Annotated in this window: 51 protein-coding genes (1 of these 51 cut by a window edge); 38 read left to right on the top strand and 13 right to left on the bottom strand. The window is 65.9% G+C overall.

What is annotated here, in order from left to right; genetic code table 11:
- Positions 1-337 precede the first annotated feature (337 nt).
- A complete protein-coding gene (locus KW832_RS22960) occupies positions 338-1,462 on the bottom strand; it encodes an MBL fold metallo-hydrolase (protein ID WP_370628778.1) in 1,125 nt (374 codons plus the stop codon).
- An 80-nt stretch (positions 1,463-1,542) separates the two neighbouring features.
- Here KW832_RS22960 and KW832_RS22965 point away from each other — a divergent pair, with 80 nt between their 5' ends.
- The 12 genes from KW832_RS22965 to KW832_RS23020 all read left to right on the top strand — a co-directional run bounded on the left by KW832_RS22965 (position 1,543) and on the right by KW832_RS23020 (position 14,159).
- A complete protein-coding gene (locus tag KW832_RS22965) occupies positions 1,543-1,938 on the top strand; it encodes a MerR family DNA-binding transcriptional regulator (RefSeq protein ID WP_121421270.1) in 396 nt (131 codons plus the stop codon).
- Positions 1,939-1,980: 42 nt separating this feature from the next.
- Positions 1,981-2,442, top strand: coding sequence for a PaaI family thioesterase (locus KW832_RS22970; protein WP_218301602.1), 462 nt, complete (start codon positions 1,981-1,983; stop codon positions 2,440-2,442).
- Between the two features lie 41 nt (positions 2,443-2,483).
- A complete protein-coding gene (locus KW832_RS22975) occupies positions 2,484-3,674 on the top strand; it encodes an isovaleryl-CoA dehydrogenase (protein ID WP_121421268.1) in 1,191 nt (396 codons plus the stop codon).
- A gap of 33 nt (positions 3,675-3,707) precedes the next feature.
- Positions 3,708-4,367: a carbonate dehydratase gene (can, locus tag KW832_RS22980; protein WP_121421267.1), complete on the top strand. Its 660-nt coding sequence runs from the start codon at positions 3,708-3,710 to the stop codon at positions 4,365-4,367.
- A gap of 37 nt (positions 4,368-4,404) precedes the next feature.
- Entirely contained in the window at positions 4,405-6,210 is a 1,806-nt protein-coding gene (aceK, locus tag KW832_RS22985) for a bifunctional isocitrate dehydrogenase kinase/phosphatase (RefSeq protein WP_218301603.1), read from the top strand.
- Between the two features lie 61 nt (positions 6,211-6,271).
- Positions 6,272-7,465 carry an acetyl-CoA C-acyltransferase gene (locus KW832_RS22990; protein ID WP_218301604.1) on the top strand — a complete coding sequence of 398 codons (1,194 nt, stop codon included), beginning with the start codon at positions 6,272-6,274 and terminating at the stop codon, positions 7,463-7,465.
- Between the two features lie 46 nt (positions 7,466-7,511).
- On the top strand, positions 7,512-8,564 hold the full coding sequence (locus tag KW832_RS22995; protein WP_218301605.1) for a DUF695 domain-containing protein: 1,053 nt from the start codon (positions 7,512-7,514) through the stop codon (positions 8,562-8,564).
- Between the two features lie 28 nt (positions 8,565-8,592).
- A complete protein-coding gene (locus KW832_RS23000; protein WP_176887129.1) occupies positions 8,593-9,225 on the top strand; it encodes a pyridoxamine 5'-phosphate oxidase family protein in 633 nt (210 codons plus the stop codon).
- A gap of 87 nt (positions 9,226-9,312) precedes the next feature.
- Positions 9,313-9,981, top strand: coding sequence for an SDR family oxidoreductase (locus KW832_RS23005; RefSeq protein ID WP_218301606.1), 669 nt, complete (start codon positions 9,313-9,315; stop codon positions 9,979-9,981).
- 161 nt (positions 9,982-10,142) lie between these two features.
- On the top strand, positions 10,143-10,862 hold the full coding sequence (locus KW832_RS23010; protein WP_218301607.1) for a carbonic anhydrase: 720 nt from the start codon (positions 10,143-10,145) through the stop codon (positions 10,860-10,862).
- A 176-nt stretch (positions 10,863-11,038) separates the two neighbouring features.
- Positions 11,039-12,169 (top strand): acyl-CoA dehydrogenase family protein, encoded by a 1,131-nt coding sequence (locus KW832_RS23015; protein WP_218301608.1) that lies wholly within the window; start codon positions 11,039-11,041, stop codon positions 12,167-12,169.
- 208 nt (positions 12,170-12,377) lie between these two features.
- Positions 12,378-14,159, top strand: a complete 1,782-nt coding sequence (locus tag KW832_RS23020) for a hybrid sensor histidine kinase/response regulator (RefSeq protein ID WP_255577922.1) — start codon at positions 12,378-12,380, stop codon at positions 14,157-14,159.
- Positions 14,160-14,162: 3 nt separating this feature from the next.
- Here KW832_RS23020 and KW832_RS23025 read toward each other — a convergent pair whose 3' ends face one another.
- Together KW832_RS23025 and KW832_RS23030 are read right to left on the bottom strand one after the other, a co-directional pair.
- A complete protein-coding gene (locus KW832_RS23025; RefSeq protein ID WP_218301610.1) occupies positions 14,163-16,724 on the bottom strand; it encodes an ATP-binding protein in 2,562 nt (853 codons plus the stop codon).
- On the bottom strand, positions 16,724-17,374 hold the full coding sequence (locus tag KW832_RS23030; RefSeq protein ID WP_218301611.1) for a response regulator transcription factor: 651 nt from the start codon (positions 17,372-17,374) through the stop codon (positions 16,724-16,726). Before KW832_RS23030 ends, KW832_RS23025 begins: the two co-directional genes overlap by 1 nt.
- Positions 17,375-17,555: 181 nt before the next feature.
- On the opposite strand from KW832_RS23030, the gene KW832_RS23035 reads away from it, so the two are divergent.
- The gene (locus KW832_RS23035) at positions 17,556-18,632 is read left to right on the top strand and encodes a hypothetical protein (protein WP_218301612.1); all 1,077 of its coding nucleotides are present in this window, start codon (positions 17,556-17,558) and stop codon (positions 18,630-18,632) included.
- Between the two features lie 2 nt (positions 18,633-18,634).
- Here KW832_RS23035 and KW832_RS23040 read toward each other — a convergent pair whose 3' ends face one another.
- Complete coding sequence (locus KW832_RS23040) at positions 18,635-18,997, bottom strand: DUF2237 family protein (protein ID WP_055393012.1); 363 nt, start codon at positions 18,995-18,997, stop codon at positions 18,635-18,637.
- 73 nt (positions 18,998-19,070) lie between these two features.
- On the bottom strand, positions 19,071-19,550 hold the full coding sequence (locus tag KW832_RS23045) for a DUF421 domain-containing protein (RefSeq protein WP_218301613.1): 480 nt from the start codon (positions 19,548-19,550) through the stop codon (positions 19,071-19,073).
- A 175-nt stretch (positions 19,551-19,725) separates the two neighbouring features.
- Between KW832_RS23045 and KW832_RS23050 the strand changes: the two genes are divergently transcribed.
- From KW832_RS23050 to KW832_RS23065, 4 genes are all read left to right on the top strand, one after another.
- Positions 19,726-20,424: a DUF4197 domain-containing protein gene (locus KW832_RS23050; protein ID WP_055393096.1), complete on the top strand. Its 699-nt coding sequence runs from the start codon at positions 19,726-19,728 to the stop codon at positions 20,422-20,424.
- 163 nt (positions 20,425-20,587) lie between these two features.
- Positions 20,588-21,013: a YchJ family protein gene (locus KW832_RS23055; protein ID WP_218301614.1), complete on the top strand. Its 426-nt coding sequence runs from the start codon at positions 20,588-20,590 to the stop codon at positions 21,011-21,013.
- A 50-nt stretch (positions 21,014-21,063) separates the two neighbouring features.
- The gene (locus KW832_RS23060) at positions 21,064-21,717 is read left to right on the top strand and encodes an HAD family phosphatase (RefSeq protein WP_218301615.1); all 654 of its coding nucleotides are present in this window, start codon (positions 21,064-21,066) and stop codon (positions 21,715-21,717) included.
- Positions 21,718-21,765: 48 nt separating this feature from the next.
- Complete coding sequence (locus KW832_RS23065; RefSeq protein ID WP_255577923.1) at positions 21,766-23,205, top strand: patatin-like phospholipase family protein; 1,440 nt, start codon at positions 21,766-21,768, stop codon at positions 23,203-23,205.
- A gap of 32 nt (positions 23,206-23,237) precedes the next feature.
- Here KW832_RS23065 and KW832_RS23070 read toward each other — a convergent pair whose 3' ends face one another.
- Positions 23,238-23,912: a glutathione S-transferase family protein gene (locus KW832_RS23070; RefSeq protein WP_055393020.1), complete on the bottom strand. Its 675-nt coding sequence runs from the start codon at positions 23,910-23,912 to the stop codon at positions 23,238-23,240.
- 117 nt (positions 23,913-24,029) lie between these two features.
- Positions 24,030-25,142, bottom strand: coding sequence for an AraC family transcriptional regulator (locus tag KW832_RS23075; RefSeq protein ID WP_255577924.1), 1,113 nt, complete (start codon positions 25,140-25,142; stop codon positions 24,030-24,032).
- Positions 25,143-25,242: 100 nt separating this feature from the next.
- Here KW832_RS23075 and KW832_RS23080 point away from each other — a divergent pair, with 100 nt between their 5' ends.
- The 8 genes from KW832_RS23080 to KW832_RS23115 all read left to right on the top strand — a co-directional run bounded on the left by KW832_RS23080 (position 25,243) and on the right by KW832_RS23115 (position 34,160).
- Positions 25,243-26,973, top strand: a complete 1,731-nt coding sequence (locus tag KW832_RS23080) for an AMP-binding protein (protein WP_218301617.1) — start codon at positions 25,243-25,245, stop codon at positions 26,971-26,973.
- A 13-nt stretch (positions 26,974-26,986) separates the two neighbouring features.
- Positions 26,987-28,594, top strand: a complete 1,608-nt coding sequence (locus tag KW832_RS23085; protein ID WP_218301618.1) for a carboxyl transferase domain-containing protein — start codon at positions 26,987-26,989, stop codon at positions 28,592-28,594.
- A 17-nt stretch (positions 28,595-28,611) separates the two neighbouring features.
- Complete coding sequence (locus KW832_RS23090; RefSeq protein ID WP_218301619.1) at positions 28,612-29,121, top strand: DinB family protein; 510 nt, start codon at positions 28,612-28,614, stop codon at positions 29,119-29,121.
- Positions 29,118-29,900 carry an enoyl-CoA hydratase/isomerase family protein gene (locus KW832_RS23095; RefSeq protein ID WP_218301620.1) on the top strand — a complete coding sequence of 261 codons (783 nt, stop codon included), beginning with the start codon at positions 29,118-29,120 and terminating at the stop codon, positions 29,898-29,900. Before KW832_RS23090 ends, KW832_RS23095 begins: the two co-directional genes overlap by 4 nt.
- 16 nt (positions 29,901-29,916) lie before the next feature.
- Positions 29,917-30,636, top strand: coding sequence for a DUF4126 domain-containing protein (locus KW832_RS23100; RefSeq protein ID WP_218301621.1), 720 nt, complete (start codon positions 29,917-29,919; stop codon positions 30,634-30,636).
- Positions 30,637-30,638: 2 nt separating this feature from the next.
- Positions 30,639-32,669, top strand: coding sequence for an acetyl/propionyl/methylcrotonyl-CoA carboxylase subunit alpha (locus KW832_RS23105; RefSeq protein WP_146869719.1), 2,031 nt, complete (start codon positions 30,639-30,641; stop codon positions 32,667-32,669).
- A gap of 69 nt (positions 32,670-32,738) precedes the next feature.
- A complete protein-coding gene (locus tag KW832_RS23110) occupies positions 32,739-33,659 on the top strand; it encodes a glyoxylate/hydroxypyruvate reductase A (RefSeq protein WP_218301622.1) in 921 nt (306 codons plus the stop codon).
- A gap of 42 nt (positions 33,660-33,701) precedes the next feature.
- The gene (locus tag KW832_RS23115) at positions 33,702-34,160 is read left to right on the top strand and encodes a DUF3592 domain-containing protein (protein ID WP_218301623.1); all 459 of its coding nucleotides are present in this window, start codon (positions 33,702-33,704) and stop codon (positions 34,158-34,160) included.
- 33 nt (positions 34,161-34,193) lie between these two features.
- On the opposite strand, the gene KW832_RS23120 is transcribed toward KW832_RS23115, so the two are convergent.
- The 3 genes from KW832_RS23120 to KW832_RS23130 form a co-directional block, all read right to left on the bottom strand.
- Positions 34,194-35,222 carry a tripartite tricarboxylate transporter substrate binding protein gene (locus tag KW832_RS23120; protein ID WP_218301624.1) on the bottom strand — a complete coding sequence of 343 codons (1,029 nt, stop codon included), beginning with the start codon at positions 35,220-35,222 and terminating at the stop codon, positions 34,194-34,196.
- Positions 35,223-35,304: 82 nt separating this feature from the next.
- Entirely contained in the window at positions 35,305-36,162 is an 858-nt protein-coding gene (locus KW832_RS23125; protein WP_218301625.1) for a 3-keto-5-aminohexanoate cleavage protein, read from the bottom strand.
- Positions 36,159-37,157 carry a 3-hydroxyacyl-CoA dehydrogenase family protein gene (locus KW832_RS23130; RefSeq protein ID WP_218301626.1) on the bottom strand — a complete coding sequence of 333 codons (999 nt, stop codon included), beginning with the start codon at positions 37,155-37,157 and terminating at the stop codon, positions 36,159-36,161. Before KW832_RS23130 ends, KW832_RS23125 begins: the two co-directional genes overlap by 4 nt.
- A gap of 110 nt (positions 37,158-37,267) precedes the next feature.
- Between KW832_RS23130 and KW832_RS23135 the strand changes: the two genes are divergently transcribed.
- From KW832_RS23135 to KW832_RS23165, 7 genes are all read left to right on the top strand, one after another.
- Complete coding sequence (locus KW832_RS23135) at positions 37,268-38,185, top strand: LysR family transcriptional regulator (RefSeq protein ID WP_218301627.1); 918 nt, start codon at positions 37,268-37,270, stop codon at positions 38,183-38,185.
- 97 nt (positions 38,186-38,282) lie between these two features.
- Positions 38,283-39,191 carry a hydroxymethylglutaryl-CoA lyase gene (locus KW832_RS23140; RefSeq protein WP_218301628.1) on the top strand — a complete coding sequence of 303 codons (909 nt, stop codon included), beginning with the start codon at positions 38,283-38,285 and terminating at the stop codon, positions 39,189-39,191.
- A gap of 165 nt (positions 39,192-39,356) precedes the next feature.
- Positions 39,357-39,875, top strand: coding sequence for a YbaK/EbsC family protein (locus KW832_RS23145; RefSeq protein ID WP_055393041.1), 519 nt, complete (start codon positions 39,357-39,359; stop codon positions 39,873-39,875).
- On the top strand, positions 39,872-40,144 hold the full coding sequence (locus KW832_RS23150) for a DUF1289 domain-containing protein (RefSeq protein WP_218301629.1): 273 nt from the start codon (positions 39,872-39,874) through the stop codon (positions 40,142-40,144). The genes KW832_RS23145 and KW832_RS23150 overlap by 4 nt, the downstream gene beginning before the upstream one ends.
- Positions 40,145-40,147: 3 nt before the next feature.
- Positions 40,148-40,801: a 2-hydroxychromene-2-carboxylate isomerase gene (locus KW832_RS23155; RefSeq protein WP_218301630.1), complete on the top strand. Its 654-nt coding sequence runs from the start codon at positions 40,148-40,150 to the stop codon at positions 40,799-40,801.
- A 174-nt stretch (positions 40,802-40,975) separates the two neighbouring features.
- On the top strand, positions 40,976-42,637 hold the full coding sequence (locus KW832_RS23160) for an MFS transporter (RefSeq protein WP_218301631.1): 1,662 nt from the start codon (positions 40,976-40,978) through the stop codon (positions 42,635-42,637).
- A gap of 305 nt (positions 42,638-42,942) precedes the next feature.
- Positions 42,943-43,134, top strand: coding sequence for a hypothetical protein (locus KW832_RS23165; RefSeq protein ID WP_055393051.1), 192 nt, complete (start codon positions 42,943-42,945; stop codon positions 43,132-43,134).
- Between the two features lie 164 nt (positions 43,135-43,298).
- Here the strand turns inward: KW832_RS23165 and KW832_RS23170 are convergent, their stop codons facing one another.
- Together KW832_RS23170 and KW832_RS23175 are read right to left on the bottom strand one after the other, a co-directional pair.
- Positions 43,299-44,420, bottom strand: a complete 1,122-nt coding sequence (locus KW832_RS23170; protein ID WP_218301632.1) for an ABC transporter substrate-binding protein — start codon at positions 44,418-44,420, stop codon at positions 43,299-43,301.
- A 337-nt stretch (positions 44,421-44,757) separates the two neighbouring features.
- Entirely contained in the window at positions 44,758-45,873 is a 1,116-nt protein-coding gene (locus KW832_RS23175) for an ABC transporter substrate-binding protein (RefSeq protein ID WP_218301633.1), read from the bottom strand.
- A gap of 183 nt (positions 45,874-46,056) precedes the next feature.
- On the opposite strand from KW832_RS23175, the gene uvrA reads away from it, so the two are divergent.
- The 6 genes from uvrA (at position 46,057) to KW832_RS23205 (ending at position 56,523) form a co-directional block, all read left to right on the top strand.
- Complete coding sequence (uvrA, locus tag KW832_RS23180; RefSeq protein WP_218301634.1) at positions 46,057-51,930, top strand: excinuclease ABC subunit UvrA; 5,874 nt, start codon at positions 46,057-46,059, stop codon at positions 51,928-51,930.
- A gap of 194 nt (positions 51,931-52,124) precedes the next feature.
- Positions 52,125-52,631 (top strand): hypothetical protein, encoded by a 507-nt coding sequence (locus tag KW832_RS23185; protein WP_055393055.1) that lies wholly within the window; start codon positions 52,125-52,127, stop codon positions 52,629-52,631.
- Positions 52,632-52,833: 202 nt separating this feature from the next.
- A complete protein-coding gene (locus KW832_RS23190; protein WP_218301635.1) occupies positions 52,834-53,190 on the top strand; it encodes a hypothetical protein in 357 nt (118 codons plus the stop codon).
- 178 nt (positions 53,191-53,368) lie between these two features.
- Positions 53,369-53,800 carry an Lrp/AsnC family transcriptional regulator gene (locus KW832_RS23195; protein ID WP_055393104.1) on the top strand — a complete coding sequence of 144 codons (432 nt, stop codon included), beginning with the start codon at positions 53,369-53,371 and terminating at the stop codon, positions 53,798-53,800.
- A 165-nt stretch (positions 53,801-53,965) separates the two neighbouring features.
- Positions 53,966-54,928, top strand: a complete 963-nt coding sequence (locus KW832_RS23200) for a tripartite tricarboxylate transporter substrate binding protein (RefSeq protein ID WP_055393058.1) — start codon at positions 53,966-53,968, stop codon at positions 54,926-54,928.
- Between the two features lie 77 nt (positions 54,929-55,005).
- Positions 55,006-56,523, top strand: coding sequence for an NYN domain-containing protein (locus KW832_RS23205; protein ID WP_218301636.1), 1,518 nt, complete (start codon positions 55,006-55,008; stop codon positions 56,521-56,523).
- A 3-nt stretch (positions 56,524-56,526) separates the two neighbouring features.
- On the opposite strand, the gene KW832_RS23210 is transcribed toward KW832_RS23205, so the two are convergent.
- Positions 56,527-57,184 carry the 3' portion of a PfkB family carbohydrate kinase gene (locus KW832_RS23210; RefSeq protein ID WP_218301637.1) on the bottom strand. The gene runs 401 nt beyond the window's last position, so 658 of the gene's 1,059 nt are visible here — the last part of the coding sequence; the start codon falls outside the window, past its right edge — the gene reads right to left on this strand; it ends in the stop codon at positions 56,527-56,529.

A 57,184-nucleotide genomic window follows, 5' to 3' on the forward strand; every position in this document is an offset into this window, starting at 1 on the left:
CGAACAGGACAGTGAAACGACTTTGCGCCGATGATAGTGCGGGTTCCCGTGTGAAAGTAGGTCATCGTCAGGCTCTTACAGCCCAGAAAACCCCAGTCTCATAAAGACTGGGGTTTTTTGCTTTGGGGGATCCCAAAATGCATCAAGTAAAGCGGACTGCTCAATGCGTTCCGGTTCAACAGCCCACCTAGCCCATCTCAGATTACTTGCGCCGACCAGGCCTGCGCAGCATCTCACAAGCCTTGCAGGCCTTGATCAGCATTGATACACGTGCGGGGTTGGGCTTGGCATTCGTTGGCCACTCAAGGAGCGCATGCCGTTGAGGTATTGGATACGTCTATCCACCGTTCGGTGCGCGAAATCTCTGCACCCCGGCTTGGTCGAGAAAGCGCTCCAACTTCCCATCCATCCACAGATGGTGCAGATGCGCTAGTGCCTCACCCATAGCAAAAGTCATCTGATGGGTGTCCAGCTTGCGTTGAAAGAGAATCGGCAAGGTATCTGCGGCGCTCAGGGCATGGTCATGGGCTGCCAGCGATATCTCCGCCAGTCGCTCGCGGTGGTGGTTTTGCAGCTGCGCAATGCGCGTGGCCAAGCCTATAAAAGGCTTGCCATGCGAAGGGAGCACCAATGTGCTTTCCGGCAGGTCCAGATATCGCAACAGCGAAGTCAAGAACAACTGCAGTGGATTGGCTTCGGGCTCGCTGGCATGGACGCTGACATTGGTCGAGATGCGCGGTAGCACCATGTCCCCGCTGATCAAGGCGGTCAACTCAGCACAGAACAGCGCCATGTGTTCTGGCGCATGTCCATAGCCGCTGATGCAACGCCAGGCTCGGCCCCCGATGTCCAGCGTGTCTCCATCCATGATTCGGCGAAAGCGGGGTGGCAGTGCGGGCACGAGGGTCGGGAAATACGATGCGCGCCCACGTACATGGGCTAAAAAGGACGGGTCTTGCGCACCGTGCAGCGCGTAAAAGTCCGCCCCCGCTTCTCCGCCAAACCCTTGCGGGTCATAGACAGCGACCCGAGCCACGTTGTAGTCGGTAGCACTGATCCACAAGCGTACATCCCATCGCTCGCACAGCCAATGGGCCAAGCCGATATGGTCTGGATGCATGTGGGTCACGATGACGCGCAAGATAGGCAAGCCACCCAGGCAGTGCACAAAAATCTGCTCCCACTGCGCACGGGTCGCAGCACTGTCGATGCAGCAGTCCAGCACGGTCCACCCGTCCAGCATGACACCGCCAGCGCCCAGTTGTCGGTCGCGCAGCAGCCACAGATTGATGTGATCCAGTGCGAAGGGAAGACCCATGCGAATCCAGTGGACTCCCGGCGCGATCTCGATGGAGCCGCCCTCGGAAGGGAGCGCGTCACCCAGCGGGTAGTGGATCTGGTGTTCGAGTGGGTTCATGGCGAAGGTGTGATGGGTTAGCATTGACGTTAACGTAAACGTCATGCATTCGATGCATTGTAGGGAGCTGCCGCCACCGGGCTGTCTCCTGTGCGAAACCGATACTGCTGTGTGCAGCACCCACCATGGCCAATACTTACACCATCAGCGACCTTGCCAAAGAGTTCGATCTCACCACCCGGGCGATCCGTTTTTATGAAGACATGGGCTTGCTGCAGCCTGAGCGCACTGGATCTGCCGGGCGCAACCGCGTGTACAGCGCACGCGACCGCACCCGGCTCCGCCTGACGCTGCGGGCCAAGCGCCTGGGCCTGTCACTGACGGAAGCCAAGGAGATCATTGACCTTTATGACAGCCCCCGTGATACGGGCGTTCAGCTGCGCAAATTTCTCGACGTGTTGGTGGTCCATCGCAAGCAGCTCGAAGAGCAGATGGCCGATTTGCAGGCCAACCTGGAAGAGGTGCGCGAGCACGAAGAAGAGGCGCGCTCGCTGCTGGCCAAGGTAGAAAAGCAAAATTGATTCATAATTGACGTTTACGTAAACGTAAATCAGGAGACTGTTGTGAGCACGCCCCCCTTTGAGCCGCGTTGCGCTGACTTTGCCGACCGCGTGCGCGACAGTTTTGCGCGCCAGGGAGCCATGCAGACCCTTGGCGCCTCGCTGGGCCTTGTGGCGCCAGGTGCCGTGGACATCGAACTCCCTTGGGCGGTCGGGCTGACCCAGCAGCACGGATTTCTCCATGCGGGCATGGTGGCCACAGCGCTGGATTCGGCGTGTGGATATGCCGGTTTCACCCTGATGGCGGCTGACGCTGCCGTGCTCACCATCGAGTTCAAGATCAATTTGCTGGCCCCCGCCAAGGGCGAGCGATTTCGCATGGAAGGGCGGGTGCTGAAGCCCGGCCGCACCATCACCGTGTGCGAAGGCCGCGCTTTCGCCATCGACGGCAGCCAAGAAAAACTGATCGCCACCATGGGTTGCACCCTCATGGCGGTTACAGGACGCGACAACATCCAGGGCTGAATCCGGCCCATTTCCCTACCTTTTACGAGGAGACATCCCCCATGAGCATTCCCGCCAACCTTCCCGGCCTGAACTTCCAACTGGGCGAGGACATCGACGCCCTGCGCGACGCCGTGCGCGACTTCGCACAGGCTGAGATCGCCCCCCGCGCGGCGGAGATTGACCGCAATGACCAGTTCCCCATGGACCTGTGGCGCAAGATGGGCGACTTGGGCGTACTCGGCATCACGGTGCCCGAGCAATACGGCGGCGCAGCCATGGGCTACCTGGCTCACATGGTGGCCATGGAAGAAATCTCGCGCGCTAGCGCCTCGGTGGGTTTGTCTTATGGCGCCCACAGCAACCTGTGCGTGAACCAGATCAACCGCAACGGCAGCGAGGCACAAAAGGCCAAGTACCTGCCCAAGCTCATCAGCGGCGAACACGTGGGCGCGCTGGCCATGAGCGAACCCGGCGCGGGTTCGGACGTGATCAGCATGAAGCTCAAGGCCGAGGACAAGGGCGGCTACTACGTGCTCAATGGCAGCAAGATGTGGATCACCAACGGCCCTGATGCAGACACCCTGGTGGTGTATGCCAAGACCGAGCCTGAACTAGGCGCGCGCGGCGTGACCGCCTTCCTGATCGAGAAGGGCATGAAGGGCTTTTCGATCGCGCAGAAGCTCGACAAGCTGGGCATGCGCGGCAGCCATACGGGCGAGCTGGTGTTCCAGGACGTCGAGGTGCCCGCAGAGAACGTGCTCGGTGGCCTGAACCAGGGCGCGAAGGTGCTCATGAGTGGCCTGGACTACGAACGTGCGGTGCTGACCGGCGGCCCGCTGGGCATCATGCAGTCCGTGATGGACAACGTGATCCCTTACATTCACGACCGCAAGCAGTTCGGCCAGAGCATTGGCGAGTTCCAGCTCATCCAGGGCAAGGTGGCCGACATGTACACCGTGCTGCAGGCGGGGCGATCGTTTGCCTACACGGTGGCCAAGAACCTCGATATGCTCGGCACCGACCATGTGCGCCAAGTGCGCAAGGATTGCGCCAGCGTGATCCTCTGGTGTGCCGAGAAAGCCACCTGGATGGCGGGCGAAGGCGTGCAGATTTATGGTGGCAACGGCTACATCAACGAATACCCGCTGGGCCGCCTGTGGCGCGATGCCAAGCTGTATGAGATTGGTGCGGGCACGAGCGAAATTCGTCGCATGCTGATCGGCCGTGAGCTGTTTGCTGAAACCTGCTGAGCTTCTATCTAATCATTGAGACCCAAGGACAACATGCCCTCCTCCATCGAAGACCTGTTTGTTCACAACCGCGCCTGGGCGGCCCAGATGGAGCGCGAGCGGCCCGGCTTTTTCACCAGCCTGCTGGCGCAGCAAAAGCCCAAGTACATGTGGATCGGTTGCTCCGACAGCCGGGTGCCTGCCAACCAGATCACCGGCCTGGAGCCCGGTGAAGTGTTTGTGCACCGCAATGTGGCCAACGTTGTTGTGCCTACCGACCTGAACTGCCTGTCGACTATCCAGTACGCGGTGGATCAGTTGCACATCGAGCACCTGATGGTGGTGGGGCACTACGGCTGTGGTGGCGTGCTGGCGGCGTTGGAGGGTACGCGCGTCGGCTTGGCCGACAACTGGATCCGGCATGTGCAGGATGTGCGCGACCGCCACCGTGACCTGATTGCCGCCACCGCCCCAGAGTGGCGCCATGACGTGTTGTGCGAACTCAATGCCATCGAGCAGGTCGTCAACATTGCCCAGACCACGGTGATGCTCGACGCCTGGGGCCGGGGCCAGAAGGTTACGCTGCACGGCTGGTGTTATGGGCTCAAGGATGGTCTCATCAACAACCTGCACATGTCCGTGGGTAGTACGGAAGGCCTGGACTCGCTGTACAAGGCCGCGATCGCTGGTGTGGCTGCCGTCAAAAGGCAATAGCCAACCACCGCATCCCCTCAACGGCTGAGCACCCGCCATGTTCCCACAACGGCTTGACGCTCCCCAGGCCTACGGCATTGCCAAGGCCATGATGGATGGCTTCAACCGGCACTACCGGTTGTTCCGCACCGAGTCCGCGCGGGCCAAGCACCGCTTTGAAACCGGCGACTGGCACGGCCAGCAGCGGGCGCAGCGCGAGCGCATCGAGTTCTACGACCTGCGCGTGAAAGAGTGTGTGCGCAGGTTAGAGAAAGAGTTCGAGGCGGGTGCACAGCCCATGGACGTGTGGCACCAGGTCAAGCTGCACTACATCGGCCTCTTGGTCAACCACCACCAGCCCGAACTGGCCGAGACCTTCTTCAACTCGGTCACCACCAAGATCCTGCACCGCACGCATTTCCACAACGACTTCATCTTTGTGCGGCCTGCGGTCAGTACCGAATACATCGAAAACGAAGAGCCCGCAGCGCGCCCCACCTACCGCGCCTATTACCCGTCGCGGGACACGCTGGGCGAGACCTTCCAGGTCATCATCGAGAACTTCCAGCTGCAGCGCGAGTTTGCGGACTTGGGCCGAGACACCGCCTGCGTGGTGGGCGCCATGCGCGGCCGGCTCGACAAAGTGAGGCTGCGCGCCAACTTCCAGATCCAGGTGCTCACCAGCCTGTTCTTTCGCAACAAAGGCGCCTATGTCGTGGGCAAGATCATCAACGGCTTCAACGAAGTGCCGTTTGCGCTGCCCATCCTGCACGACGACAACGGCAGGCTGTTTATCGACGCGGCCCTGTTTGGCGAAGACGACATGCAGATGCTGTTCAGCTTCGCACGCGCCTACTTTATGGTGGACATGGAGGTGCCGAGCGCCTACGTGCAGTTCCTGCGCAGCCTCATGCCGCGCAAGCCCCGCGCCGAGATCTACAATGCCCTGGGCCTGGCCAAGCAGGGCAAGACGCTGTTCTACCGCGACTTTCTGTACCACCTGAAGCACTCCAGCGACCAGTTCCGCATCGCGCCCGGCATCAAGGGCATGGTGATGCTGGTGTTCGACCTGCCGAGCTTTCCCTTCGTGTTCAAGCTCATCAAGGACTACTTCCCGCACCAGAAGGAAACCACGCGCGAGCAGGTCAAGGCCAAGTACCTGCTGGTCAAGCAGCACGACCGCGTGGGCCGCATGGCCGACACGCTCGAATACAGCGAGGTGGCCTTTCCGCGCAGCCGGTTCGACGATGCCCTCATTGCCGAGATCGAGAAGTTCGCCCCCAGCCAGCTCGAAATCAGCGACCGCGACGGCGACGGCCAGACGGAGGTGATCATCAAGCACCTGTATATCGAGCGGCGCATGATCCCGCTCAACATCTACCTGCAGGAAGCCTTCGACACTGGCCTGTCAGACCCGCGCGCGCGCCAGCAGATGGAGCACAGCGTCATCGAATACGGCAACGCCATCAAGGACCTCGTGGCCGCCAACATCTTCCCGGGCGACATGCTCTGGAAGAACTTTGGCGTCACGCGCAACGGCAAGGTCGTGTTCTACGACTACGACGAAATCGAATACCTCACCGACTGCAACTTCCGCCGCGTGCCCACGCCGCGCAATGAAGAAGAGGAAATGAGCGGTGAGGTCTGGTACAGCGTCGGCCCGCGCGATGTGTTCCCTGAAACCTTCGGCCCCTTCCTGCTCGGCAACGATGCCGTGCGCGAGGTGTTCATGCAGCACCACGCCGATCTGCTCGACGCTGCCTTCTGGCAGTCGCACCAGGAACGCATCCGGGCGGGCCACATGTTTGACGTCTTTCCCTACGACACAGACCGGCGCTTTGCCCATGGCGCAGCAGGCCGGTAGCCCCCTTCATTCACCCCCTCCCAAGCTTTTCATCCGAACCATTTCACAGGAGACCATCACCATGTCTGCATCCACTCAAGACCCCATCGTCATCGTCGGCGCCGCACGCACCCCCATGGGCTCGCTGCAGGGCGACTTTTCCAGCCTGGCCGCGCACGACCTGGGCGGCGCCGCCATCAAGGCCGCCATCGAGCGTGCCGGTGTGTCGCCTGACGCCGTGGGCGAAGTGCTGTTCGGCAACTGCCTGATGGCTGGGCAGGGCCAGGCACCCGCGCGCCAGGCGGCGTTCAAGGGCGGCCTGCCCAAGGGCGCTGGCGCCGTCACGCTCAGCAAGATGTGCGGATCGGGCATGAAGGCCGCGATGATGGCGCATGACATGCTGCTGGCCGGCACGCACGACGTCATGGTGGCAGGCGGCATGGAGAGCATGACCAACGCTCCCTACCTGCTGCAAAAGGGCCGGGGCGGCTACCGACTGGGCCATGACCGCATCTTTGATCACATGATGCTCGACGGCCTGGAAGACGCTTACGAAGCGGGCCGCAGCATGGGCACCTTTGGCGAAGACTGCGCCGCCAAGTACCAGTTCACCCGCGAGCAGCAGGACGCGTTTGCCACCGCCAGCGTGCAGCGCGCCAAGGCGGCCACCGAGTCCGGCGCGTTTGCGGCCGAGATCGTGCCCGTCACCGTCAAGACCCGCGCGGGCGAGACCGTGGTGTCGGTGGACGAAGGCCCCGGCAAGGTCAAGCTCGAAAAAATCGCCACACTCAAGCCCGCCTTCAAGAAGGACGGCACCATCACCGCCGCGTCCAGCTCCAGCATCAACGATGGCGCCGCCGCGCTGGTGATGATGCGCGAATCCACCGCGAAGAAGCTGGGTTGCAAGCCCCTGGCCCGCATCGTGAGCCACGCCACGCATGCGCAAGAGCCCGAGTGGTTCGCCACTGCCCCGTTGGGTGCCACGCAGAAGGCGCTGGCCAAGGCCGGCTGGCAGGTTGGCGATGTGCAGCTGTGGGAGATCAACGAAGCCTTTGCCGTGGTGCCCATGGCGCTGATGAAGGAACTCGACCTGCCCCACGACAAGGTCAACGTGAACGGCGGCGCCTGCGCTCTGGGCCACCCCATCGGCGCCAGCGGTGCACGCATCATGGTGACGCTGATGTACGCGCTCAAGGCCCGCGGCCTCACCAAAGGCCTGGCCACGCTGTGCATCGGCGGCGGAGAGGCCACGGCCGTGGCGCTCGAACTGGTCTGACGATGGAGAGGGATGGGATGATTCCCATCTCTTCACAAGGACCGCGATGACCGCACCATCTCCCGAGATCACCACCTTCTGGCGTGAATTTGTCGATGCCCAGGCATCGCTCCAGGCCCAGCCTCTGCGCGAGCGGGTCGAGTCGGCCAACGTGCTCATCGAGCGTCACCTGAGCGGCCTGGCGCTGGAGATGTCTGGCGGCGACAGCGATGCGGTGGTGGATCTCATCGTCACCGCCCACGGCAGCATCGACAACTTTCCGTTGCTGATGGAGGTGGTGGCTGCCGCCCCCACGCTGCAGAACTACCGGTTGCGCGCGTTCCGGGAGCGCACCTCGCAGCCCGACTTTCCCATCGGCATGGAGGGCTTTGAGCTGTCCACATCGGAGGTGCTGGTCGCCTGTGGACAGGACGATGGCCAGGCCGCGCTGGAGATCCGCTTTGGCCGCGAGATCCCCAGCGACTATCAGGACCACGCGCGCAACATGGCGTTCATCATGCTCGACCATGTTCTGGGCGAATACGACTTCGCCGTCAAGGTGGGCGCGGTGGATTTTGTGGAGGAAGCCTCCGACCCGCTGGCACCCTGGGTGCCCCTGAGCCAGTTTGTGCCGGTGTTCGACCGCTATTGGGTGGACACCCTGGGCCGCACCAGCGACTTCCCTGCGGGCGAGCACGACTGGTCGGGCATGACCTTGTCGTTTGGCGGGCAGGACGATGAGGATGGCAGCGGTGACGAGGCTGAAGACAAGGCCATTGTTATGGTCAACCGCAGTGCCAACCCCGTGGCCATGCGCGCCGATCTGGCCTACGCGCTGACCCTGGACCTGGCCGTGGGCAACCGCGATCAGCTGGCCGCCGTGCAAGACCTGCAGGACCAGGCAGCCACGCTGCTCGCGCTGCCGCAGCTGGGCATCATGGCCTACACACTGACCCGCGCGGGGCGCCGCAAGGCCGTGTATTACGTGGGCGACAAGCAGCTGGCCATGCAGACGCTCGCACCTTTGCTGCTGCGCGATGAGGCCGAATCACTGGAGCTGACCTTCGCGTTTGATCCCGCATGGTCAGGCTATTTCGAGTTTGCCGTGCATTGCCCGTGAACTCTTTCAACCCCTTGCAGGCCACACCATGATCGAAACGCTCGAACAATTGCGCACCCTGTACGCAGCCCCCGGCGAGCGGGCCCTGCGCAAGCAACAACCGCAGCTGGATGGGCACTGCCAGCGCTTCATTGCCCTGTCGCCGTTCTGCGTGGTGGCCAGTGGTGGCGCCCATGGTGCGCTGCTCGATGCCTCGCCGCGCGGCGGTGCGCCGGGCTTTGTGAAGTCACCCGATCCCCACACCCTGCTGCTGCCCGATGCGGGCGGCAACAACCGGCTCGACACCCTGACCAACCTGCTGAGTGACCCGCGCATCGGCCTGCTGTTCATGATCCCGGGTGTGGATGAAACCCTGCGGGTGAATGGCACCGCACGCCTGCGCGACGAAGCGTTGTACACCGACTTCTTCACGGCCGAGCGCCAGCGCCCCAAGATCGTGATCGAAGTGCGTGTGGCCGAGGCGTACCTGCACTGCTCCAAGGCCTTCATGCGCTCGCGGCTGTGGTCCGCCGATGCGCAGGTGGACCGCGCGCAACTGCCCACCATGGGCCAGATGATTCACGACCAGATGGGCCTTGCGACCGAGCCCGAGTCGCAAGTGGCGATGCTGCAGCGCTACCGCGCCCAACTGGCGCAAGAGCAGCAACTCGGCGACGCTTGAGGGGATTGATGTTGAATACTTCTGTTTTGATAGCTTTCAGCGCTTGATGGATAAGCGCTAGAGCCCAATTTCATTCAAATTCCCTCTATGAAATCCATATTGGTCATCGGCGCATCGCGTGGCATTGGGCTGGAGCTCGTGCGCCAATACACCGAGGCGGGCCGCCGCGTCATCGCTACCGTGCGCGACGATGCGGGCCGCGAGCGGGTACAGGCCCTGGGCGCCCAGGTGTTGACCGTGGACGTGGCCAACCCTGCCAGCGTCAGCGGGCTGGCCTGGCAACTGGACGGCGAAAAGATCGAGACCGCCTGGTATGTGGCCGGTGTCATCCGCCGCCCCAATGCGCTTACGCCGCCCACCCAGCAGGACTTCGATGCCGTGATGCACACCAACGTGCTGGGCGCCATGCAGACACTGCCGCAGGTTGCGCCCCTGGTGGCCGACGCGCAGGGTGTGTTCGCATTTCTGTCCTCGTCCATGTCGCAGATTGGCAGCGTTCCCAACGGCGGCTCCTGGCTGTACCGCACCAGCAAGGCGGCGCTGAACATGGCCATCGCATCCGCCCAACACGACTACCCGAACGCCACCCTCATCACCATCGACCCCGGCTGGGTGCAGACCGACATGGGCGGCGAAGGCGCTGCGCTGACCGTGCAGGACAGCGTGCGCGGCCTGCGCGCCACCGTGGCGGGCGTCACGGCCGCCGACAAAGGCCGCCTGCTGCACCACGACGGGCGCCGCGCCACGCACTGGTAGCCTGGCGGCTATCAGGCTGCCGGATCGATGCAAGATTTGGACTGGCGCCCGGTGGAGTGGATCCGCAAAATTGCGTGGCGCTGGCTACCTGAAAACGGCTTCCTGCGCGGGCTGGCTAAAGAGAGGGCCAGCTCCATGCAACCCAACCGGGAGTCCAAAAAATGTGTGATTGTCTTGCTACCCCGGCGGCGCTTGCGCCGTCCCGCCGCCGCCTTCTGGGCGGTGCCGCAGCCTTGGCTGCCCTGGCCTCCAGCGCTCGCGTGCTGGCTGCAGACACCCCTTTGCCCGACAACCGCATCGGCCCCGACGCAGCGCTTGCGCGGCTGGTGCAGGGCAATGCCCGCTACGTGGCGGGCCGTTCCACGCAGCGCGACTTTTCGGTGGGCCGGGTGGCGCGCACCACCGGGCAGCGGCCCTTTGCGGCCATCCTGAGCTGCGCGGATTCGCGCATTGCGCCCGAGCTGGCGTTTGACCAAGGGCCCGGCGATCTGTTCGTGGTGCGGCTGGCGGGCAACTTCCTGAACGACGATGCGCTGGCCAGCATGGAATACGCGATCGAGGTTCTGCAGGTGCCGCTCATTCTCGTGCTCGGGCACAGCAACTGCGGCGCTGTTTCCGCCGCCATCAAGGTGGTGCAGGAGGGCACCCAGCTGCCCGGCCATCTGCCGGGGCTGGTCAACGCCATCCGCCCGGCCGTCGAGGCGGCGCAGCGCCGCCAGCCCGCCAACTTGCTGGTGGCCGCCACCGAGCAGAACGTGCGGCTCAATGTGGCCCGGTTGACCACCTCCGAACCCCTCCTGGCCGGGCGCATGGCCAGCGGCGCCATCCGCGCCGTGGGGGGCGTGTACGAGCTGTCCAGCGGCAAGGTCTCGCTGGTCTAGGAGCCTATGGACAAGGGCGTGGCGGACGGTTGCTGCGGCCGGGGTACGCAGGAGCACGTAGTCCGCCCGCCCTTAGCGGGCGCGCCCGCAGACGCGGGCAAAATTGCATGTTGACTCGCCGGTAGGTGCCTGGGCATCCAGAGCCTGCCGGCGCCGAACGATCCCAAGGAGACAACATGCTGCTGACCCAAGACCAGGAAATGATCCGCGACGCGGTGCGCGACTTTGCGCAAGAACAGTTGTGGCCCCACGCCGCGCGCTGGGACAAGGAACACCACTTCCCCAAAGAGGCGCACCAGGGCCTGGCTGCACTGGGTGCCTACGGCATCTGCGTGCCCGAAGAGTTCGGCGGTGCCAACCTGGACTACGTGACGCTGGCGCTGGTGCTGGAAGAAATCGCCGCCGGTGATGGTGGCACCAGCACGGCCATCAGCGTGACCAACTGCCCCGTCAACGCCATCCTCATGCGTTATGGCAATGCACAGCAAAAGCGCGACTGGCTCACGCCGCTGGCGCGCGGCGAAATGCTGGGCGCCTTCTGCCTGACTGAGCCGCATGTGGGTTCCGACGCCTCCGCACTGCGCACCACCGCCGTCAAGCAGGGCGACGAATATGTGATCAACGGCGTCAAGCAGTTCATCACCAGCGGCAAGAACGGCCATGTGGCCATCGTCATCGCCGTGACCGACAAGGGCGCGGGCAAGAAGGGCATGAGCGCCTTCCTCGTGCCCACCAGCAACCCCGGCTATGTGGTGGCGCGGCTGGAAGACAAGCTGGGCCAGCACAGCAGCGACACGGCGCAGATCAACTTCGACAACTGCCGCATCCCGGCCGAGAACCTCATCGGCACCGAGGGCGAGGGCTACAAGATCGCCCTGGGCGCGCTCGAAGGCGGGCGCATCGGCATTGCCGCGCAGAGCGTGGGCATGGCGCGCAGCGCGTTTGATGCGGCGCTGGCGTATTCGAAGGAGCGCGAGAGTTTTGGCACGGCCATCTTCAACCACCAGGCCGTTGGCTTTCGCCTGGCCGACTGCGCCACGCAGATCGAAGCCGCGCGCCAGCTCATCTGGCACGCCGCCGCGCTGCGCGACGCGGGCCGCCCGTGCCTGAAGGAAGCCGCCATGGCCAAGCTGTTTGCCAGCGAAATGGCCGAGCGCGTGTGCAGCGCCGCCATCCAGACGCTGGGCGGCTACGGCGTGGTGAACGACTTCCCGGTGGAGCGCATCTACCGCGACGTGCGTGTGTGCCAGATCTACGAAGGCACGAGCGACGTGCAGAAGATCATCATCCAGCGCGCGCTGGCCTGAGCCTGCTGGGCGCCATCGTCGGCGCCGCGACCGCTGCCTCCGTGCCGTGGTGACGGTTGCGCTGTGAGTGGGGCCGCAGCAGATGCGCTCTCAGCCATGCCTTGGTCGCTGCCCGACGTACTCCCAAGCGCTGCCACGCGCCGGCGTCAACACGCAACCCTCCCAAAGTAGGGGGTGTTTGGTACGGGAAGATGCCAACATCGGCCCGATGAACTCCGAACGCGTGCTCTCCTGGGACACCCTGGCACCCGCCGCCCAGCTGCAGTTGTTGGGCAACAGCTTCATGCGGGTGCGCGACGGCTGCACTGTCATGCCGCTGCTGGGGCTGCCGGGCTTGGCCTGGCTGTATTCGCTGGGCTTGTGGCCCCCTGGCATCACGCTGTGGTGGGGGGCGTCGTTGTTGCTGGTGGGGGCTGTGTGGGGCGTCTGGGGCCTGTGGCAGCGGGCCCTGAAGCAGCGCGACAGCCACGGTGCGGCAACGCTGCTGGCCGTTTGGTTGCCTCGTGTGCAAGCGCTGGCGGCGTTGTACGGCGCGTTGGTGATGAGTTCTGCGGCCTCCGCTGGGCCCGACACGCCCTTTGAACTGCGCGTGGTGTTCATCTGTGGCTCCACGCTGGTGGTGTCGGCGCATGCCGCGCACCAGTCGGCGGCGCTGGTGGTTTTCAAGCGGTTCTTTTTCACCAGCTACGCGGTCAGCCTGTTGTCGGTGCCCTATGTGTTTCCCGATCACTGGCCGTACCTGTTGCCCATGCATCTGGCGTTTGGCGTGTTCTTTCGCAATGCGAGCATCAGCCATCAGTTCTTTCTGAGCAATGTGGACCTGACGGAGCGGTTCCGTGCCGCCAAGGGCGAGGCCGAGCAGGCGCTGGCTGTGAAGAACCAGTTCCTCGCCACCGCCAGCCACGACCTGCGCCAGCCCGTGCATGCCGTGGGGCTGCTGGCCGAATCCATCGCGCTGCGCAACCGGGACCCGGCGCTGGATGCCACGCTGCAGAACCTGCGCCAGGGCGTGCAGTCGCTGCAATGGATGTGCAATGCGCTGCTGGACCTGTCGCGCATCGAAGCGGGGGCCGTGCAGGCAAGGCCCCAGGCGGTGGCCCTGGCGCCGCTGCTGCGCGAAGTCGCCACGCTGCTGGGGGAGTCTGCGCGCACCCGGGGCCTGGTGCTGCGCCTGCGCCCGCCACCGGCCAGCGCCCGGGTGCAGGCCGACCCGATGCTGCTGCGCCAGTGCGTGGTGAACCTGGTGCACAACGCGCTGCGGTACACGCAGCGTGGCGGCGTGCTGCTGGCTGTGCGCCGCCGCGCCGGGCACTGGCAGGTGGAGGTGTGGGACACCGGCCCCGGCGTTGCAGCCGAGGAGCGCGAGCGGATCTTCTCGCCCTTCACCCGCAGTGCCTCGACGCGCGTGGCAGACGATGCAGGCTACGGCCTGGGCCTGGCTGTGGTGGCGCGCTGCGCCGAGCTGATGGATGCGCCCCTGGGCCTGGTGTCGCGCCTGGGGCGCGGCTCGCGGTTCTGGCTGCGGCTGCCGCCTGCCACGTCCAGCGCAGTGGTCGTTGCGCCAACGCCCGCCACCGTGGCGCGCCAGGGCGGCCTGCAGGGCCGCTGCCTGGTGGTGGAGGACGACCCGCAGGTGGCCGCAGGCTGGCAGCAACTGCTGCAGGACTGGGGCGTGCAGGTGCGCTGCGCGGCCGATGGTGCCGAGGCACTGGGTTGGCTGGAACAGGGCTTCACGCCGCAGGCCATCTTCTGCGACCAGCGTTTGCGCTCCGGCGAGAGTGGGGTCGCCTTGCTCCAGCGCCTGCAGGCACTGTGCCCTGACGCCGCGCTGGCCATGGTCAGCGGTGAATGGGATTCGCCCGCGCTGCGCCAGGCGGAAGAAGAGGGCTACCTGGTGCTGCGCAAGCCGGTGGCGCCGGAACAGCTGCACGCCTTGTTGCGGCAATGGCTACCTGATTCGTCTGAAGACTATAAAAAAAATAGCTGCTAGCGCTTATTGGTAAAGCGCTGAAGGTTGTTTTGATTGATTTTTCTGCGGGCCCAGCCACTGGGCCAGCACCGCGTGCAACTCCACGGGGCTCACCGGCTTGCGCAGTACCAGGTAGCCCTCGTCCTCGGCATCCTGCAAGGCGGGCGCGTTGTGCTCGCCGCTGACCATGGCGCCGCGTGCAGCGGGGCAGCGGGCCAGCAGGGCGCGCAGCACGTCAAAGCCGCTCTCGCCCGTGTGCAGCCGCTGGTCGCAGAAGATGGCATCCGGCTCGAACCCTTCGTCGAGCTGGGCATGTGCCTCGGCCGTGGTGGTGGCGTATGCCGCCGTCACGCCCCAGGCCTCCAGCATGGCGCGCCAGGCCTTGATCACCTGGCGGTCGTCGTCCAGTACTAGGCAGCGGCCTTGCAGCGGGCGCATTGCCGTCTCGTCGCGGTGCAAGGCCACCGGGTCGGGTGGCACGGCCGTCGTAGTAGCCGCAGCGGTGTGGGCCGGCAGCCGCAGCCAGAAGCATGAGCCCCGCCCCGCCTGCGACACCAGGCCGTGGGTGGCGCCCATCTGTTCGGCGCAGCGCGCCACCACGGCCAGCCCCAGGCCGTGTCCGGCGTCGTTCATCTGGTCCGCCCGCTCCCCTCGGTAGTAGGGGCTGAACACCCGGTACTGGTCCGCCACGGTGATGCCGACGCCGGTGTCCCGCACTTCCACCAGCCAGTCGCTGCCGCGCGCCCGCACGCTCACCAGCACCTTGCCTTGGGGCGTGTAGCGGATCGCGTTCTGCACCAGGTTGGCCAGCGCCTGGCGCAGCAGCACCGGTTCTGCCCACACGGTAGCTCCGCCACGCGGCACCCATAGCCGCAGGGCCAGCCCGCCGAGGCTGGCCTGCTCACGGAACAGGCGCACCACGTCCGCGAGCAGTGCGTTCAGGTCCACCACGCCCTTGGCGCCCAGCGGCTGGCCGGATTCCAGGCGGGCCAGGTCCAGCAGTGCGTTGAACAGCTGGTTCATGGCCTGCATGCTGTTGCGCAGGTCGGCAACCATGGGGCGAAGAACCGGGTCGCTGTTGCGCAGGCTGATCGCCTCGACCATCAGCGACATGGCATGCACGGGCTGGCGCAGGTCGTGGCTGGCGGTGGCGAGGAACAGGTTTTTCTCGGTCAGCGCGCTTTCGGCCTGCCGCCGGGCTGCCGCCAGGGCCGCGTTGGCCGTGCGGGTGCGGCGGTACTGCCAGTAGCTGGCGCCCGCCGCCAGCAGGGCCAGCGCCACCGTGGCGGCCAGGCCGATCTGTTGCATGCGCCGCACACGCAGCTCGGCATCCTGCACCCGATTGGCCTGCGCCAGCTGCTCGATCTGGCGCTGCCGTTCAGCGCTGTCAAAGCGCTCCTGCAGCGCGGCCACGGCCTGGTCGCGCTCGGTGTGGAACAGCTCCTTGGCCAGCGCCTGCTGCTTGCGCGTGGTGGCCATGGCTTCGCGGTACAGGCCGACTTGCTCGTACATGCGCGAGAGCTCGCCCAGCAGCTGCTCTTCCATGGGCAGGGAGCCTGCTTCATGCACAAACCGAATGCCCGCCTCCACCTCGTGCACGCCAGCCGCAATGCGGCCCTGGCCCATCAGCGCAAAGCCCAGGTTGGCCTGCGCCATTGCGGCCCCGTTCAGCTCGTGCGCGTCGCGGTACGCTGCCAGTGCCTCGCGCATCACGGGCTCGGCCGCGGCATAGGCCTTGCGCTGCAGCAGGACGTCGCCCAGATTGTTCAGCGCCGTGGCCTGGAGCCCGGTGAGCCCGCCGGCGCGGGCGATCTGCAGGGACTGCCGGTAGGCGGCCACGGCGGTGTCGAGGTTGCCCTGCACGTTTTCCACATTGCCACGGTGCAGGTGCAGCCAGCCCAGCGCCTGCTGGGCGTCCAGCTTTTCGGCCAGCGGCAGCGTCTCGCGAATGGTCTGCAGCGCGCGGTCGGGGTTCTTCATGTCGAAGTGCAGCAGCTCCAGATGGGTGCGCGACCGCAGCTCGGATGTGGCTGCCTGGCGCGGCAGCGTGCGCGAGAGTTCCAGGCTGCGCAGCAGGTGGGTCATCGCCGCTTCGAACTGGCCGTTGCCGCTGTGCAGGGCACCCAGCGTCAGGTGGTAGAGCCAGCGCACCCAAGGGTCGGGCACCTGCTCCGCCGCGCCCGCTTCGCGCGCCAGGGCGTCCAGCCCGGCGCGTGTCTTGCCCGCCACGGCCCATTGCCGGGCCTCGAAGCAGGTGGCCAGCACCTGCGTCGAGGCATCGCTGTGTGCAGCCGCAAGCGCTTTCAGTTGCGCTATGCCCTCGGTTACCACCGCAGCCTGCCCGGTCTCGAAGGCTGCGTCCGTCAGCGCCGCCAGGTAGGTGCGCCGGGTCGCGACATCGGCCGCGTTGGCAAAGCGGGTGGCGGCGGCCTGCAGCGCCTGCACGGCTTCGGCGCTGTTGCGTTGCGACAGGGTCTGCAGCCGGTCCAGCTCTGCCAGGTCCGGGTTCGGTACCTGTGCCCCTGCGGGCAGTGCCGTCTGCAGGCACAAGGCCGCGACCAGCACCACGGCCCGGACAAGGCGCATCAGGACAGCTCCAGCCGCCGGCCGCGCAACAGCGTGATGGCCTCGACCCGCGTGCGCACCCGTAGCCGCTCCAGGATGCCCGTCACGTGCTCCTTCACGGTGCTCTCGGCAATGTCCAGCTGCAAGGCGATGCGCTTGTTGGGCAGCCCCTGCAGCACCAGCGCGAGGATCTGGCCCTGGCGGGTGGACAGCCCCAGCTCGGCCGGAGTCACCGGCAGATCGCGGCTGCGCGGCGGCTGGCTGCCCAGCAGGCCCGGCTCAAACCAGACCAGCCCGCTCAGCAAGGCTTCCACCGCCAGACCAAAGGTCTCAGGCGCTGCTTGTTTGTGGATGAAGCCCTGTGCGCCTGCCTGCCGGGCCTGCTCCATCACGGCGGGGTCATCGTCGCCGCTGATCACGGCGATGGGCATCCCGGGGCAGTGGCTGCGCACCTGGGCGATCAGGCCCACCGCAGCGCCTTCCGCCAGCCAGAAGTCGATGAGCGCGATGGCCGGTGTGCCCCGCATTTCCACCCAGCGCAGAAGATCGTCCGCCCCTGCGGCCTCAACCACCTCCATCTGCGGCAGGCGTGCGCGCAGGAACTCGGCCATGCCGTGCGCCACGAGCGGATGGTCGTCCAGGATGAGCGCGTAAGGGGAAGTGGGGGCCATGTAGTGGGAGAGGGTGGCTGCGCCTTGCGGCGCAGGCGCGCTGACAGCGCGGAGGTAGGGCAAATTCTGCCAAGTGTTGAGCAGGATGGACGGCGCGCAAACCCTACCAGGGTAGGGTTCCGTACCGCAGTAGGTGCTGCACAGAATCCGCCCTTCATTCACGATCAAGAGGTTTCTGTTCATGACACGACAAGCAAGCGCAACGGGTGCTGGGCGCACTGGGCACTCCGTACGGCCCCTCTTCCGCTGGGCGCCCCTGGGCTTGGCGGCAGCCTTGCTGGTGGGTTGTGGCGGTAGTGACGATGACAACAATGGCACGCCGCCGCCTACCGCAGGCGCGTTCAGCATTGGCGGTGCGGTCACGGGCCTGGGCGCTGGCAAGACGGTGACGCTGCAAAACACCGGCAAGGACGACCTGACGATCAATGCCAACGGCAACTTCGTCTTCGTGACGCGCCTGGACAGTGGCATTGCCTATGCCGTCACCGTCAAGACCCAGCCCAGCGGCCAGCGTTGCACGGTGACCCAGGGCACGGGCACCGCCACCGCCAACGTCAGCAACGTGCAGGTGCGCTGCGAAAACCTGGCGGCCGCCACCTATACGGTTGGCGGCTCAGTGACTGGTCTGGCGGGTGGCACGTTGGTGCTGCAGAACAACGGAGGCGATGACCTCTCGGTCTCCAGCAACGGCGGCTTCACGTTCGGCACTGCGCTGGCCGGCGGCACGCGCTATGCGGTCACCGTGCGCACGCAGCCTTCCGGCCAGAGCTGCACGGTGCGCAATGGCTCCGGCAGCGTGGTCTCTGCCAACGTGGGCTCGGTGGAGGTGAGCTGCGGCACGGTGGTGGCCTTGCCCGAAGGCGACTGGAAGCAGGAGCTGTGCGTAGTGGTGCGGCCCGGCACCTGGGGCCGCTCGCTGTGGCGCATCACCCGCCAGGGGGACAATCGCGTGACGGGACAGATCGGTGTGACCACCTATGCTGACGCCAACTGCACGGGCGCTGGCACGGTGGCAGGCCCTCTGACCGGTGTGGGCAATGTGGCGTTCGACCGTAACGGCAGCACGGCTACGCTGACCGCGTTCTGGGGCTTGTGGACCCAGCCGTCAGGCCTGACATCGCGTGCCGTCTGGGCCCGCAAGGGGAGCCGCCTGTGCATCTTTGGCGACCAGATACCCACGGCTTTCCCAACGGCGGTCAGTGTGGAGAGCTACGTGGACACCGTTCTGCCCAACAAGACCTGCTACACGCAAAACTGAGCCTAGGACAACGCCGTGCTTTGCAATTGCGCCAGCGTCACGAACTCCAGCGCGCGCGCATGTGTGCATTCCAGGATCACGGGAGGCGCCACACCCGCCTCGTAGGCCTCCTTCCAGCGCAAGACGCACAGGCACCAGCGGTTGTTGGGCTGCAGCCCTGCAAAGCGGGACTCGGGCCGGGGGGTGATGAGGTCGTTGCCCCGCGACAGCGAAAAGTCCAGAAACGCCTGTGTCATGCGTGCGCAGATCACGTGGGTGCCGTGGTCTTGCTCGTCGGTGTTGCAGCATCCGTCGCGGTAGTAGCCGGTCAGTGGGTCGTAGGAGCAGGGCATCAGCAAGGTGCCCAGAACGTTCAGTGCAGTCATATCGGGTCGCGTAAGTCGCGTGGGTTGTGAGGGGCGGTGAGGGTGCAGACCGTTGGGGTGGGCGCGGGGCGGGTCAGCCAACCTCGCCACGACGGCGCAGCACTACGGTGATCTGCCCGTTGGTCTCGATGGTGGCGCGTTCCACTTCGTGCGCGTGCAGGCAGCCGCCTGCGCGCAGTGCGGCCTCCACGTCGTAGCGGGTCAGCAGCTCCTTGCGCATCAGCGCCTGGTTCAGTTCGCCCTGGTGGATCAGCACCTGGGCCTTGCCGTCCACCCAGCGCCCGATGCGCGGGAAGTGGAACGCCAACCGCGCCAGCGCCACATGCAGCAGCATGAGCGTGCTGGCCGAGATCAGCCCGCCCACCAGCGAGTTGTCGCCCGCGTTCATCGAGTTCTGCACCGCGTTCGACAGGATCAGCAACAGGATCAGGTCAAACGGCTCGTACTGCCCCGTCTGCCGCTTGCCCGACAGGCGCATGAACACCAGCAAGAACAGGTACACCACCACGCCGCGCAGCACAAACTCCCACCACGGCACGCTCATTTGCCACATTGCAAGGTTCCTTGTTGGATGCTTGGGTGGGGGCAGTCTACGGCCTGCGGCTTGCCCCTCATTCGCTGAGCGAAAATCCCGGCAATTCCCCGCACGGCTCCGGCACAGTGCGCCACTCACTGCAGTGGTGGCCGAGTGGGCATCATCTGCCGTCCCCCACCGAAAGTACCGCACCATGCAACGCCGCCAATTTCACCAAACCAGCCTCGTGGCTGCCCTGCTGTGCGCCACCGGCCAGCGGGCCTGGGCCCTATCGCTGGGTGACCTTACCAATGCCGATGCCGCCAGCGGCCTCAAAGCCGCGCTGGGCCAGGGCGCCCAGGCGGCGGTCGCCCTGCTGGGGCGGCCTGACGGGTTTCTGGGCAACCCCCAGGTGCGCATCGGCCTGCCGGGCTCCCTGGACGACGCCGCCAAGGTCATGAAGTCGCTGGGCCAGGGGCGGCGCATCGACGAGCTGGTCACCTCCATCAACCGCGCCGCCGAAGCCGCCGTGCCCATGGGCAAAGACCTGCTGGTGGGCGCCGTGCAGAAGATGACGGTGACCGATGCCAAGAACATCCTGACCGGCGGCAGCACCTCGGTCACAGCCTTTTTTGCCGACAAGACGCGCACGCCGCTCTCCGAACGCTTCCTGCCCGTGGTGAACCAGGCCACCGAAAAAGTCGGCCTGACCCAGAAGTACAACGCCTTTGCGGGTAAGGCAGCGAGCTTTGGCCTGCTCAAACCCGAGGAGGCCAACCTTGCGCAGTACGTCACCGGCAAGACGCTCGACGGCCTGTACTTCATGATCGGCGAGGAAGAGCGCCGCATCCGTCAGAATCCGGCCGGTGCAGGCAGCGCCATCGCCCGCAAGGTCTTTGGTGCGCTGAGATGAAGCTCCCCCTGAGTCGCTTCGCGCCATCCCCCTCTCTCGCTGCGCGGGAGGGGGACGCACCCAGTGGCCTGGCAAAGCCAGTTCCACGGGTGCACTCGCCTCGCGCAGCGCCCGTTTCCATCGGTGGGGCGGGCATCGCCTGCGTGCCTTCCTGCATCCGTCCATGAACCATAACGACCCCTGCCCCTGCGGCCGTACCCAAGCCGCACCCGGCAAAAGCGCCAAGGCTGCGGCCTTGTCCTATGAGGAATGCTGCGGCAGCTACCTCGACCACTGGGACGACGCTGCCGCGCCCGACGCCGAGAGCCTCATGCGGTCACGCTACACCGCCTTTGTCCTCGAACGTGGCGACTACCTGCAGGCCACCTGGCACCCCAGCACCCGGCCAGCGGACCTCGATTTCGACCCTGGCACGAAGTGGCTGGGGCTGGAAGTGCGCAGCCACCGCAGCACAGGCGAAGACCGCGCCGAGGTGGAATTTGTCGCGCGCTACCGCGTGGGCGGCCGCGCCGTGCGCCTTCACGAGACCAGCCGCTTCGTGCGCGAAGACCGGCGCTGGTTCTATGTGGATGGCGATATCCACTCCTGAAAATTTAATAAAAATGACCTCCAGCGCTTTACCGATAAGCGCGAGCAGCTATGAAATTTGAAGCAATCTTGTTTGACTGCGATGGTGTGCTGGTCGACAGCGAACCCATCACCAACGGCGTGCTGCGCGACATGCTCAACGAGGCGGGCTGGGCCCTGAGTGCCGACGAATGCATGCGCATCTTTATCGGCAAAACGGTGCGCAGCGAGGCCGCCCGCATCGAGGCCCACACCGGCCGCCCGCTGACCGATGCGTGGATGGCCGACTTCTATGCGCGGCGCAATGCCGAGCTGGACCAGCGCCTCACGGCCATCGAACACATCCACAGCACCATCGAAAGGGTGCACGCGCACCATGGCGGGCGCATTGCCTGCGCCTCGGGTGCCGACCGGCACAAGGTCGAGATGCAGCTGGCCAAGGTGGGGCTCACGCCGTACTTTGCCGGGCGGGTGTTCAGCGGCCACGAGATGCCCGCCACCAAGCCCGCGCCCGACGTCTATCTGGCGGCGGCTGCGGCCCTGCAGGTGGCGCCCGGGCGCTGTGCCGTGGTGGAAGACACCGTTACGGGCGTGACCGCGGGCGTGGCCGCAGGCGCCACGGTGTTTGCCTATGCGCCGCTGGACGATGGCGAGCCCCTGCGTGCCGCAGGCGCAGCGCAGGTGTTTCGCAGCATGGCCGAGTTGCCTGCGCTGCTGGGCTGCTGACACAGGCAAGAAGATTCCCAACAGCCCTGTAACCATGGGAGAAGCGCAATGCCGGTACAACGCATGAAGCCGTGGATGCGGCGATGCGCCGTGGTGGCGGCCCTGGCCCTGCTGGCGGGCTGCTCGTCGGTGCGGCCCTGGATCAACGAACCCCTGAAGCCCGAAGACCAGTCCATCCCCGAGCGCAAGTCCGAGCGCGACCCTACCATCCTGGTGGCCGTCACGCTCTCGGGCGGCGGTGCGCGGGCGGCCGCCTTCGGCTTTGGCGTGCTGACCGAAATGCAGGCCACGCGCTTTGACTGGAACGGGCGCCCCACCACGCTGCTCGACGCCACCGATGTGATCAGCGGCGTCTCGGGCGGCAGCATCGTGGCCGCTTACCTGGCAGCACACGGCATCGAGGGGCTACCCCGCTTCGAGCAGGACTTTCTGCGCCAGAACTTCCAGAACAGCCTCATCACCCAAGCCCTGCGCCCCGGCAACCTGGTGGACCTGACCTCGCCCTGGTTCGGCCGCACGCACCTGCTCGCGCGGCGGCTGGATGAGCTGTATGGCGGGCGCACCTTTGGCGATGTGGCGCGGCGCCCGCGCCACCCGCAGCTGTTCATCACCGCCACCGACATGTCGTTGGGCACTGGCTTTGAATTCACGTGGGACCAGTTCGCGCTGATCTGCTCCGACCTGCGCAAGGTGCCGCTGTCGTTCGCGGTGGCGGCATCGTCCGCCGTACCGCTGCTGCTGAGCCCCGTCACCCTCAAGAACTACGCCGACCAGTGCCCTCAGTACCAGACCGTGTCCCGCGCTGCCACCCTGGCTGCGGGCGGCGACTACCGCGCGCGCCTGTACCGCGCGCATGAGTTGAGCTATCTGGACGCGCAGCGCCGCCCCTACATCCACTTGGTGGATGGCGGCCTGGCCGACAACCTGGGCGTGCAGCGCCTGCTCGACCGGGCCCTGGCCGGTGGCGGACTGCGCGAAACCTTCAGCGAAGTGGGCATCCCCCCCGGCACCATCCGCAAGCTGGTACTCGTCACCGTCAACGCCGAGCGCGACCCATCCGAGAACATCGACATGAGCGACAAGGTGCCCAACATGGCCCAGGTGGTGGACTCGCTGCTGTTTGGCACCGGCGCCCGCGCCACGCGCGAGACGCAGGAGTTCTTGCGCGACATCACCCAGCAGTGGCGCCAGTCGCTGGCGGCGGGCCCCACCGGCAGCAGCGATGCCTTTGCGCCCGGTGCCGAGGTCCACGTCATTTCCGTCAACCTGCGCGATGCCCACGACGACGTGGCGCGCCGCCGCCTGCTGCAGGTGCCCACGGCGTTCTCCATCACGTCGGAAGAAGTCACAGACCTCATCGAGGCGGGTGGCAGCGTGCTGCGCCACTCGCCGGAGTTCCGCGCACTGGTGCAGTCGCTGGCGCGGCAGGCTCCGACGACACCTTCACCCCCGCCCGGACCTGCATCTACACCAGCGAAGTCCGAGTAGCCGCGTGAGCCCGGCTAGCCCCCACCTCCGCATCACGGCTTGGTGTCGGGGGCCGGGGTGGTGGGCACGTCCTGGTCTTGGGCCGCCTCCGTCTGTGCGGCCATCGCCCGCTGGTAGCCGGGTCGCTGTTGCAACCGCTGCCAGTAGGCCTGCGTGGCCGGGCCAAATTGTTCGTTCAGCCCCAGGTGCTGCGCCAGCAGCAGCGCATACCCCACCGCCACATCCGCCGCCGTAAAGCGGCCCGCGCACAGATAGTCGCTGCGGCCGTGGGTCATCGCGGTTTCTACCGCGCGCAGCCGGGCCAGGAACCAGCGGCTGTAGTCCTCCACCACCTGCGGCAGCTTGCGCTCTGCGGTCTCAAACCGGCCATAGCGCAGCACCAGCGTCTGCGGAAAAGTCAGCGTCGCATCGCTCATGTGCAGCCAGTTCAGGTACGCGCCATACGCGGGGTGTGTGGGCGCCACATCCAGCCCCGCGTCGGGGTGCGTGGCGGCCAGGTACTGGCACATGGCCGCCGATTCGGTCATGCGCACATCGCCCTGCACCAGCAGCGGCACCGTGCCCAGCGGGTTCTCGTCCAGAAACCACCGGGCCTTGGCGCGCGGTGGGAAGGGCAGCATGTGGAGCTGGTAGGGCAGTTGCAGCTCTTCGAGCATCCACAGGGGGCGGAAGGAGCGGGCGCTGATGCAGTGGTGGAGGTGGAGCATGAAGGCAAGCGGCAAGAGGGCGGGCGGGAGCGCTGGTCAGTGTAGTGGTGGCTGGCTGCGGACGCAGCCCCGTGGCAGCCATGCAGGGTGCAGATCGCGCCATTGGGCCACTTCCTATCACGCCGGGCTCGCTTGGCGCCGAAACTCCGCCGGTGACTGCCCCGTCCACCCCCGAAACGCCCGGATAAAACTCTTCTCGTTCTCAAACCCCGCCGCCTCCGCCACCTGCTTGATCGGCCGCTGCGTGCGGTGCAGCAGCTCCACCGCGCGGGTGCGGCGAACCTCGTCTTTCAGGCCCTGCAGCGTGGCGCCTTCTTCCTTCAACTGCCGGTGCAGGGTGCGTGGCGACACATGCAGCAGCGCGGCGAGTGATTCGGCACTGTGCTGCGGCAGGGCGTGGGCGGGCTGGCCGGGCAGGGGGGCGGCCAGCAACTGGCGCACGCGCTGCACCAGCAGGCGGTCGCGGCGGTAGTGCAGCACCGTCAGGGGCAGGGCGTGCTGCAGCATCTGGCGCAGGGCCTGCTCGTCCCGGCGCAGGGGCAGGTGCAGGTAGCGGGCGTCGAAGTGGATGGCGGTGCGTGGCGCGTGGAAGGTGACGGGGCCGCGGAACAGCACGGCGTACGCATCGGCGTGCGGCGGTGCGTCAAACGCAAATTCGGCAGCGATGAGGGGGATGCGCGAGTCCACCATCCAGCAGGCCAGGCCGTGCGCGTTGCGCAATACGGAGACCAGGCAGAACTCGCGCAGCGCACCCAGGTCGCGGGCCTCGGTGATGGCCAGGGTGGCGGTGTCGCCCTGAGTGGTGAGGTGCAGCGCAATGTCGTCCGCCAGCAGGCCGTGGTGGCGGCACCAGCGGGCCAGGGCCACCTGCAGCGTGGGCGAGCTGATGCTGGCACGCGCCAGCATGCCGTAGCTGCCCCAGGGCAGGCGGCGGCTGAACCAGCCCAGGGCTTCGTCGTCCAGTTCCTGCATGGCGGCGTCGGAGATCTGCTCCATCTGCCAGGCGGTGATGCGGGCGCTGTCGTCGGGCAGCAGCTGCGGCGCAATCTGTGCCTGGGCCAGGGCGCGTTCCGGGCTCAGGCCGCGCTGCTCGTACGCCAGAACAATGGCACGCACAAAGGCGATGGGCGTTGCGGCAGGGGCAGATGGAGTGGTTGGGAGACGATGGTCGGCGGGGGCGGTGGTCTTCACGCCACAGAGTGTGCCAGCCGTGGCACGATTTGCAACCATTGTGTCCACCCGCCAGGGGTTCAGGCTTCTATGCTTACGGATCGCCCGCCCGCATGTTCTTGCGGCGCAGGCCGCATGACAGAGCCGAGGAGACAAACCCGTGACGAGTGCAGCCGCAACGAACTTCGCACCGCTGGTGGACAGCCACGCCCGTGGCGCCACCGACGTTCCCCTGATCGAGCAGACCATCGGCGCCTTTTTTGCCGATATGGTGGCCCGCCAGCCCGACCGCGAGGCGCTGGTCAGCGTGCACCAGGGCCGCCGCACCACCTACGCCCAGCTGCAGACCGAAGCCCACCGCCTGGCGAGCGCGCTGCTGGGCATGGGGCTCACCCCCGGCGACCGCGTGGGCATCTGGTCGCACAACAACGCCGAATGGGTGCTGATGCAGCTGGCCACCGCGCAGGTGGGCCTGGTGCTGGTCAACATCAACCCGGCCTACCGCACGTCCGAGGTGGAATACGCGCTCAACAAGGTGGGCTGCAAGCTGCTGGTGACCATGGCCCGCTTCAAGACCAGCGACTACCTGGGCATGCTGCGCGAGCTGGCGCCCGAGTGGCAGCACCAGCAGCCCGGCCAGCTGGGCTCCGTGAAGCTGCCCCACCTGAACACCGTGGTGTGGATCGACGATGCGGGGCAGGGTGCCGATGAGCCCGGCCTGCTGCGTTTTACCGACCTGCTGGCACGCGGCAACGCAGCCGACCCGCGCCTGGCGCAAATCGCAACCACGTTGAAAGCCACCGACCCCATCAACATCCAGTTCACCAGCGGAACCACCGGCTTCCCCAAGGGCGCCACGCTCACGCACCGCAACATCCTGAACAACGGTTTCTTCATTGGCGAGTGCATGAAGCTCACGCCCGAAGACCGCCTGTGCATCCCCGTGCCGCTGTACCACTGCTTCGGCATGGTGCTGGGCAACCTGGCCTGCCTGACGCACGGTGCCACCATCGTGTACCCCAACGACGGGTTTGACCCGCTGACCGTGCTGCAGACGGTACAGGACGAGCGCTGCACCGGCCTGCACGGCGTGCCCACCATGTTCATCGCCGAGCTGGACCACCCGCGTTTTGCCGAGTTCAACCTCAGCACCCTGCGCACCGGCATCATGGCCGGCTCGCCCTGCCCCACCGAGGTGATGAAGCGCGTGGTGGAGCAGATGAACCTGCGCGAGATCACCATTGCCTACGGCATGACCGAGACCAGCCCCGTGAGCTGCCAGAGCAGCACCGACACGCCGCTGGACAAGCGCGTCTCCACCGTGGGCCAGGTGCAGCCGCACCTGGAGATCAAGATCGTGGACCCCGACAGTGGGGCGGTGGTGCCCATCGGCCAGCGGGGTGAGTTCTGCACCAAAGGCTATTCCGTCATGCACGGCTACTGGGGCGACCCGGCCAAGACCCGCGAGGCGATTGACGAAGGCGGCTGGATGCACACCGGTGACCTCGCCACCATGGACGCCGAGGGCTACGTGAACATCGTTGGCCGCATCAAGGACATGGTGATCCGTGGCGGCGAGAACATCTACCCGCGCGAGATTGAAGAGTTTTTGTATCGCCACCCGCAGGTGCAGGACGTGCAGGTGGTGGGCGTGCCCGACCAGAAATACGGCGAGGAACTCTGCGCCTGGATCATTGCCAAGCCCGGCACCCAGCCCACCGAGGACGACATCCGCGCCTTCTGCAAGGGCCAGATCGCGCACTACAAGGTGCCGCGCTACATCCGCTTTGTCACCAGCTTTCCGATGACGGTGACGGGCAAGATCCAGAAGTTCAAGATCCGCGACGAGATGAAGGATCTGCTGGGCCTGGAAGAACAAAAGACTGCTTGAAGAGCCACACCGTATGACCATTCTCGACACCCAACTCAACGCCCGCTCGGCGGACTTTCTGGCCAACGCCGCCGCCATGCGAACACTGGTGGATGACCTGCGCGCCCAGCTCGACAAGGTCGCTCAGGGCGGCGGCGAAGCGGCCCGCGCCAAGCACACCGCGCGCGGCAAGCTGCTGCCGCGCGAACGCGTGCAGATGCTGCTGGACCCGGGCACGCCGTTCCTCGAACTCGCGCCGCTGGCCGCGCTGAACATGTACAACAACGATGCGCCCAGCGCGGGGCTCATCGCGGGCATTGGCCGCGTGAGTGGTGTGGACTGCATGATCGTGTGCAACGACGCTACGGTGAAGGGCGGCACCTACTACCCCCTCACCGTCAAGAAGCACCTGCGTGCACAAGAGGTGGCCCAGCAGAACCACCTGCCCTGCATCTACCTGGTGGACTCGGGCGGCGCCAACCTGCCCAACCAGGACGAGGTTTTTCCTGATCGCGACCACTTCGGCCGCATCTTCTTCAACCAGGCCAACATGAGCGCCATGGGCATTTCGCAGATCGCGGTGGTCATGGGATCGTGCACGGCGGGCGGCGCCTACGTGCCGGCCATGAGTGACGAGTCCATCATCGTCAAGAACCAGGGAACCATCTTTTTGGGTGGCCCGCCATTGGTGAAGGCTGCGACGGGCGAGGTCGTCACGGCCGAAGACCTGGGCGGCGGCGACGTGCACACGCGCCTGTCGGGCGTGGCCGACCACCTGGCGCAGAACGACATGCACGCGCTGCAACTGGCACGCAATGCAGTGCGCAATTTGAATAAAAACAAGCCGCAGGCGTCCGCCGATCATGCACTGGTAGCTCCTAAATTCGCAGCAGACGAGCTGTACGGCGTGATCCCCGTGGACACGCGCAAGCCCTTCGATGTGCGCGAGATCATTGCCCGCATCGTGGACGGCAGCGAGTTCGATGAGTTCAAGGCGCGTTACGGCACCACGCTGGTCACGGGCTTTGCGCGCATTGAAGGGATGATGGTCGGCATCGTCGCCAACAACGGCATCCTGTTCAGCGAGTCGGCGCTCAAGGGCGCGCACTTCATCGAGCTGTGCTGCCAGCGCAAGATCCCGCTGGTGTTCCTGCAGAACATCACCGGCTTCATGGTCGGCCGCAAGTACGAGAACGAAGGCATTGCGCGCAACGGTGCCAAGATGGTCACGGCCGTGGCCACGGCCAGCGTGCCCAAGTTCACCATCATCATCGGCGGCAGCTTTGGCGCGGGCAACTACGGGATGTGCGGCCGGGCTTACAGCCCCCGCTTCCTGTGGATGTGGCCCAACGCGCGCATCAGCGTGATGGGCGGCGACCAGGCTGCGGGCGTGCTGGCCACCGTCAAGCGCGATGGCATCGAGGCCAAGGGCGGCCAGTGGAGCATGGAGGAAGAAGAAGCCTTCAAGGCCCCCATCCGCCGCCAGTACGAAGACCAGGGCCACCCCTACTACGCCACCGCGCGCCTGTGGGACGACGGCGTGATCGACCCCGCCGACACACGCCGCGTGCTGGCGCTGGGCCTGGCGGCCACGCGCAATGCGCCGATCGAAGACACCAAGTTCGGCCTGTTCCGCATGTAACCCGACAGGGAGCCGTCATGGACGCTGTTGCCCACTTCACCCAGTTCGCGCGCTACAACGTGTGGGCCACGGCGCGCCTGCTTGATGCAGTGCGGGCGCTGCCGGAAGAGGACTACCGTCGCGATGTGGGCCTGTTCTTCAAAAGCATCCACGGCACGCTCAACCACCTGCTGGTGGGCGAACACCATCTTTGGTTCGTGCGCTTTGCCGACGGCATTTCGCCCAAGGTGGCGCTGGACGCCGAGTTGGAATCTGACCGTGTGCGGCTGGATGCCCGGCTGCGCGAAGGCGCGGCCCGCTGGGCACCGCTGATAGCCTCGTTCAAGCCGGACCGCTGGAGCGGCACGCTCGACTACACCACCATGCGCGGCACAGCGGCATCGCTGCCGTTTGCGGCCACGCTGGCGCACGTGTTCAACCACGGCACCCACCACCGGGGCCAGATCACCGCAGCATTGACCGCCCTGGGCCAGCCCAGCCCCGAGCTGGACCTTGTCTACTTCCTGCAAAACCCGTCCACGCCATGAGCCAGAACCTGTCCATCACCCAAACCGGCGCCGTGGCGCGCATCACGCTCACGCAGCCCGAAATCCGCAACGCCTTCAGCGATGAGGTCATCGCCGAGATCACCGCCGCCTTTCTGGAAGTCGGAGGGCGTGCCGATGTGCGCGCCGTGGTGCTGGCTGCGGAAGGCCCGGCCTTCTGCGCCGGTGCCAACCTCAACTGGATGCGCCGCATGGCCGACTACACGCGCGACGAGAACATCGCCGACGCGGGAAAGTTGGCCGAGATGCTGCGGGTGATCTACGAGTGCCCCAAGCCCACGGTGGCACGTGTGCAGGGCGATGTATATGCAGGCGGCATGGGCCTGGTGGCCGCGTGCGACATGGCCGTGGCCGTGGACACGGCAGGCTTTTGCCTCAGCGAAGTGAAGCTGGGGCTCATCCCCGCCACCATCAGCCCATATGTGATCCGTGCCATGGGCGCACGCGCTGCGCACCGCTACTTCCTCACGGCCGAGCGTTTTGGCGCGGCCGAAGCCTTGCGCATTGGCTTTGTGCACGAGGTCGTGGCCGCTGACCAGCTCGACGCCAAGGTGGACGAACTGCTCAAGGCCCTGACCAGCGCCAGCCCCAACGCTGTGCGCGTGTGCAAGAAGCTGGTGATGGATGTGGCAGAGCGGGAGATCAACGCGGGCCTCATCGCCGCCACGGTGCAGGGCATTGCCGATATCCGTGCCAGCGACGAGGGCAAGGAAGGCGTGCAGTCGTTCTTGAACAAGCGCAAGCCCAACTGGCTGAGCTGATCGCTACTTAACGGCCATGGACACCCTCTGGTTCAACATCGTGCAGTGGCTCCACACGCTGGGGCTGCATGTGGATGGCGGCACCGCGCGCGCTGTGGGCGACGCGGCAGCCACAGCAACGGCGAAGCTCGACATGCCCAGCCTGCTGGCGCTGGCCGCAGCGCTGGGCTGGGCCAGCGGCTTTCGGTTGTATGCCGTGGTGTTCCTGGTCGGCATGATGGGCGTGCTGGGCTGGATGCCCCTGCCGCCCGGCCTGGCGATGCTGCAGCACCCGCTGGTGCTGATGGTCAGCGGCTTCATGCTGATGGTGGAGTTTTTTGCTGACAAGGTGCCCTGGGTGGACAGCGCCTGGGATGCTGTGCACGCCTTCATTCGCGTGCCTGCGGGCGCCGCCTTGGCCTATGGCGTGTTTGGCGCCGACAACGCCACCATGGCCGTGGTGGCTGGGCTGCTGGGGGGCTCGCTTTCGGCCACGTCGATGGCCACCAAGATGACCACGCGCGCGGCGGTGAACACCTCGCCCGAGCCGTTTTCCAACTGGGGACTGTCGTTCTTGGAAGACGGCCTGGTCGTGGCCGTGGTGTGGCTGGCCACACAGCACCCGGTGGCGTTTGGTGTTGCGTTGGTCGTGATGGTGGTGGTGTCCGTACTGCTGCTGGTGGTGCTGTTCAAGTTTCTGCGCGCCGTGGTGCGGCGCTTGTCTTCATTCTTTTCTGGTTCTGCCAAGGTGGCTTAAAAATGTTCAACAAGATACTCATCGCAAATCGAGGCGAGATCGCTTGCCGTGTGGCCGCCACCGCCAAGCGCCTGGGCGTGAAAACCGTTGCCGTGTATTCCGATGCCGACGCTAACGCCAAACATGTCGCCGTGTGCGACGAGGCCGTGCACATCGGCGGCAGCGCGCCCAAGGACAGCTACCTGCGCTGGGAGCGCATCATCGAGGCCGCCAAGGCCACGGGCGCGCAGGCCATCCACCCTGGCTACGGTTTTCTGAGCGAGAACGAAGACTTCGCCAAGGCCTGTGCCGACGCGGGCCTGGTTTTCATTGGCCCCCCCGCCAGCGCCATCAATGCCATGGGGCTGAAGGCCGAGTCCAAGCGCCTCATGGAGCAGGCACAGGTGCCCCTGGTTCCCGGCTACCACGGTGCTGACCAGGACCCGGCGCTGCTGCAACGCGAGGCGGACCGTATTGGCTATCCCGTGCTCATCAAGGCCAGCGCCGGCGGCGGCGGCAAAGGCATGCGCGCCGTGGACAAGGCCGAGGACTTTGCGGCGGCGCTCGACTCCTGCAAGCGCGAGGCCATCAACAGCTTTGGTGACGACGCGGTGCTGGTCGAAAAGTACGTGCAGCGCCCGCGCCACATTGAGATCCAGGTGTTTGGCGATACGCACGGCAACTGCGTGTACTTGTTCGAGCGCGATTGCTCCGTGCAGCGCCGCCACCAGAAGGTGCTGGAAGAAGCGCCTGCGCCGGGCATGACGCCGGAGCTGCGCGCCCGCATGGGCGAGGCCGCTGTGGCCGCCGCTAAGGCTGTGAACTACGTGGGCGCGGGCACGGTGGAGTTCATCGTCGAGCAGCCCGGCGGCTACGACGCCCCCGAGCAGATGAAGTTCTACTTCATGGAGATGAACACCCGCCTGCAGGTGGAGCACCCTGTGACCGAGGCGATCACCGGCCTCGACCTGGTGGAGTGGCAGCTGCGTGTAGCGTCGGGCGAGCCCTTGCCGCTCCAGCAGCAAGACCTGCGCATCACAGGCCACGCCATCGAGGCCCGCATCTGTGCCGAGAACCCGGACAACAACTTCCTGCCCGCGACCGGTGCGCTCAATGTGTATGCGCTGCCCGATTGCGTGACGTTTGAAAGAGGCGCGGTGCGCGTGGATTCCGGCGTGCGACAGGGCGATGCGATCAGCCCGTTCTACGACTCCATGGTGGCCAAGCTCATCGTGCACGGCGACACGCGCGAACAGGCGTTGGCGCGGCTGGACGAGGCGCTGGCCCAGACCCACATCGTGGGCCTGGCAACCAACGTGCAGTTTTTGCGCCGCGTGGCACGCACCGATGCGTTTGCCCGCGCCAAGCTGGACACGGCGCTGATCCCGCGTGAGCAGGCTGTGTTGTTCCACCAGGAACCCGTGGGCTTGCCCCTGGCCGCTGCGGCGGCCGTGGCGCAGGCCTTGCTGAATGAGCGCACGAGCGAGGGCGTGGACCCGTTCAGCCGCCGCGACGGCTTTCACACGCATGGCGTGGTGCAGCGCCGGTTTGAATTTGAATTTGGCGGTGAACACGCCAAGGCGCTGCTGACTTACGAGCGCGGTGGCGGCTTGCACTTGAAGGTGGGCGAGGGCGACGCTGCCGTGTCCGGTTCGTTGGTCTTTGGCGCAGCGCCCCAGGGCGCCATCGAGTTGCAGTTCGCCGGCCAGCGCACGCGCGCTGCAGTGTACGCGCAGGGCGAGGTGGACCATGTGTTCACCCCGCTGGGCGCCACGCAGATCACCGCCATCGACCTGCTGGCCCACGCGGGCGAGGCAGCGGCTGAAGGCGGGCGCCTCACAGCCCCCATGCCCGGCAAGGTGGTGTCGTTTGCCGTGAAGGCGGGCGACAAGGTTGCCAAGGGGCAGCCGCTGGCGGTGATGGAGGCCATGAAGATGGAGCACACCATCGCCGCCCCAGCCGACGGCGTGGTGCAGGAGCTGCTTTACGCGCCAGGCGACCAGGTGACCGAGGGGGCAGAGCTGCTCAAGCTGGTAGCCGCCGACAAGGCCTGAGCCAAGTAGTGTCCCGAGTCGTCTGCAGGTGACAGCGCAGGGGGCCCAATGCGGCTACGCTTGGGCCCCATGAAAATCACCTTTTGCTGTACCGATGCCAAGCCCGAGCCCTGGCTCCAGGGCTTTTCCGCCGCGCTGCCCGGCGTTGAGATTTCTGTTTGGCAGCCCGGCGCCCCGCAGGCCGACTACGCCGTGGTCTGGGCACCACCCCAGCAGTTCATGGACGAACAGCCTGGCCTCAAGGCGCTCTTCAATATCGGCGCAGGGGTGGATGCCCTGCTCAAGCTGCGCCTGCCGCCCCAGGCCTTGGTGGTGCGGCTGGATGATGCGGGCATGGCGGTGCAGATGGCCGAGTACGTGTGCCACGCGGTCATCCGCCACTTCCGCGAGTTTGATGGCTATGAGGCCGACACCCAGGCGGGCCGCTGGGGCTACCGCAAGCCACGCCTGCGCAGCGACTATCCCATCGGTGTGATGGGCCTGGGCGTGCTGGGCGAGCGGGTTGCCAAGGCGCTGGCGCAGTTTGACTTTCCCATCAACGGCTGGAGCCGCAGCCCCAAGGCCATCGACGGCGTGCGCGGCTTTGCGGGCGCAGATCAATTCAATGACTTTCTGGCCGCGAGCCGCGTGCTGGTCAACCTGCTGCCCCTCACGCCTGATACGGCCAACGTGATCAACAAGGACACGCTGGGCCGCCTGTTGCCCGGCTGCTATGTGATCAATGTGGCGCGCGGCGCGCACCTGGTGGACGAAGACCTGGTGGCCGCCATCGACAGCGGCCATGTGGCTGGAGCCACGCTCGATGTGTTCCGCACCGAGCCGTTGCCCGCAGGCCATGCGTTCTGGACGCACCCACGCATCACCGTCACGCCCCACACTTCGGCGCGCACGCTGCGCGACGAGAGCATTGCCCAGATCGCACGCAAGATGGTGGCGCTGGAGCACGGCGAGGCGGTGGCGGGCATCGTGAACCCTGCCCGAGGCTACTGAAGCCGCCGGTCCACGCGCTCGCCAGCGTGGAGAATGGCGGGCATGAGCACCTCCACGTTCCGTCGTTTCTTTGGTCTTTTGGGCTGGATCCTCCTGGTGCCCAGCGCCTTGACCGCGCTGGGTGCGGCGTGGTTATTGGCCTCTGGCATGAACATGCTGGGCGACACGCACACCGCCAAGGGCCGGGTGGTGGCGCATGAAGAAATCATGACAGGCCCATCCCACCGCCGGGGGCTTGCCAAGAAAAGCATTGTGGAGTTTGTGGCGGGCGATGGGCGAACCTACAGTTTCACGGATTCGGTCGCACGCCAGCAGCAGGCCATCCACAAGGTGGGTGAGACGGTTTCGGTGCGCTACTCCGCCAAGGACCCGGCGCAGGCGGAAATCCGCAGTTCCACCACCGTGAAGATCGTGATCGGTGCAGTGATGCTGCTCTCCAGCGCCATCGGTATGGCAGTGGGCTGGCTGTTGCTGCGCTTGCGCCCCAGGTCTGTCGCATAGCCCTCTGTGCGCGGGCACAGAGGGTGTGCCTTTTCAATCCACTGTCACGCCGGCATCGCGCACCAGCTTGCCCAGTCGCTGCGCGTCGGCCTTGATGAGCGCCCCAAAGTCTGCCGCTGAGCCCCCCACCACGGGCGTGCCAATGGCTTCCCATTTGGTGCGGAAAGCGGGTTCCTTGAAGATCGCATTCACCGTGGCATTGAGCTTGTCGACGGTGGCTTGCGGGGTGCCAGCTCGCACCGCAATGCCATGCCAGCCGGTGATCTGGTAGCCCGCAATGCCGGCCTCCGCCATGGTGGGCACATTGGGCAGCACCTTGGCGCGTTCGCTGGATGTGACGGCCAGCGGAATGAGTTTGCCCGCCTGGATGTGGGGCAGGGAGCTACCGACGATGTCGAACATCACGTTCACCTGTCCGCCGATCAGGTCGTTGAGCGCGGGGCCAGCGCCACGGTAGGGGATGTGCCCCATCTTCACGCCCGCCGTGGTGTTGAACAGCTCGCCCGCCAAGTGCTGCGGTGTGCCGTTGCCGGCAGACGCGTAGCTCAGCACCGGCTTTCCGGCCTTGGCCATGGCCAGGAACTCGGCCAGTGTCTTGACGCCCAGCGAGGGGTGCACTTCAAGCACCAGCGGGAAGGCGGAGAGCTGGATCACCGGTGCCAGATCAGACAAGGGGTTGAAAGGCATGCTGGCGTACAGCGAGGAGTTGACCGCCATGGGGCCGCTGGCGGCCAGCAGCAACGTGTGGCCGTCGGCCGGGGCCTGCTTGGCCACCTCGGCGCTGCCGGTGTTGCCACCGGCGCCGCCCTTGTTGTCCACCACCACAGATACACCCAGGCGGCTTTGCAGCTCGGGCTGCAGCATGCGGGCCATCAGGTCGGTGGGTCCACCGGGCGGGTAGGGCACCACAAAGCGGATGGTCTTGCTGGGGAAGGCGGTGGCGGGCGTCTGCGCCGCTGCGTGACCTGCGATGCCCAGGGCCAGGGGCACGGCAAGGGCTGCTTGCAGCACGGTGCGCCGGGCGGTGCTAGGCGTGGACGAGTAAAGGTGGCGGTGGTGCATGTCTGTCTCCTGTGGGGTTGGATAAAGCCCGTCTGCCGCGGGTTGATGTCAATGGATGGGGGGCGCGATGGAGCGGTGCCGCTCAGCCTGCGCCAAAGCGCTGCCGGATGTCGGCGGCGGTGGCCAGCGGGCGGCCCAGCGCGGCGGCCGCTTCGACGGCCTGGCGCACCAGCGCGGTGTTGTCGGGGGCCACGCTGCCGTCCTTGCACAGCAGGTTGTTTTCAAACCCCACGCGGGCGTGGCCGCCAAACACGGCAGCGGCGGCCACGCAGGCGTTTTCTGCGGCACCGAAGGCGCACACCGCCCAGGGCTCGTTGCCGTCATGGGCGTTCAGAAAAGGCAACAGGTCGCGCGGGCTGGAGGTCTGGCCCGCGCTGTAGCGGCCCAGCACAAACAGCAGGAACCAGGGTGCATCGGGCACCACGCCACTGGCGCGCAGCGCCTGCCAGCGGCACAGGTCGGCCACGTCATACAGGATGACCTGCACCATGGTGCGGCGCTGGGCCAGGCCGGTGAAGAAGCGCTGCAGCCCGGCCTCGCCAATCTCGGGCTTGTCGATTTCGCGCAGGCCGATGGACACGGCCTCGGGTTGCAGGGCTTCGACCATGGCGATCTGCGCCGGGGCCTGGTAGACGCCTGCGGCTTCGCTGGTGATCTGGATCACCATGGCATCGCCCACGGCCTGGCGCACCACGCGCTGGGCCTCGCGGTAGCCCTCCACGTCCAGGCTGTGGCGGCCTTGTGCGTCGCGGATGTGCATGTGCAGCATGGCCGCGCCTGCATCCAGGCAGGCTTTGGCCGTAGTGGCCAGCGTGGTGGGGGTGATGGGCACGGCGGGGTGGTCGGCGGGCTGTTTGTACGCGCCGTTGGGGGCCACGGTCACGATCAGTGGGTCAGCCCACTGGCTGGCAATGGTGGGTGATGCGGGCGATGCACTCATGCGCGGGCTCCAGTGGTCATTGGGGTGTCCGTCGGTGACGTGTCGGCGGGGGGCTCGATGGTGGGCAACTCGCTGGCCAGCAGCGCCAGGCCCTGACGCAGCAGCGTGTCGTAGCGCGCGCATTCGGCCTGCTTGCGGTCTTCGGGCCAGTCAAAAAAGCCCTTGCCCGTCTTCATGCCGAGCTGGCCCTGTGCCACCTTGTCGCGCAGGGCCAGGGCGGGTATGTCGGTGTTCGAGAGCGTGGGGTACATGGTGGCTGCGGCGGTGGTGTGCACCTCAATGCCCGCGTGGTCGCGCTGCAGCACAGGCCCGGCCGCCAGAAAGCGGAAGCCGAAGCCAAAGCGCACGGCGGCGTCCACGTCTTCGGGCGAGGCAATGCCTTCGTCGATGAGTGCAAACGCCTCGCGCGAGAGCGCATGCTGCATGCGGTTGGCCAGAAAGCCCGGCTTGTCTTTCTTGACCAGCACCGGCACGCTGCCGCAGCCGCGCATGAAGGCGTGCAGCCAGGTGCCCAGCGCCGGGTCGCTGCGCTCGCCCAGCACCACCTCCACCAGCGGCACCAGGTGGGCGGGCATGAAAAAGTGCAGCCCTAGCATGCGCTGCGCCGTGGCCAGCCCCTGGGCGATGGCACTGATGGGAAAGCCCGAGCTGTTGCTGGCCAGCACGGCGTTGGGGGGCGCTACGGTTTCCAGCTCGGCAAACAGCTTTTGCTTGGCCGCCAGTTGCTCGGTGATGCATTCGACCACCAGCACCACGCCGCTCCAGTCCACATCCTGCAGGCTGGCGCACACCTGCACCGGGCCGGCGTGGGTGGCCTGTCCGGCAGCGGCCAGCTCCTGCGCAATGTGCGGCAGCAAGTGGTCGCGGCGGGCGGCGTGGGGGTCCACCACCGTGACCTGCGCGCCGCCACGGGCCAGGACCACGGCCACATCGGCCCCCATGGTGCCTCCGCCTACCACCACGGTGCGCGCGCTGCGCGGCGAACTGTTCTCCATCGTGTCTCCTTGTTGCTCTCAATCTGTTCAAGCGGTGTGCTTGCGTTGAATTCAGTCTAGGGGCCACACATTGCGCGGTCCAGACGTCTTTTTCGATAGACTGATCGGTTATGAAGATCAATTGGTCCGCCCGCGAGGTGGATGTATTTCTCTCCCTGGCCGAGACGCTGAGCTTTCGGCGCACGGCCTTGCAGATGCACCTTTCGCAGTCGGCGGTGTCGGGCACGGTGGCGCGGCTGGAGGAGATGCTGGATGTGCGCCTGTTCGAGCGCACCACGCGCACCGTGCAGCTCACGCTGGCGGGCGAGGTGTTTGCCGAGCAGGCGCGGTTTCTGCGCCACCAGATGGAGGAGACTGTGCGCCGCGTGCAGGAGGTGGCGCAGCTGCAGGTGGGCCGCATTGCGCTGGCGGCGCTGCCGTCGTTGGCAGCCGGGGCCGTGCCGCGCGCGTTTGCCCGCTTTGCTGCGCAGCATCCGGGTGTGCAGCTGGAGCTGTTTGACAGCCTGGCCGGCCCGGCCTTTGACATGGTGCGCGCCGGGCGCGTGGACTTTGCACTCACCGCTGCCAACCCCGCCTATGCCGACCTGGACTACACCCCGCTGGTGTCCGACCGCTTTGTGCTGCTGATGGGGCGCACGCACCCGCTGGCCCGAGGGCGCAGCGCCATTGCCTGGGCGGATGTGGCCGGGCTGCCGCACATCTCCATGCCCGCAGGTACCAGCGTGCGGCAGTATGCGGAAGAAGCCTTGCTGACCCACCGCATCCGTTTTGCGCCGCGCTATGAGGTGGAACACCTAGCCACCATCGCGGCCATGGTGGCGGCGGGGCTGGGTGTGAGCGCGCTGCCCGAACTGGCCGCCCAGGTGGTGCGCAGGCCCGAGGTGGTCACGCGAGCGCTCAAGGCGCCCGTGCTGCACCGGCCCATCGGGCTGATCACGCTGCGCGGGCGGCCGCTGTCGCTGGCGGCGCAGGCCATGGTGGCCCTGCTGCGGCAAGAGGTGGCGGGTGATGGCACCCGTACGGACTGATGGCGCGTCCGGCGAATGGTCTGGCACGATATGGGGTGGCCCTGTGGAGGCGCAGGCGAGACAATGGCGGATTCCTTGATCCATCCTTGGTAGCCCTATGAGCATTCCCTCCCGCGTCCGCCTCATCGACGTTGGCCCCCGTGACGGCCTGCAGAACGAAAAGACCCCGGTGCCCGCCGCCGTCAAGATCGAGCTGGTGCACCGCCTGCAGCAGGCCGGCCTGAAAGAGATCGAAGTCACCAGCTACGTCAGCCCCAAGTGGGTGCCGCAGATGGCCGACAACCACGAGGTGATGGCGGGCATCACCCGCCAGCCAGGCGTGGCGTATTCGGTGCTCACGCCCAACCTCAAGGGCTTTGAGGCGGCCGTGCTGGACAAGCCCGACGAAATCGTCGTCTTCGGCTCCGCCAGCGAGGCCTTCAGCCAGCGCAACATCAACTGCAGCATTGCCGAGAGCATCGAGCGCTTTGCACCCGTGGTGCAGGCGGCGCTGGCCGCCGGCATCCGTGTGCGCGGCGCCATGAGCTGCACCGTGGGCTGCCCGTACGAAGGCGACATTGCGCCCGAGCGCGTGGCGTATCTCGCAGGCCTGCTCCAGGGCATTGGCGTGCAGCGTGTGGACGTGGCCGACACCATCGGCGTGGGCACGCCGCGCAAGGTGCAGAAGGCGCTGGAGGCCACGTTGCAGCACTTTGGCATCGACGAGGTGTCGGGCCACTTTCATGACACCTACGGGCAGGCGCTGTCCAACACGCTGGCCGCGCTGGAGCTGGGCGTGTGGAACTTCCAGTCGTCCGTGGCCGGGCTGGGCGGCTGTCCCTATGCCAAGGGCGCCACCGGCAACGTGGCCACCGAAGACGTGGTGTACATGCTGCAGGGCATGGGCATCGAGACGGGCATCGACCTCGACAAGCTCATCGACGCGGGTGCCTACATTAGCGACTTTCTGGGCCGCAAGCCCAACTCCCGCGCTGCCAACGCGCTATTGACCAAACGTGCGGGGTAATAGGCCACTGCCGCTGAGACGCTGACGCATCTCAGCCGCATCGCTCCCAGTGCGAAAGGGATGCACCCGCTGGTCCGGCAGGGCCTGTGCTGCCGGCGCGTCGGCCGGGGCTGGCGCCATGCGGTCAAAATACCTGGGACGATTGTGATTTCGGAGTAAGAAACGATGTGTGGAGCTGAACTGAAAAATCTGCCTGAAGGTGTGCAGCGCGTGGCTGCAGCGCTGGAATCCCTGGGCCACCCCCACCGGCCGCAGATGCTGGACGACGCAGCGCGCACCGCGCAGCAGGCGGCCGATGCGCTGGGCATTGCCGTGGGGCAGATTGCCAAGAGCATCATCTTTCGCCGCAAGAGCGATGATGTGGCCGTGCTGGTGGTCACCTCGGGCGACCGGCGGGTGGACGAGAAAAAGGTGGAGGCCCACGTGGGCGGCAAGATCGGCCGCGCCGATGCCGACTTCGTGAAAAGCCGCACGGGCTTTTCCATCGGCGGTGTGTCGCCCGTGGCGCACGCCACGCCGCCCGTCACGCTGATCGATCAGGACCTGCTGCGCTTTGAGGTGGTGTGGGCGGCGGCGGGGCATCCGCATGGTGTGTTTGCGCTGCACCCCAGCGATCTTCAGCGGCTGACGGGTGCACCCGTGGTGGATGTGGTGCAGGTGGTTGCACCTGAGTCTGCGGCATGAATGCTATTGAATTGCTAGCTGTTCGCGCTTTGCAGACAAGCGCTGGTGGCCATTTTGATGCTGAAAACACCGAGGCCGTGCCCTCGCCCTGCATCTCGGTCTGCCGTATGTCGCCCGACCGCAGCCACTGCGAGGGCTGCTTTCGCTCCCTCGACGAGATCCGCATCTGGTCGCGTGCCGACTCGCACCTGCGGCGGGGCATCTGGCGCCAGTTGCTGGACCGGGCGGGCATTGCCGTGCCGGTGCAGCCAGAAAGCGCAGAAGGTTGAGCCATGAAACACATCACGTTCTACCTCGACTTCATTTCGCCCTACGCCTGGCTGGCCTTTGAGCGCCTGCCTGAGGCGCTGGTGGACCTGAGCTACAGCGTCGAATACCGCCCGGTGCTGCTGGGCGCGTTGCTGCAGCAGCACGCCAACCCGGGGCCCGCGGGCATTGCGCCCAAGCGCGCCTGGACCTACCGCCACGTGACCTGGCTGGGCCATGCGCAGGGCACGCCACTGCAGATGCCCGCGCGCCACCCGTTCAACCCGCTGCCGCTGCTGCGCCAGGCGCTGGCCTGCAGCGACGATGGCGCCATCAACCGCTATGTGGCGGGCACCGTGCTGCGCCATGTGTGGCAGGGCGGGCACGACGCGCTGGACGCCGAGCGCCTGGCCGCGCTGGCGGCCGATCTGGCCGAACAAATCCGCCCGGGGCAGGACATGCACAGCGAGGGCCCCAAGGCGCTGCTGCGCGCCAACACCGAGGCCGCGCAGGCGGCGGGGGTGTTTGGTGTGCCTGCGTTTGTGGTGGACGGCAAGGTTTTCTGGGGGCTGGATGGCCTGCCCATGTTGCGCGCCTACCTGGAAGGTGACGACTGGTTTGATGGCCCGGGCTGGAATGCTGTCAGCCAGCTCCCATCGGGTTTACCCGCGAAGTCCTGAGCTGTTTCCGGATGCTGAAAGAGGTGCTGCGGGTTTCTCCCTAAGTTGTCAGAGAGCGGTCAGTTTGATGAAAGCTCTTGTTGGTTTCGCGTCAGAGCGTGGTCAGTGCCATCTCCAAGAATGCGTACAGCCCGCCGCAGTGCGGTCTGCACAACCAATAGGAGACTAGACACCATGGCAACCATCCATCCCGCACCGCGGCCGATGTCGCCCGAAGAGCGCAAGGTCATCTTCGCGTCGTCGCTCGGCACCGTTTTCGAGTGGTACGACTTTTACCTGTACGGCTCGCTCGCCGCCATCATCGCCAAGCAGTTCTTCAGCGGGCTGGATGCCGGATCGGCGTTCATCTTCGCGCTGCTGGCCTTCGCAGCGGGCTTCATCGTCCGTCCGTTCGGCGCGATTTTCTTCGGCCGCCTGGGCGACATGATCGGCCGCAAGTACACGTTCCTGGTCACCATCCTGATCATGGGCTTGTCCACCTTCATCGTGGGCATCTTGCCGACCTATGCCTCCATCGGTGTGGCGGCCCCGGTCATCCTGATCATCCTGCGCCTGCTGCAAGGCCTGGCGCTGGGTGGTGAGTACGGCGGCGCAGCCACCTATGTGGCCGAGCATGCTCCGCACGGCAAACGCGGCGCCTACACCGCCTGGATCCAGACCACGGCCACGCTGGGGCTGTTTCTGTCGCTGATGGTAATTCTGGGTACCCGCACCGTGCTGGGCGAAGAAGCCTTTGGCGACTGGGGCTGGCGCATTCCGTTCATCGTGTCGATCCTGCTGCTGGCCATCTCGGTCTGGATCCGTCTGTCGATGAACGAATCGCCTGCCTTCCAGAAGATGAAGGCCGAGGGCAAGACCTCCAAGGCACCATTGACCGAGTCTTTCGGCCAGTGGAAGAACCTGAAGATCGTGATCCTGGCGCTGGTGGGCCTGACCGCCGGCCAGGCCGTGGTGTGGTACTCGGGCCAGTTCTATGCGCTGTTCTTCCTGACACAAGCCCTGAAGGTCGATGGCGCCACCGCCAACATCTTTGTGGCTGTGTCGCTGCTGATCGGCACGCCGTTCTTCATCGTGTTCGGTTCGCTGTCGGACAAGATTGGCCGCAAGCCCATCATCCTGGCAGGCTGCCTGCTGGCCGCGCTCACGTACTTCCCTGTGTTCGGCGCCCTCACCAAGGCGGCCAACCCCGCCCTGGCTGAAGCCCAGGCCAAGAACCAGGTGATCGTGACGGCAGACCCCAAGGAATGCTCGTTCCAGTTCAACCCTACCGGTACCACCAAGTTCACCAGCTCGTGCGATATCGCCAAGCAGGTTCTGGCTGGCGCTTCGGTGAGCTATGACAACGCCGTCGCTGCCGCTGGTACTCCCGCCACGATCAAGATCGGTGAGACAGTCATCACCTCGTACGCCAGCAAGGGCCTGCCCGCTGACGAAGCCAAGAAGAAAGATGGCGAGTTCAAGAAGGCTGTGGCCGATGCACTGAAGGCTGCGGGCTATCCCACCAAGGCAGATCCCGCCCGCATCGACAAGGTCATGGTCACCGTGATCCTGACCTACCTGGTGCTGCTGGTGACCATGGTGTACGGCCCTATTGCCGCCATGCTGGTCGAAATGTTCCCCACCCGCATCCGCTACACCTCGATGTCCCTGCCGTACCACATCGGTAACGGCTGGTTCGGCGGCCTGTTGCCCACCACGGCGTTCGCCATCGTGGCCCAGACCGGCAACATGTACAACGGCCTGTGGTACCCCATCATCATTGCCGGTGCCACGGTGGTGATCGGTGGCTTGTTCATCAAGGAAACCAAGGACGTGGACATCTACGCCAACGACTGATCGGTTCTGACCGGTGAACAGGGCCCGCCCCGCAAGGGTCGGGCCCTGTGTTCCATCAAGGGGCTTGTCCGCGCACCAGTACAACCCATAACCCTGGGGATGCTGTGCATGATTCGAGCGGTAAGTGTGCGCTGCGGATCGGGATGGGCTGCAAGGCGCAAAACGCAGCAATAGCCGCAGCTATTGCGAGGTTTTGCAACGCGGCAGACCGCCCGAGCCCGCAGATGCATACGGCGCGACGAATCGTGCACAGCATCCCTAGCCAGGCCCCTTGATTGAACAAACCCATCCCAGGAGATATTGATATGTGGAAGATTGTTGTTGGCTTCGTCTTGTTTGCTGCGTTGTCGATGTACGTGATCATCACGGCGGGCGACAAGGCCGACATGGGTGGTGAAAAACACGGTGCAGATGCCGTGCATGCGCCCGAACCCGCTGCCAGTGCACCCGCAGCGGCGCCTGCGTCGGCACCTGCATCTGCGGCCAGCGCGCAGTAAGCCGCCGGGCCCCATCCCGAGCCCATCAAGAAAGCCTGCAGCCGAAAGGCCGCAGGCTTTTGTTTTGTGCGGTGCCGTCACGGTGGGCCGCACACTCCACGCCCCTGCCGCTCCTTGCGCGGCGCAGGGCAAGAGCCCGCACAGCGCCTCAGTTTCTTAGGGTGTCATCGCTTGAAGCGCCCGTCACTTCCGATGATGGAAAGGTCGGCGAACACCAGACCGCTGTGGTCCGTGGGGCTGTAGCTCAGCTCCACGCCACCCAGGTCCCACTTCTTGATGCTCTCCAGGCCTGTGTGCAGCTTGGCGCGGTCCGGCTTGGGGCCCGCGCGTTTGATGCCTTCCAGCAGCACCTTGGCGCTGACGAAGCCCTCCACCATCGCGGGCGTGAGATCGGAAATGTTCTTGGCGCGGGCCAGCTCCATGGCTTCCTTGACCACCGGGTAGTTCACCGACCGCTCGGAGGGAAAGACCTGCGTGACCACAACCCCCCGGGCCTGGTCGCCCAGCAGTTTGACAAAGCCGCCCGAGGCATTGTTGGACAGTGTCACGATCTGCCCCGTGACCCCTGCAGCGCGCAGCGCCTTGATGCCGTCGACCACCGCCGCGCCCGTGCCGATGAAGACCACGGCCTGGGGCTGCTTTTGCGCCACACGCGGTGCAATGGCGCTGTAGTCGGGCTTGGCACGGTCAAACTTCTCGACAAAGAGGGCTTCCAGCTGGTTGGCCTTGAAGCCCAGCTGTGCCCCTGCCAGGCCATCTGCGCCAAAGGTGTCGTCCACATGCACCACGCCAATGCGCTTGATGCCCAGGGTGTTGAGGTGGGTGATGGCCTTTTCCACCTCGCGCTGGTAGGGCGCGCGCACGTTGAAGATGAACCTGTGTACCGGCTGGTGGAGCACCATGGCGCCGGTGGAGGGGCCGACCAGCGGCACGCCGTGCTGCTCCAGCAGCGGCATGATGCCCTGGGTGTGGGGCGTGCCCCGTGTCATGAACAGCCCGATCACGCCTTTTTCCTCAATCAGAACGCGGGCGTTTTCGAGGGTCAGCTTGGGGTCGAATTTGTCGTCCAGGGATATGACCTCCACCTTCTGCCCCGCGATACCGCCCCGGGCGTTGATGTGATCAATGTAGAGCGCCGCGCCCTGCATGGATTCGGCCACCGTGGCCGCTGCCGAGCCCGTGATGCCCACCGTCTGTCCAATGAGAATCTGTCCGTGGGCTGCGCCCACCATTGCGAAGATGGCGGCCAGGGTAGCGCCCCCGCGAAGCCAGTGTGTCAATCTCATGTTTGTCCCAAGATGCCTGTTTGTTGGAGGCGTCAATATAGATACAAACAGTGACAAATAAACTGTAGAAATACGTAGGCCCGGACGGAGCCGGGCCTGCGCAACCTATGGCCATCCGGGAGATGGCTCCTAGGGACCCTCTGCACAAATCACCGCGCCGTGTGCATCTGCGGTCTCGGGCGGTCTGCGGCGTCGCAAAACCTCGCAATAGCTACGGCTATTGCTGCGTTTTGCGCCTTGCAGTCCATCCCGATCCGCAGCGCACACTTGCCGCTCGATTCGTGCAGAGGATCCCTAGAGCCTGTTTGCGATCCCCTGCGAGATCGTAAACAGGCTCTTAGCGACGGAACCTGCCGTCCGTACCGATGATGGAGAGGTCGGCAAAGTCCAGGCCCGTGTGGTCGTCTGGGCCGTAGCTCACCTCCAGCCCGCCCAGATCGAATTTCTTGATGCCTTCCAGGGCCGCGTGGATCTTGTCGCGGCTGGGCTTGGGGCCGGCGCGCTTGAGCCCTTCCACCAGCACCTTGGCGGCTGCAAAGCCTTCGAGCATGGCGGGGCTGATCTCCTGCAAGCCCTTGGCCCGGGCCAGCTCCTGGGCTTCCTTGACCATGGCGTAGGTCACCGCGCGCTCATTGGGGTACACCTGGGTCACGATCACGCCGCGCGCATTGTTGCCCAGGCTCTTGATGAAGCCGCCCGAGGCATTGTTGGACAGCGTCACGATCTGTGCGGCAGAGCCTGCGGCGCGCAGCGCATTGCTGCCATCGACCACGGCAGAGCCGGAGGCGATCATCAGCACGGCCTGGGTGTCTGCCTTGGCCACCTTGGCCGCAACTGGGGCGAAATCAGGCTTGGCACGATCAAACTTCTCCAGCACCACGGGTGCGAGCTTGGCCGCCGCCAGGCCCTTTTGTGCCCCCGCCACGCCATCGGCACCAAAGCTGTCGTCGGCATACACCACGGCAATGCGGGTAATGCCCATGGAGGCCAGGTGGGTCATGGCCTTTTCTGCCTCGCGCTGGTAGGTGGCGCGCACGTTGAAGATGTATTTGCGCACGGGCTGGTGCAGCACCATGGCGCCCGTGGAAGGGCCGACCAGTGCCACGCCGTGCTTTTCCAGCAGGGGAACGATGGCCTCGGTGTGGGGCGTGCCGCGTGTGAGGAACAGCGCTGACACATTGTTTTCCTCGATCAGCTTGCGCGCGTTTTCTGCGGCCAGCTTGGGGTCGAACTTGTCGTCCAGCGAGGTCAGTTCGATCTTCTGGCCGTTGACGCCGCCCTTGGCATTGACCGCATCGATATAGAGCAGGGCGCCGTCGGTAGTTTCCTTCACGCCTGCCGCCACCTGTCCGGAGAAGCCGGCGGTTTGCCCGATCAGGATCTGGGCATTGCTCGCGCCGCACAGCGCGGCGGCCAGAGCGACTGCGGCTCCCCATTGTGTCCATTTGTACATGGTCGTCTCCTTGGATTGTCGGGCTACTCTAGACAAATGTGCCCTGTTTGCGAACCGGCATAACCCGATGTTGTGACAGCACCTGTCAGCAGACCCGCAATCAAAGGGTATTGCGGCAAGGCCGGACGGGCGCCACTGCGGTGCCTAGAATGTTCCGCCTCACCCTCGAAAAAGACTGCCTCCATGACCCAGGGACTGATCCGTATCCGCGGCGCACGCCAGCACAACCTCAAGAACCTGGATCTGGACATCCGCACCGGCGAACTCACGGTGGTCACGGGGCCCAGCGGCTCGGGCAAATCCAGCCTGGTGTTTGACACGCTCTATGCAGAGGGCCAGCGCCGCTACGTGGAGACCTTCAGCGCCTACGCCCGCCAGTTCCTCGACCGCATGGACAAGCCTGCCGTGGACAAGGTCGAGGGCGTGCCGCCGGCCATTGCCATCGACCAGACCAACCCCGTGCGCTCCAGCCGCTCCACCGTGGGCACGATGACGGAGCTGAACGACCACCTGAAGCTGCTGTTCGCGCGCGCAGGCCAGTTGTTCGACAAGCAGACGGCGCAGCCAGTGCGCCATGACTCGCCCGAGACCATCTACGCCGAGCTGGCCGCGGGCTGCGCTGCCGCCAGTGATCCACGCATCGTGCTGACCTTCCCGGTCGAACTCCCCGCCAATACATCGGCCGAGCAGGTCGAGCAATGGCTGTCCGCCAGTGGCTTCACCAAGGTGCAGGCCGAGCGCGAGGTGGCCACGCCCACCGGCCCGCGCAAGGTGCTGGATGTGGTGGCCGACCGGTTCCGTCTGGGCAATGCCGAGAAGGCGCGGGTGATCGAGGCCATCGAGGTCGCGCTCAAGCGCGGCACGGGGCGCTTGAATGTCTATCGGCTCATGGACGAGAGCGAACCAGAGCTGTGGAGGTTTTCGACGGGCCTGCACTGCCCCGACAGCGACCTGCGCTACAGCGACCCCATTCCGTCCGCCTTTTCGTTCAACTCCGCCGTGGGTGCGTGCGACAGCTGCCGGGGCTTTGGCCGCGTGATCGGCGTGGACTACGGCCTCGTCATCCCCAACGACAAGCTCACGCTGCGCGCGGGCGCCATCAAGACCATCCAGACCCCCGCGTGGAAAGAAGCGCAGGACGACCTCATGCGCCATGCCGAAACGGCTGGTATCCCGCGCGACACGCCCTGGTACAAGCTGACCGACGACCAGAAAAAGTGGGTGATCGGCGGCGCCCCCGGCTACAAGGACGGGCAATGGAGCAAGCAGTGGTACGGCATCAAGCGCTTTTTTGAGTACCTGGAGAGCAAGGCCTACAAGATGCACATCCGCGTGCTCTTGTCCAAGTACCGCAGCTACACGCCATGCCCCACCTGCGCGGGTGCGCGGCTCAAGACCGAAAGCCTGCTCTGGCGCATCGGCCGCAAGGAGGATGCCGATGCGGTGCTGGAGCCTGGCAAACGCTTCATGCCCGAAGGCGTGCAATGGTCGCGCGAGCAACTGGAAGCCTTGCCTGGCCTGTGCCTGCACGATCTGATGCTGCTGCCCATTGATCGACTGCGCCAGTTCTTTGATCGCATGCAGCTACCGGTGGGCGACGACGCCAAGGGCGGCGACGCGCAAGCGCTCAAGCTGCTGCACGAAGAAATCACCACCCGCCTCAGATACCTGTGCGACGTGGGCATTGGCTACCTCACGCTCGACCGGCAAAGCCGCACACTGAGTGGCGGCGAGGTGCAGCGCATCAACCTCACCACGGCGCTGGGTACCAGCCTGGTCAACACGCTGTTCGTGCTGGACGAGCCCAGCATCGGCCTGCACCCGCGCGACATGCACCGCATCACCGAGGCCATGCTGCGCCTGCGCGATGCGGGCAACACCCTGGTGGTGGTGGAGCACGACCCCGCCGTGATGCTGGCGGCCGACCGCATGATCGACATGGGCCCTGGCCCCGGCCGCCTGGGCGGACAGATCGTGTTTGACGGCACCACGGCCGATTTGCGCAACGCCGACACGCTGACCGGCGCCTACCTGGGTGGGCGCAAGCACGTGGGTTTTGGCTTCAAGCGAATGGTCACCGAATCCACGCCGCGCCTCATCCTCGAAGGCGCGCGCGAGCATAACCTGCAGGATGTGACGGTGGAGTTCCCGCTGCAGCGCCTGGTCACCGTGACCGGCGTCAGTGGCTCGGGCAAGTCCAGCCTGATCCAGGACGTGCTGGCCCCCGCGCTGCTGCGCCACTTTGGCAAGGCCACCGACACGCCGGGCGCGCACGACCGCATGCTCGGCGCCGACCATTTGTCGGATGTCGTGTTTGTCGATCAATCCCCCATCGGAAAAACCGCTCGATCCAACCCCGTGAGCTACGTGGGCGCGTGGGACAGCATCCGCGAACTGTTTGCCGTGGCGCCGCTGTCGAAGCAGCGCAGCTACACGGCCAGCAAGTTCAGCTTCAACAGCGGCGATGGGCGCTGCCCGACCTGTGGCGGCTCGGGCTTTGAGCATGTGGAGATGCAGTTCCTGAGCGACGTGTACCTGTGCTGCCCGGACTGCGATGGCAAGCGCTACCGGCCCGAGATCCTCGAGATCACCATCGAGCGTGGTGGTCGGACGTTGAATGTGGCCGACGTGTTGGCTCTCACGGTGGCCGAGGCGGCCGACCTGTTTGCCAATGACCGTGATGTGATCCGCGCGCTGCAGCCCATCGTGGATGTAGGGCTCGAATACGTGGCGTTGGGCCAGCCCGTGCCGACCTTGTCAGGCGGCGAGGCGCAGCGCCTCAAGCTTGCAGGCTTTCTGGCGGAGGCTGCGCGCAGCGCATCCAAATCGCGCCAGTCCGTCGCCCGCAAAGGCACGCTGTTCTTGTTTGACGAGCCCACCACTGGCCTGCACTTTGACGACATTGCCAAGTTGATGCGCGCGCTGCGCAAGCTCATCGATGCGGGGCACTCGCTCATCGTCATCGAACACAACCTGGACGTGATCCGCGCCAGCGACTGGCTCATCGACCTGGGCCCCGAAGGCGGCTACGCGGGCGGCCTCATCGTGGCCGAGGGCACGCCCGAGGACGTGCGTGCCCATGCCACCTCACACACCGGGCAGGCGCTGCGCGACTACGAACTGGCGCTGGGCGTGGGCGGCCACTCGGTGCACGAAAAAGCTGCTGTGCTACGAAAATCAGAGCGCATCGCGCATATGAATCAAGCGCCAGCGGCCAAAAACGCTATACAAATCGTCAACGCCAAGGAGCACAACCTCAAGAACCTGAGCGTGGATATTCCGCGTGGCAAGTTCAACGTGGTGACGGGCGTGAGCGGCTCGGGCAAGTCCACGCTCGCGTTTGACATCCTGTTCAACGAAGGCCAGCGGCGTTACCTCGAATCGCTCAATGCCTATGCGCGTTCCATCGTGCAGCCAGCCGGTCGGCCCGAGGTGGATGCCGTGTACGGCATCCCGCCCACTGTCGCCATCGAGCAGCGCCTCTCGCGCGGCGGTCGCAAGTCCACCGTGGGCACCACCACCGAGGTGTGGCACTTTCTGCGCCTGCTGTACGTCAAGCTGGGCACCCAGCACTGCACCAAAGACGGCGCAGCCGTGCAGCCGCAAACGCCCGAGAGCATCGCCGCGCAATTGCTCACGCAGTTTCGCGGTCAGCACATCGGACTGCTCGCGCCGCTGGTGATGAACCGCAAGGGCGTCTACACCGAGCTGGCCGACTGGGCGCGCCCGCGCGGCTTTACGCATCTGCGCGTGGATGGAAACTTCCTGCCCACCACCAACTTCCCGCGCATTGACCGCTTCAAGGAGCACACCATCGAGCTGCCTGTTGCCAGCATCGACGTGTCGCCCGAGAACGAAGCCCAGCTCCGCAAGGCACTGGCCGACGCGCTCACGCACGGCAAGGGCGTGGTGCATGTGCTGAGCAGCATCGACACGCTGGCTGCGGCCATGGAGGGCGGCTTGCCCACGGCCGGTATTGGCCATCTGCAAGCCTTTTCGACCAAGCGTGCCTGCCCGGTGTGCGCCACCAGCTATGCCGAGCTGGACCCGCGCCTGTTCTCGTACAACAGCAAGCATGGCTGGTGCCCCGACTGCGTGGGCACCGGCGTCAAGCTCACCAAGGACCAGCGCAAGGTGTTTGACGACTCGGTACAAGACGACAAGGAAAAGGGCCGCGAGCAGACCTTTGCCGAGCCCGAGGTGGAAGATTTGCAGGACACCGCTTGCCCCGCATGCCACGGCACGCGTCTGAACGCCACGGCCCGCGCGGTGAAGTTTGCGGGAGTGGGCATTACCGACATCGCAGCTTTGTCAGTCACCGATGTACGCCGATGGATCGAGACCCTGCGCATCGAAGGCGGCATGACCCAGCGTGAAGGCGACATCGCCCGCGATCTGGTGCCCGAGATCCAGAGCCGCCTCGAATTCCTCGAAGAAGTGGGCCTGGGCTACCTCACGCTCGACCGGGGCGCGCCCACGCTCAGCGGTGGCGAGGCGCAGCGCATCCGCCTGGCCGCGCAGCTGGGCAGCAACCTGCAGGGGGTTTGCTACGTGCTCGACGAGCCCACCATTGGCCTGCATGCACGCGACAACCAGATCCTGCTCAACGCCCTGCACAAACTGGGCGACAAGGGCAACACGCTGGTGGTGGTGGAGCACGACGAAGACACCATCCGCCGCGCCGACCACATCATCGACATTGGCCCCAGCGCGGGCAAACGCGGCGGGCGCCTGGTGGCGCAGGGCAGCGTGGCCGACATCACGGGCGCCGAAGATTCGCAAACCGGCCGCTACCTGCTGCACGCCATGAAGCATCCGCTGCAGCTGCGCCGCAGCATGTCGGCCAGCGAGGTCAGTGCCGAGGCCACGGCCGCCTTTGCCCGTGCCGAAGCTGCGGCGCCTACCGGCCGACAGAGCGCTGCCGTCAAGAAGCGCGCGGCCCAGGCCGCATCGCTGGCCGCAGACGCGCTGACCGAGGCCAAGGAACGTGCCGCCATGCGCTGGCTTACGGTGCATGGCGCGCAGTTGCACAACTTGCAGAACGTGACGGCCACCGTGCCACTGCACCGCCTGGTGGCCGTGACGGGCGTGAGCGGTTCGGGCAAGTCGACCCTGGCGCGCGATGTGCTGCTGGCCAATGTGCAGGCCTGGGTGCAGCAGCGCAGTACCAAGGCCGGGCGCGATGCCATGGATGCAGGCAAGGCGCCGCCGCTGGTGGGTTGCACAGGCCTGTCGGGCTTCGAGAGCATCGACCGCGTGCTCGAAGTGGACCAGACACCCATCGGCAAAACGCCGCGCAGTTGCCCTGCTACCTACATCGGCTTCTGGGACACCATCCGCAAGCTGTTTGCAGAAACGCTGGAGGCCAAGGCGCGCGGCTACGCGGCCGGGCGCTTTTCTTTCAACACCGGCGAAGGCCGCTGCCCCGGCTGCGAAGGCGCGGGCGTGCGCACCATTGAGATGAGCTTCTTGCCCGATGTGAAGGTACCCTGCGAGACCTGCCACGGCGCGCGCTTCAACCCCGAAACCCTGGCCGTGACCTGGCGCGGCAAGAGCATTGGCGACGTACTGCAGATGGAGGTGGACGAGGCCGTGGGCTTCTTCGCCACCATGCCCAGCATTGCGCACCCGCTGCAGCTCTTGCAGGACGTGGGCCTGGGCTACCTCACGCTGGGCCAGCCGTCGCCCACACTTTCTGGCGGTGAAGCGCAGCGCATCAAGCTCGTGACCGAACTCACCAAGGTGCGCGACGAGGTGGGCCGCCGAGGGCAGAAGGCGCCGCACACACTGTATGTGCTGGACGAGCCCACCGTGGGCCTGCACATGGCCGACGTCGACAAGCTCATCCGCGTGCTGCACCGCCTGGTCGATGGTGGCCACAGCGTGATCGTGATCGAGCACGACCTGGATGTGATCGCCGAGGCTGACTGGATCCTGGACCTGGGCCCGGAAGGTGGCAACGCAGGCGGGCGCATCGTGGCAGCCGCTACGCCCGAGGATGTGGTGGCGGCGGGCACACATACTGGAAAGGCGCTGGCGGCGGTGTTGGCGCGCTGAGATACGTGAGCGGCGCGGGCGGCAGGGGCAGGGTGGCGCCATGCCAGCCATTGGTTTGGCGCACACCCCTGTCGGCCCATGTCCTACGCACAACGCGGAACATGGCGCACGCGCTGCGCGGGGTGGGCTTCCTACGATGGGTTGCAGGGGATCGGCTCCCCACCTTCCATCCACATCTACGGACGCCCATCACCATGAACGCTTTTCATTTCCTCAAGACCTGTACTGCCCTTGCGGCTGCTTCTGTGCTGCTGGTCGCCTGCGGCGGCGGCAATGACGATGACCCAACACCCAGCAACGAACCCGGTGTGCTGACCGTGACCAGCGCTACGGTGGACGGTCTTAACGGTGTGTATGGCAACGGCACGTTGAACCTCACCGGCGTGGACAAGGAAAACCCCATCGGCTCGGTGCCCGAATTGTGTGCTTTCCGCTTTGACGGGGCCAACAAGGTGGGTTCTTCGGCCACCGCCTTTGGCGACATCCGGTATCGCCCCGATGCGACGGGCCTGCACCAGGTCTTCCTGACCTTTGATGGCAAGGAATACGCCAGCGGCGAGCCGACTGACACGGCGGTGGTACGCGAGAGCGACCAGGTGCGCTTCAGCGGAAAAACGCTGACAGCCACGGATGGCTCGAACGCCACCCTGCGCGTCACCGGCATCGTGCCCATGCGCCCGAACCGGCCGCTGGGCTGCTGATCCGGCGACAGTTTCATTCCCTCTTTACTTGTCTCCCTCCCCGGTCCCTTCGACCGGTTTGGCCCCCGCTGTGATCGCAGCGGGGGCTTTTTTGTTGGGGCCTGTGGTCGTGCAGCCAGTCGCGCGGCGGTAATAGGGCCGCACAATGCACCGTGGAGCGCGGGGGGCATTTGCCGCTCGCGCATGTTCCCTTTGCACCCCCATGCCCGAACAACTGCCTGCTCACCCCACCGTGGTGTGGTTGCATCCCGCAGCACCTGCCAAACCCGCAGAAGGCGCACCCTGCAACGGCTGTGGGCTGTGCTGCCTGGCGGAGCCCTGCCCGCTGGGGATGCTGGTGTCACGGCGCCGCAAGGGGGCCTGCGCAGCCCTGCGCTGGAGCGATGCTGACCAGCGCTATTGGTGTGGCATGGTGGCCGACCCCGGTGGTGTCACCGGCCTGTCCCATCCCTGGGCTGTGCGCGCACTGTCTGCGCTGGCCCGGCGCTGGATCGCATCGGGCGTGGGTTGTGATGCGCGGCTGGATGCGCAGGCCCCGCATCCCACGGATTCGTTGTGATGCGAGCGCTATGAATTTGATGGCGTTTGATGCTTTCTAGACGGGCGCTGCCAGCCTTCTTGATCCAGATTCAGCGTGAGAAGTCGTCCGCGTTGCGCCGGGCGGAAGAAATGCCCGTGCCAGCTTGCAGGGCCACAATGCACAGAAAATTGCCGAACTGCCAGCTACAGAGCCTGCCATGACCAAACTGGACGACACCGACCGCGAAATCCTCAGCATCCTGCGCGCCGACGCACGCACCCCCGTGGCCACGCTGGCGCAGAAGCTGCGTGTATCGCGCGGCACCGTTCAGAACCGCTTGCACAAGATGGAGGAGGGCGGTGTCATCGTCGGCTATACCGTGCGGCTGCGGCCCGATTCGGAGCCCCAGCGCATCCGTGCGTGGATGAGCATCGCGGTCGAGGGCAATGCGGCGCCCGCTGTCATCCATGCGCTGCGCGGTGAGCCCACGGTGGGCACCCTGCACACCACCAACGGCCGCTGGGACATCGTGGCGGAGGTGCGCGCCGAAAGCCTGGAGGCATTCGATGCGGCGCTGGGCCGCATCCGCCTCACGCCGGGCATTGCCAACACGGAAACCAGCCTGCTGCTGTCCACGTACAAAGTGTGACAAACGCCTGCGGTGTTGCGCGCTACCGGCGCGTTGCGGGAACCATCCTGCCCCAGCCGCGCTGCCGCCTTGGTGACAGAGGCTAGGGGGTTTCCTGCATGCCCCGCGCGAGGGGCTGCAGTCCAATGAGCGAATCTTTTGTCTTTCGTTTTGAGGAGCTTCGCCATGCAACGTCGCCAGATCATCCAATGGGGAGCCGCCAGCCTCGCCGCCCCCGCGTTCCTGGCGCAGGCCCAGAGCTTTCCCAACAAACCCATCAAGCTGATCATCGCCTTCCCGGCCGGCGGCCCCACCGACATCACCATGCGCGCGTTGGCTGACAACGCCAGCAAGATCCTCGGGCAGACCGTGATTGTCGAAAACAAGCCCGGCGCGGGCGGCACCTTGCCTGCCCAGGCGCTGCAGACCTCGCCTGCTGACGGTTACACCGTCGCGCAGATTCCGCTGGGCGTGTTCCGCCTCCCTTACACCACCAAGATCAACTGGGACCCGGTCAAAGACATCAGCTACGTGCTCAACGTCACCGGCTACGCGTTTGGCCTGGTGGTGCCCGCCGACTCGCCCCTCAAGACCTGGACGCACTTCGTGGCCTGGGCCAAGGCCAACCCTGGCAAGCTCAGCTATGGCTCCACAGGCACCATGACCAGCCCGCACCTGACGATGGAACTCATCGCCCAGCAGCTGGGCCTGGAGCTGCTGCACGTGCCCTACAAGGGGAGTGCCGACCTGATGCAATCCATCCTGGGCGGGCAGATCATGGCGGCGGCCGACTCCACCGGCTTTGCGCCGCAGGTGGAAGCGGGCAAGCTGCGCGTGCTCAACACCTGGGGCGCCGAGCGCCTGGCCAAGTTCCCCGACGCGCCCACGCTCAAGGAGCTGGGCCTGAACCTGGTGCAGAACTCGCCCTTTGGCATCGGCGCACCCAAGGGCACACCCGATGCGGTGGTCAAGCGCCTGCACGATGCCTTCAAGCAGGCCATGGAGCAGGAGAGCTATCGCACGGCCCTGGCGCGCTATGACATGGTGCCGATGTACATGAGCACGGCGGCGTACAAGAAGTTTGCGCAGGACACGTTCACGCGCGAAAAGGCGCTGGTCGAGAAACTGGGCCTGGCCAAACCCACGTGAGGCCACGCCTCTCCGAGGGGGCAATGCGTTCCGTGTGATGATCCGTCCCAACATTGAACGGAACACCGCGAGCATTTATGGCATCCCCCTCCGACAGCATCAGCATGGCCCTGTTTTGCGACTTTGAAAACGTCGCCCTGGGCGTGCGCGATGCGCAGTACGAAAAGTTCGACATCAAGCCCATCCTGGAGCGCCTGCTGCTCAAGGGCTCCATCGTGGTCAAGAAGGCCTATTGCGACTGGGAGCGCTACAAGGGCTTCAAGGCCACCATGCACGAGGCGAATTTCGAGCTGATCGAAATCCCGCATGTGCGCCAGTCGGGCAAGAATTCGGCCGACATCCGCTTGGTGGTGGACGCGCTGGACCTTTGTTATACCAAGTCGCACGTCAACACCTTCGTCATCATCAGCGGCGACTCGGACTTTTCGCCGCTGGTGTCCAAGCTGCGCGAGAACAACAAGCAGGTGATCGGCGTGGGCGTGAAGCAGTCCACGTCCGATCTGCTGATTGCCAACTGCGACGAATTCATCTTCTACGACGACCTGGTGCGCGAAAACCAGCGCGCCCAGGCCCGCCGCCAGAGCCCGGGCAGCAATCCGGCACCCGCGCCCCGTCGCAGCCCCGAAGAGGAGCGCAGCCGCAAGGAAAGCCAGGACGCACGCCGCACCCAGGGCGTGGAGCTGGCGGCCGAAACGTTTGAAGCCCTGTTGTCTGAGCGCGGCGACACCGGCAAGATCTGGGCCTCGGTGCTCAAGGAGGCCATCAAGCGCCGCAAGCCCGACTTCAGCGAAGGCCGCTATGGCTTCCGCACCTTTGGCAACCTGCTCGAAGAAGCGCAGGCGCGCGGCCTGCTGGAGTTCGGGCGCGATGAAAAGTCGGGCGCGTATGTGTACCGCAGCCATGGTGGGCCGACTGCCGCGGCAGCGCCCGCGCGGTCTGAAGGAGCCGGTGAGCGAGCCAGCCAGGGCGGCGCCACGCGGCACGACTTTCATGCGGTGGCGACGGCACCCGATCTGCGTTCTGACAGTGGCGAAGGGCAGGGCGCGCCGGGCCGCAGCCGGGGGCGCCGTGGTGAGGGCGCAGACCGCCCAGACACTCGCTCCACGCAGCGCAGCGAGCCGCGCAATGACTCGAACCAGGAGCCACTGGCGTCCGAGCAGGCGGATGTGCCGTCAGAGCGCCCGGCCAGCCGCTATTTCAGCCAGCCGGTGGCCCACGAGGCCGGGCCATTGGAGCGGGTGATCGACAGCAGCCCTGAGCAGGATGCGCGCGCCGAAGCGTTGGATGGCTCCGAGGCCCCGGCAGAGCAGATACCTCCTGAGAACGATGGTGCCGAGCCTGCCGCCCCTCGCCGCAGCCGCGCCCGCAGTGGAGGAGGTGCCAAACCAGCTGCCAGCGCCCCCAAGGCTGCCGCTGCGCCCCGAGCGCGTGGCTCGCGTGCCGTGGCGGATGCGGGCGGTGCTACAGGTGCCGAGGCATCGGCTTCCACAGCCGAAGCACCGGCCGCTGAGGCACAAGGCGCGGCTCTCACCAAGGCGGCCGCTCCCCGTCCACGCAGTCGTGCCCGCAAGCCGGCCGCCAAACCCGCCGAGTAAGTGTTATTGGCCCGCTGCGGTCGCTGAGCGCCGCAACGCCAGCCGCTCTTGCACTTCTTCGTAACGGGGGGGCGTGCAGCCCGCCCGCTCCACACAGTGGCTGGCGCTGGCCAGCGCATGGTGCAGCACGGCGCGCAGCCGGGCCTCCGAAACGGGCGCCGTCAGGCCACCCGGGCGCAAGGTCAGGGCTTCTTCGCCACGCTCAGGCCCTGCCAGCCAGGCGGTGATCAAACCCGCCAGAAAACAGTCGCCTGCGCCCACGGTGTCCACCACCGTGATCGGCGCTTCTTCGCGCGCATGCACGGCCAGGCCGTCGCGCTGCAGCAGCCAGGCACCTTCCGGCCCCAGGGTCAGGGCGAGCCATTGCGCCTGTGTTTGCTGCTGCAAATAGTGGGCGCGTTCCAATGCGTTGGCACCCGGAACAGCCAGCGCCTCCAGGTCATCGTCACTCACCTTGATGAGGTGGGCGTGCTGCAGGGCGGCCATCACGTTGGCGCGGTAGACCTCCGCATCGTCCACGGCCGACAGGCGCAGGTTGGCATCCACCACCACCATGCGGCCTGCTGCGCGCTGCGCTGCCAGCCAGGGCTGGTAGATGGCAGCGTCCTGTGCCACCAGCGCCAGGCAGCCCGTGGCCACCACCTGCAGCTCAGGCAATGCG

It is taken from the genome of Acidovorax sp. sif0632 (assembly GCF_019218805.1).
Taxonomy (GTDB): Bacteria; Pseudomonadota; Gammaproteobacteria; order Burkholderiales; family Burkholderiaceae_C; genus Acidovorax; species Acidovorax facilis.

Bases quoted from the DNA above. Each gene is read 5' to 3' on its own strand.
- KW832_RS22960 (WP_370628778.1), bottom strand. From the start codon at position 1,462: ATGACGTTTACGTTAACGTCAATGCTAACCCATCACACCTTCGCCATG.
- KW832_RS22965 (WP_121421270.1), top strand. From the start codon at position 1,543: ATGGCCAATACTTACACCATCAGCGACCTTGCCAAAGAGTTCGATCTC.
- KW832_RS22975 (WP_121421268.1), top strand. From the start codon at position 2,484: ATGAGCATTCCCGCCAACCTTCCCGGCCTGAACTTCCAACTGGGCGAG.
- can (WP_121421267.1), top strand. From the start codon at position 3,708: ATGCCCTCCTCCATCGAAGACCTGTTTGTTCACAACCGCGCCTGGGCG.
- aceK (WP_218301603.1), top strand. From the start codon at position 4,405: ATGTTCCCACAACGGCTTGACGCTCCCCAGGCCTACGGCATTGCCAAG.
- KW832_RS22990 (WP_218301604.1), top strand. From the start codon at position 6,272: ATGTCTGCATCCACTCAAGACCCCATCGTCATCGTCGGCGCCGCACGC.
- KW832_RS22995 (WP_218301605.1), top strand. From the start codon at position 7,512: ATGACCGCACCATCTCCCGAGATCACCACCTTCTGGCGTGAATTTGTC.
- KW832_RS23000 (WP_176887129.1), top strand. From the start codon at position 8,593: ATGATCGAAACGCTCGAACAATTGCGCACCCTGTACGCAGCCCCCGGC.
- KW832_RS23005 (WP_218301606.1), top strand. From the start codon at position 9,313: ATGAAATCCATATTGGTCATCGGCGCATCGCGTGGCATTGGGCTGGAG.
- KW832_RS23010 (WP_218301607.1), top strand. From the start codon at position 10,143: ATGTGTGATTGTCTTGCTACCCCGGCGGCGCTTGCGCCGTCCCGCCGC.
- KW832_RS23015 (WP_218301608.1), top strand. From the start codon at position 11,039: ATGCTGCTGACCCAAGACCAGGAAATGATCCGCGACGCGGTGCGCGAC.
- KW832_RS23020 (WP_255577922.1), top strand. From the start codon at position 12,378: ATGAACTCCGAACGCGTGCTCTCCTGGGACACCCTGGCACCCGCCGCC.
- KW832_RS23025 (WP_218301610.1), bottom strand. From the start codon at position 16,724: ATGCGCCTTGTCCGGGCCGTGGTGCTGGTCGCGGCCTTGTGCCTGCAG.
- KW832_RS23030 (WP_218301611.1), bottom strand. From the start codon at position 17,374: ATGGCCCCCACTTCCCCTTACGCGCTCATCCTGGACGACCATCCGCTC.
- KW832_RS23035 (WP_218301612.1), top strand. From the start codon at position 17,556: ATGACACGACAAGCAAGCGCAACGGGTGCTGGGCGCACTGGGCACTCC.
- KW832_RS23040 (WP_055393012.1), bottom strand. From the start codon at position 18,997: ATGACTGCACTGAACGTTCTGGGCACCTTGCTGATGCCCTGCTCCTAC.
- KW832_RS23045 (WP_218301613.1), bottom strand. From the start codon at position 19,550: ATGTGGCAAATGAGCGTGCCGTGGTGGGAGTTTGTGCTGCGCGGCGTG.
- KW832_RS23050 (WP_055393096.1), top strand. From the start codon at position 19,726: ATGCAACGCCGCCAATTTCACCAAACCAGCCTCGTGGCTGCCCTGCTG.
- KW832_RS23055 (WP_218301614.1), top strand. From the start codon at position 20,588: ATGAACCATAACGACCCCTGCCCCTGCGGCCGTACCCAAGCCGCACCC.
- KW832_RS23060 (WP_218301615.1), top strand. From the start codon at position 21,064: ATGAAATTTGAAGCAATCTTGTTTGACTGCGATGGTGTGCTGGTCGAC.
- KW832_RS23065 (WP_255577923.1), top strand. From the start codon at position 21,766: ATGCCGGTACAACGCATGAAGCCGTGGATGCGGCGATGCGCCGTGGTG.
- KW832_RS23070 (WP_055393020.1), bottom strand. From the start codon at position 23,912: ATGCTCCACCTCCACCACTGCATCAGCGCCCGCTCCTTCCGCCCCCTG.
- KW832_RS23075 (WP_255577924.1), bottom strand. From the start codon at position 25,142: ATGGTTGCAAATCGTGCCACGGCTGGCACACTCTGTGGCGTGAAGACC.
- KW832_RS23085 (WP_218301618.1), top strand. From the start codon at position 26,987: ATGACCATTCTCGACACCCAACTCAACGCCCGCTCGGCGGACTTTCTG.
- KW832_RS23090 (WP_218301619.1), top strand. From the start codon at position 28,612: ATGGACGCTGTTGCCCACTTCACCCAGTTCGCGCGCTACAACGTGTGG.
- KW832_RS23095 (WP_218301620.1), top strand. From the start codon at position 29,118: ATGAGCCAGAACCTGTCCATCACCCAAACCGGCGCCGTGGCGCGCATC.
- KW832_RS23100 (WP_218301621.1), top strand. From the start codon at position 29,917: ATGGACACCCTCTGGTTCAACATCGTGCAGTGGCTCCACACGCTGGGG.
- KW832_RS23105 (WP_146869719.1), top strand. From the start codon at position 30,639: ATGTTCAACAAGATACTCATCGCAAATCGAGGCGAGATCGCTTGCCGT.
- KW832_RS23110 (WP_218301622.1), top strand. From the start codon at position 32,739: ATGAAAATCACCTTTTGCTGTACCGATGCCAAGCCCGAGCCCTGGCTC.
- KW832_RS23115 (WP_218301623.1), top strand. From the start codon at position 33,702: ATGAGCACCTCCACGTTCCGTCGTTTCTTTGGTCTTTTGGGCTGGATC.
- KW832_RS23120 (WP_218301624.1), bottom strand. From the start codon at position 35,222: ATGCACCACCGCCACCTTTACTCGTCCACGCCTAGCACCGCCCGGCGC.
- KW832_RS23125 (WP_218301625.1), bottom strand. From the start codon at position 36,162: ATGAGTGCATCGCCCGCATCACCCACCATTGCCAGCCAGTGGGCTGAC.
- KW832_RS23130 (WP_218301626.1), bottom strand. From the start codon at position 37,157: ATGGAGAACAGTTCGCCGCGCAGCGCGCGCACCGTGGTGGTAGGCGGA.
- KW832_RS23135 (WP_218301627.1), top strand. From the start codon at position 37,268: ATGAAGATCAATTGGTCCGCCCGCGAGGTGGATGTATTTCTCTCCCTG.
- KW832_RS23140 (WP_218301628.1), top strand. From the start codon at position 38,283: ATGAGCATTCCCTCCCGCGTCCGCCTCATCGACGTTGGCCCCCGTGAC.
- KW832_RS23145 (WP_055393041.1), top strand. From the start codon at position 39,357: ATGTGTGGAGCTGAACTGAAAAATCTGCCTGAAGGTGTGCAGCGCGTG.
- KW832_RS23150 (WP_218301629.1), top strand. From the start codon at position 39,872: ATGAATGCTATTGAATTGCTAGCTGTTCGCGCTTTGCAGACAAGCGCT.
- KW832_RS23155 (WP_218301630.1), top strand. From the start codon at position 40,148: ATGAAACACATCACGTTCTACCTCGACTTCATTTCGCCCTACGCCTGG.
- KW832_RS23160 (WP_218301631.1), top strand. From the start codon at position 40,976: ATGGCAACCATCCATCCCGCACCGCGGCCGATGTCGCCCGAAGAGCGC.
- KW832_RS23165 (WP_055393051.1), top strand. From the start codon at position 42,943: ATGTGGAAGATTGTTGTTGGCTTCGTCTTGTTTGCTGCGTTGTCGATG.
- KW832_RS23170 (WP_218301632.1), bottom strand. From the start codon at position 44,420: ATGAGATTGACACACTGGCTTCGCGGGGGCGCTACCCTGGCCGCCATC.
- KW832_RS23175 (WP_218301633.1), bottom strand. From the start codon at position 45,873: ATGTACAAATGGACACAATGGGGAGCCGCAGTCGCTCTGGCCGCCGCG.
- uvrA (WP_218301634.1), top strand. From the start codon at position 46,057: ATGACCCAGGGACTGATCCGTATCCGCGGCGCACGCCAGCACAACCTC.
- KW832_RS23185 (WP_055393055.1), top strand. From the start codon at position 52,125: ATGAACGCTTTTCATTTCCTCAAGACCTGTACTGCCCTTGCGGCTGCT.
- KW832_RS23190 (WP_218301635.1), top strand. From the start codon at position 52,834: ATGCCCGAACAACTGCCTGCTCACCCCACCGTGGTGTGGTTGCATCCC.
- KW832_RS23195 (WP_055393104.1), top strand. From the start codon at position 53,369: ATGACCAAACTGGACGACACCGACCGCGAAATCCTCAGCATCCTGCGC.
- KW832_RS23200 (WP_055393058.1), top strand. From the start codon at position 53,966: ATGCAACGTCGCCAGATCATCCAATGGGGAGCCGCCAGCCTCGCCGCC.
- KW832_RS23205 (WP_218301636.1), top strand. From the start codon at position 55,006: ATGGCATCCCCCTCCGACAGCATCAGCATGGCCCTGTTTTGCGACTTT.